Below are 56,430 nucleotides of genomic sequence, written 5' to 3'. Positions count from 1 at the left end.
AGGTAGCGCTCGCGCAGAGATTGACGCTCAGGGTCTGCACATTTTTCCAGGTGTGATAGATGCGCACGTTCATTTCAATGAACCAGGACGTACAGAATGGGAAGGCTTTGCAACTGGTACGAGGGCTCTTGCTGCGGGTGGGACGACCACATTTTTTGACATGCCTCTAAACGCTTCACCACCAACACTGGATGCAAAAAGCTTCACATTGAAGCGAAAAGCGGCAGAAGCGTCGGCGCTGGTTGATTTCGCACTTTGGGGTGGGCTGGTCCCGGAGAATCTCTCCAAACTTGAGGAATTGGCGGCATGTGGAGTCGTTGGCTATAAAGCATTTATGAGTCAGAGTGGCATAGAGGATTTTTCGTCAGTCGATGATGATGTGCTTTCTAAAGGTATGCAGCAAGCAGCACTGTTAGGAAAACTGGTCGCGGTGCACGCTGAAGACGACCTGATGACGAGCGAATTAGCCCGTAAGGCTATGGCTGAAGGCCGTACAGGCGTGCGCGATTATCTTGGCTCTCGCCCCGTTGTTGCGGAATTACATGCGATTACGCGTGCAATCAGCATCGCTGAGGAGACTGGCTGTGCGCTCCATATTGTGCACGTAAGTTGCGGAAGTGGCGTTGCTCTGATTGCTGAAGCTCGTGAACGAGGGGTGGATGTGAGTTGTGAAACCTGTCCGCATTACCTGGTTCTCACTGAGGATGATGTTGAGCGATTGGGGGCAGTTGCGAAGTGTGCTCCTCCTTTGCGTGCCCGAAGCGAACAGGAGTTATTGTGGCAGCAAGTGCGTGAAGGGAATATCCAGTTGATCAGTTCGGATCATTCACCTGCACCTGCTTCGATGAAAGCCACTGATAACTTTTTTCAGGTCTGGGGTGGTATCTCTGGTTGTCAATCTTTGCTACAACTATTGCTCACAGAGGGCTATGTGGCCCGTGAAATTCCATTATCATTGCTTGTCTCACTAGCCTCTGCGGCTGTGGCGCGACGCTTTCACATACCACAAAAAGGACAGTTGGCTGTGGGATCTGATGCGGACCTGGTATTCGTGGATTTACAGTCGCAGACGATGCTGCAAGCGGAAGATCTTCACTATCGCCATGCACATAGCCCATTTATAGGGAGGACTATGCGGGGGAGAGTGGTACGCACACTGGTACGTGGTGTGACTGTGTATCAGGGTGGAGTGTTTCGTGAGGGTGTGAAGGGGCGGTTGCTTACGCCAGGAATTGCGTAGGTAGAAGAAAGAAGGTTGTTTTATGTGGCAGACATGTCTACAACCAACCACCATGGTTGAAACGTTAGAACTTCTGCAACAATATGGTGCGGAAGCGCGACTTGTCGCGGGTGGCACAGATGTGTTAGTGGAACTTCAACGCGGTGTGAGGCCGGCAACGACACTTATTGATGTCAGTGCGCTGCGTGAACTTAAGTACATACGAATCAATGATCATTATCTTTCTATGGGGGCACTGACAACTCATAACGATATTCTGCAATCCTCTCTCTGTCAGGAGTATGCCATTCCACTGGTTCAGGCATGTCGTGAAGTGGGAGCTCCACAGATCCGCACCCGGGCGACGGTTGCCGGTAATATCCTGACGGCTTCGCCTGCGAATGATACCATTCCTCCACTACTGGCTCTGGACTCCGAACTGGTGCTTGCTACCAGTGCTGGTGAGCGAGTAATACCATTGTGTCAATTTTACCGTGGCGTACGTCGGACGGAACTACGAAGTAATGAGTTCTTGCGAGAGATTCGCGTACCTATCGTCGCTGCTGAACGGCGTGGGCTCTTTAGTAAATTAGGTCTACGACGCGCACAGGCTATCTCTGTTATTAATCTTGCATTGATGCTCTCATTTGAAGGCGATTTCGTGTGTGATGCTCGTATTACGCTTGGCTGTGTCGCGCCTACCGTCGTGCGTGCGATGAACGTGGAGAAATTTCTGCTAGGGAAAAGATTACAAGCCGCCATTTGTCAGCAAGCAGCACAACTCGTCGTGCATGATTGCGCACCTATTGATGATGTGCGCGCCTCCGCTGCATATCGTTTGCTTACAGTAACAAATCTGCTCGAGCAAGGACTGGTGACGCTTTCCAGGAAAGAGCGTGATACACGGTCTCGTCCAATCTTGCTTGAGACAATTGTCGATGCGTATGCGCAAGGGAGTGAAGTTGTCCCTTTCCGTGGCACCATCGAAACAATTATTAATGGTCGGTCATATAGTTTTTCTAATGCACAACAGAAAACATTGCTCAATCTATTACGAGAAGATGCGCGTCTGACAGGGACGAAGGAAGGATGTGCTGAAGGAGAATGTGGCGCTTGTTCTGTTTGGTTAGATGGGCAGGTAGTCATGTCCTGCCTAGTGCCAGCTGTCCAGGTACATCAACGATCAGTAACCACGATTGAAGGTCTGGGTACGTCCGGACAACTGCATCCTCTACAGCAAGCTTTTATTGACAGCGCGGCTGTTCAATGTGGTTTTTGTATTCCTGGCATGCTTATGGCGGGAGCGAAACTACTGGACGAGTGTCCTTCTCCCAATGAGGAGCAAATGCGTAGTGCGCTCAGCGGAAATATCTGTCGTTGTACTGGTTATCGTAAAATTCTGGATGCTCTGGCACAACCTCAGGCGGGAGGTCAAGAACGATGAGTATCATAGGCACTGCTTTGCCACGTTCCGATGCTTTTAGCAAAGTTACCGGAGAAAGCCATTATCCCGCTGACCTGGTGAAACCAGATATGTACCAGCTTCAGGTCGTTTTCGCGCTGCGCCCTCATGCTCGTATCCTTGCCATCGATACAAGTGAAGCCCTAGCGCAGCCGGATGTCATTGCTGTGTTGACCGCACGGGATGTACCGTATAACGCGTTTGGCTTGATTGAAGCCGACCAGCCGGTGCTCTGTGATGATGTGGTGCGCTTCGAAGGGGATAAGGTTGCAGTAGTTGTTGCTAGGACAAAGCAAGCAGCAATACGAGGCGCCCAGTATGTACGAGTTACCTACGAAGATCTGCCTGCTGTTACCGATGTGCATACTGCATTGGCTCCGGATGCGCCGCTGGTTCATCAGGAGCGAGGGAGCAATCAACTTTTTCATTTTCCTCTACGGAAAGGTGATACTCATCAGGGCTTTGCACAGGCGGATGTCGTCCTCGAAGAAACATTTACGACATCCTGGCAGGAGCATGCGTTTTTACAACCCGAAGCAGGTATGGCTTATATCGATGAGCAGGGGCGCGTCGTCATAGTGTCCGCTGGCCAGTGGTTGCATGAGGATCGCCGGCAGATTGCGGCTATATTAGAATTACCGGAAGAGTCCGTAATTGTGCGCTATGCAGCTATTGGGGGGGCGTTTGGCGGACGTGAGGATCTCTCAATTCAACATCTTCTCGCGCTGGCAGCCTGGAAACTTCGCCATCCGGTCGCGCTTGTCTGGAGCCGTGAAGAATCGATCATTGCTCATCACAAGCGGCATCCTGTACATATTTATTGCCGTTGGGGTGCTACGCGAGCGGGCCAAATTACCGCAGTTAAGGCGAAAGCCATCGCTGATGGGGGAGCATATGCCTCTACAAGTGTCGAAGTTGTCAAAGATATCGCAGTATTCGTCACTGGAGCATATGAAATCCCTAATATTTTTGTAGATGCGTATGCCGTCTACACCAACAATCTACCTAGTGGAGCTTTTCGCGGTTTTGGTGCTCCTCAGGCTCATTTTGCGTGCGAAACTATGGTCACGCGCCTGGCTCAAGCTTTGGATATGGATCCCGCTGAGTTACGTCTGCGTAACCTTTATCGTGAGGGGAGCCTTGAGCCCACGAATTTACCTCTGCCAGAAGGAGTTAGTTCCACTCCTGCCCTTGAACGTTGTCTTGAGGAGGTACGCCTGCGGTGGGGCTATGAACGGGTAAGTCGAGAGCCGTTCCGTGCGAAACAGCCTGCAGAAGCACATCTACGACGTGGCATCGGCCTGGCCTGTGGTATCAAAAATGTTGGTTATTCATTTGGCTTTCAAGATCGCTCCACGGCGACCGTAGATCTTTTTGGCGAAGCGGAATTAGAGCGAGCGGAAATCCGTATCGGAGCGGCTGATGTTGGGCAGGGGTCGCAAATGGCGTTACGGCAGATTGCGGCGGAGGTCCTCAAATTATCACCCGACAACATTACCTTAATTTGTGATGACAGTCATGAAGCACCAAATGCGGGTAGTGCTTCGGCTTCGCGCCTCACCTTTATGGCTGGTCGCGCTGTCCATGATGCCGCTAAGCAAGCGCGTGAGCAGTGGAGTTATGTGGATGATTATCAGGCGCGAGCAACTGTGCAGTACCAGGCACCAGCTACAACGCCCATTGATCCTGCTACCTATACTGGCACGCCGAATTATTGTTATGGTTATGCGGCACAGGCTGTTGAAGTAGAGGTAAATCTGCTGACTGGTCAAGTGCAGGTACTGCGTGTCATCAGCGTGCACGATGTTGGTAAGGCAATTAATATGCAGCAGGTTACTGGTCAGGTAGAAGGATGTCTGGCGCAGGCGCTAGGTTATGCGCTTTTGGAGCACTTTCAGGTGCAGAATGGACGTGTTCTCACTTCTCATTTGAGTACCTATCTTTTACCGACTGTCCTTGACATGCCAGTTGAGATCACACCCGTCATTCTAGAACTTGGAGATCCTCATGGACCCTTTGGGGCACGAGGTATGGCGGAAATGCCGTTGGTACCTTTTGCTGCCGCGGTTGCTCACGCTATTCATGAAGCAACCGGCGTCTGGTTAACGCAACAGCCAATGACGCCCGAACGTGTTTTGAAAGCAATTTCTATGAAGGCCGATCGGGAGCGAGAAACTACGTAACATTCTTCTTTTGATAGTTTTAGTAGGAGGTTAAAAGGTAAAGTCGATGAGTAAATTACGCATAATAGTTGGTAATCAATTTGAATTTATTGCTCGTATTGAAGAGGAGGATGCACCCAAAACGTGCCAGGCTTTTAGCAAACTTCTCCCGTTTCAAAACAAAGTGATTCATGCACGTTGGAGTGGGGAGGCTGCCTGGATTCCCCTAGGTGATTTCAACATTGGTGTTGACTTTGAGAACCATACCAGTCATCCGAGTGCGGGTCAGTTGCTCCTTTATCCCGGTGGATACAGTGAGACTGAGATCCTGTTTCCTTATGGATCAGCTATGTTTGCCAGTAAGGTAGGTCAGTTAGCTGGCAATCATTTCTTAACCATTATTTCTGGGAATGAACAGTTCAAAGATTTGGGAAAGAAAGTGCTCTGGGAGGGAGCGCAAGACATTCTCTTTGAGAGCATGTAAGCATCTAGTATGTATCTCCTTTATTATTTTTCCTCACTACTCAGGAACTTCACTCACGCCGCCTGCGGCGCCTCTGAAAAAGGGGGGATGCACTATGAAGTGTGAGTCTCGGAAGACGGTGAAAGGCGAGCTGCACGCTTCATCAAAACGCAGAACGCTCCATCAGAATGGTAGGGAAAAGGTCTTGTTGGCCCCCCCTGTTATTGGATGGGTTGATGAATGAGCCGCGTTGATGATGTGAGTCTTCTGTATCCAGATCGCGCAACGAAGCGCGTCGAAGGAAGCGTTGGCTTCGCGTTGTCACGCGAACCATCAAGGGAGAGGAGCCAGGGAAAAGTCACGGTATCCGTGATGGGGACGCGAGGGTATTGTCAACGTAAAAAATTCTGTTGATGAGCTTTCACCACTTCGACGCCACATGAGCCATGATTCTCCAGTAACCAGGGCCAGAAAAAGGGCGCTATCCCCACTTTGCGGTCCCTTTCTCATGTATAAGCTCCACAGTTTTGATTAAGTTGACAATACCGTTTTCAGAATGGTCGAGAGACGCGAGGATGGAAATCATACCAATAGGTACGATTTCCCGCGGTACAACGCGCGCTCATGCGCGCCAATGAAATGCGTAACGCACAACACGACCAGGAATTGCAGCAAGCAGCCGCTGGAGCTCAGTCACGGCGTCAGCGGCGAGCGTTGGGAGTGGAGCGACCAATGCATCAATGTGCAAAAATGCATCCGCCGTCAGGGAAAGACCCGCGCGCCGACCGCAAGCTAGTCGTTGATTGAATGCCAACATATTACACATAGTGGGATGTAAGAAACTGTGCACAGGTTTCCATCGCACCGGTAAGGTCGTCGCCACTTTCTTCATCGGCGCAGAGCCATCCCTGGTATCCAACATCATGCAGCGCGGCGAATACCGGCGTGAAGTCAATAGTTCCCTTACCAAGGACTTTGAATTCATTATCGGCAATGTCTTTGATATGCATGTTGTCGAGGACCATCCGGTAATCTCGGATGATGCCCGCAATATCATCGATGCCAGACTTGATAAGGTGCGCGGTATCAACTGTAAGTTTGATTGTCTGATCGCTCACGGCATCAAAAAATACTGCGAAGTCCTGGCGATACATGACCGGCTGGTTATAGTGATGATGTAGCGATAAAGCAATTCCATACTGTTGCGCTTCTTTACCCAGATCTGAGAGAATGCACGCATAGCTCTGGATATCAGCATTTGACAGGCCCTCTCTGGGTTGTGCATGGCAAAAGATGATCCGTTCAGATCCAACGGCCTGGGCGAACTTGAAAAGAGCGCGCAGATCAGCAATGCCCGCTTCGTCTAGCAACCCTCCCGTGATCAATCCAGAAGCAAGGTCTCTGGCATCATCTCCCCACTTCTCAAGGAAGCGCTCCGACTGAGCAACATACTCGCGGTACTGACCAGCCTTCAACTGTAGTCCACCATAACCAGCGGATCGAAAGTGCGAGAACAACAATTGTTGCTCATCTGCATCGGCCGTTGGTTTGGAAAAAGCCATCTTCATAGTGGCATCCCCTCACGAAAATTTACTGCTTGCAGTGTCTCCGCTGATCTGTAGGAACCATCCAGTAGAGCAACTGTCTTCAGATTATCGCGACCACTATTCGCCGGTTCACCACCCCGTTCAATCGCTGTCAACAACTGGTCTAGGCCAGTAAAAGACGCCTTTGGTTTATTGGCGCCACGATAGGGATTCTCCCATTGTTCACGAGGGGTATCGCGGTTGTCTCGGTCAAACAAACTCATCTCCTTATAGTTGAGGACCAGTTCACCTGTTTCACCAAGAATAATCGTTTCCGTTCTTCCCCTGGGAGCTGAAAAGCTTTCCACATAAGAGACCAAGGTACCCTGGGCAAAATTCACCGTAATTGATGCCTCAGTCTCGCCTGTGCACTGAATGGCCTTCGATGAATTGAGCGTGCAGGTCAACGATGTTGCTTCGTCGCCCAGAATCCAGCGAAAACCATCGAACCAGTGAATACCCATAATAGCCAGCGCGTGCCGTTGCTGCAGGATGCGCCATCCAGCATCCTGACGGAACATCAGATCCTGATGCACAATAGCAGCCACGTGGCCAATTCTTCCTTGTGCTACTTGTTGACGAGCCATCTCAAAGGGATAGTGATAGCGGAAGTTCTGGTTGACCGCAAGCTTCACGTCAGCCTGTAAGCATGTATCGACCATATGTTGAGCACCCTGATAGCTATCAGCGAAGGGCTTCTCAACGAAGATATGTTTGCCTGCGGCGGCAAGCGTATCGACGACCTGCTTACGAACATTTGTTGGGGTACATACCACCGCGACTTCCCATTCGGCTCCTTCGATCATCTCTTCAAGAGAAGAAAAGCCCTGAGCAAAACCATATTTCTGTCGTGCCTCCTGCACATGTTCGGGAACGGTGTCGCATGCCGCGACAATCTGAATCCGTTCAGGATGGGGCAAGTAAGCATCAAAATGCATACGCGAAATATTACCACAACCAACAATGGCGATACGAAATTGCTTCATCTTTGATCGACCTCCTTTACCTTGTCGTTAAGACTTCTACGTCTAGCTGTACTGATCTCTACTCTTAAGCGATTTCTTCCCCTTCCAGGCTCTCCGCCTGTCGATCTGCTGACGAGAAAGAGACGACGGCTACCAATGGTTCAGTGCTGGTGCATCGGGCCCAGTGGGGAATACCACGAGGAATACGAATGACCGAGCCAGGGGTCAGTGAGAAGAATTCATCTCCCAATTTGTGCTCACACTCGCCAGAGATGACGTAGAGCAGTTCCTCACAATTGGGATGGAGGTGCAATGGATTACGTTTCCCTGGATAGATCGTAACAATCCCGAATGTTTGCTCTGCCCCCGGCATCTGAGTAGCACCAACCAGCCATGAGAGGCTTCCCCAACCGAGTCGATCGGTGTTCTCCTCTTGTACCTGTCTGATTACAACATTTTTATCCAACAGCAAAGGCTCCTTTCATAATGGGCGTCATGAATATATGGGCAATATATGTATGAAAATGGCAGTAGATGTTTACTGCTATACCAGAGCGGATAGTCCATACCACTACCATCGGGATGAATACAGAAAGATCAGGAGAGATTCTCCTCTGGTGTCTCCAATGACTGGAGTTGTGCTACCATCGAACGACGAACTCCATCGATGTGTTCCTCCATCAACCGAGCCGCCAGATCAGCATCGCGTGCTTCCAGTGCCGCCAGAATGTGAGGTCTTTCAAGCGCAGTTCGTGCCACAACCTGGGGATCACGATTGGCTCCCAAACGTACGATCTGGATCTGACGTTTGAGGCGACCAATGGATTCTATCAGTGTCTCGTTTCTCGACATCTGGGCGATAGTATCGTGAAAATGTGCATCGGCAGTGCTATACGCCGCCATGTCGCCCGCTTCCAGGGCCTGTTGTGCCTCATCAAGAATAGAGCGAATCTTGTCCAGGTCTTCTTCCGTTAACGAAAGAACTGCCAGACGTGTGGACAACCCTTCAAGGACTTTGCGCACCACATACAGATCGTTCACCTGTTTGGCAGTGAACATACGCACGAAGTTGCCGCGATACGGGCGACGTTCGACAAGCCCCTCTTCGACAAGCGTGGCAATAGCCTCGCGCAGGGGAGTCCTGCTTACCGCCAGATCATTTGCTAATGAGCGCTCATCGAGTTGTGTCCCCGGTGGGATACGGCCCGACGCGATCAGATCACGAACTTTATAGTAGATGCGTCGATTGAGAGGATGATGCTCCAATTCGTCCATCGCAGTACTCTCTTCCATTGAGTTCCTCCATCAGGATTTTTGATTCTATTTATGAATATTTTACTGTATCAAGACGCTTCAGTCCTGTTTTGAATACTCCCCGATTTTTTGCTGAATGGCGCATTCCTGATGCAGAACTATTGACTTGGTATATTGTATATTGTATATTGTATCATAAATATACGGCTATGACAACCAGCATACAGAATCGCCTTGCTCGTCATAAGTCTTTAATCTTCTCTATCCTGTCTTGTACACTTCTTATACACCGCAAAAGCTCGGCGCAAGAGTTCATCATCCTTGATCTCACGCTTCTCGTGACGAGCCATCCCTTCGCGCAAATCATCACCCCATGCTCGTGTCTGGATGGTCGGCTTGAAGGTCGAATACCCCGTTTTGTTCTCTTTGGCCGCTTTCTTTCGACCTTTCTTCAGCATGACTGTGGGGTGAAGCTGCTCTGGATGCTCTTTTTCCTCCCACGTTTCATACTCCTTGCGGAAGGCATCGAGGACCGTGACGCCAGGCTGCCCTAACCGCACGCCCGGGCGTCCGTCAATGTTGCCATCTTTATCAGCAATTTTATAATCCGCATAATTGGCATGACTGGCATAATGGAGGCGGATCTTCTCGACTTCTTCGGGTGACGTCCCGGGTTCCACTCGCGGCTCCAGCACAAAGCGATGGCCCTGGATCTGTGCCATATACGTGATATCGGCCACCATCGGGGGCACAGACCAGAAACAGGCAATGCGGGCATACATCCCACGAAAGTTATGCACACTGACTTTCTCGCGCGTGGCACGCACCAACTCCTTCAGATTGCCATAGCGCCGTTCTACCGCCTCGTTCACTGCCTTGCCGAACTTCTTGACTCACCTACTCAATCTCCAGGCTCATACAGTCCACCAGAGCACACAGCCGCTGGACGGCCTCGACCACGAGAAAGGCTCACGACCTCGCCCTTTCACCTGGGGTGCAGCAAGTTTTTTGCGTGAGGCAGAGCACAGGAAAAAGCACCGTGCTACAATGACCCTCGAGCACTCATGGACCGGATGACAACGCTAGCGTTTCCAACTGGTAATTAAGGCGAAGAAGAGCGAGCAGGTTTTAGGGAGAAGAGCGAGCACTCGGCGGGAAGCGTGAACACAGGTACGAAAGTCTCTGGGAAAGGCGTTCTCTATTTGGTATACTCCCTGTGAGAGTTGTAAATTGCGTTCTTTATCGCAAGCTGATTGTCCGTAAGAACGCTTCATCTACCGCTTGTGCAGCAGAGATGCTGATGATCGTCCCAACTGGAAAAGGCAAGATATTTCAGAAGGTTGAGCATTATGAATGCTACGATAACACTGCAAGAAACAATCGAGCATATCTATACGACCTTTTCAAGCTATCTCTTGCACCATCCTGTGGAAGGCTGCCCACATTGCATTTCACACGAGGACCAAGAGCGAATCGCCTCGAAACCCCTACGCGAACTTACCGAAGAGGATCTTCGGCGCTACACACTCAAAGCCCTGACTACCTGGGGAGATGTGAACGATTTGAAACATTTTCTGCCACGCATGCTTGAATTGGTCGTTTCCCATCGCTTCCCGTATCTCGATTACATTGTAAATTGAATTATGCAAATTTTGTAACCACCTAGGTCCCCTTGGGATTTGTCAAAACCAGAAAAACCAGCTACAGTAAACGTATGACGCAAGAAGAAGAACTGCAAGCCCTTCGGGAAGAATTGCAGGCTGTCCGAGAAGAAAATGTCCTGCTCAAGGCACTGGTTGCCGAATTGCTTCCTTTGAGAGAGCAGGTCGAGGGCCTCAAAGCGCACGTGAAGCAGTTGGAAAAGCGCTTGTCCAAAGACAGCCGAACATCGAGTAAACCGCCATCGAGCGACGGACTTAAGCAGCGGCCTCGCAGCACGCGGCAAGCCAGCACGAAAACGACAGGAGGCCAACCTGGTCATCCTGGACACACGCTCGCGCAGGTCCCCATTCCCGATGAGATCATGTCCCACCGACCACATGCATGTGAGCAGTGCCAAACCGATTTGCACCAGGTGATAGGTGTGATTGTCGAGCACCGTCAGGTGCTGGATCTGCCAGCCATCCGCTTGTTGGCCCGAGAACATCAGGTGAAAGCGGTGTGCTGCCCCAACTGTCACCATCTCACGCTGGGAGGGTTTCCCAAAGAGGTGAGCGCTCCGGCGCAATATGGGCCTCACGTGCAAGCCTTGGCGGTGTATTTGCACCAGGGCCAACTGCTTCCGGTCGCTCGGACCTGCGATGTGCTCGCAGAGATGTGTGGAGCCTCGATCTCGCAAGGCACGCTCTTGCGTTGGGTACAACAGGCGGCTTCGCGTCTGGAGCCAACAGAGCGTATCGCTGAATTGGTCACCCAAAGCCGCTTGCTGCACGGGAACGAGACAGGCATCCACGTCTATGGCCTGCTCCATTGGCTCCATGTCAGTTGTACACGCTGGTTGACCCACCTGTCCTGGCACGCCTCGCGAGGGCGAGAAGCCATGCAGCGAATCGGCATCTGGCCGCGCTTTGCAGGCCGGGGAATGCATGATCGATGGGCGAGCTACGACGCGTACCCTTGCGCTTACAGCATCTGTAGGGCTCACCTCCTGCGTGATTGCGCTGCCTTGGCCGAGCAAGACCAAGAGCTATGGGCGGCAGACATGCACACCTTCTTGCTTGATTTGCATGCGGCCACCCAAGAGTGGAGCACCCGGCGCGTTCCTGCCATGGCGCCTATTGAGCGTGATGAATGGGTGGCACGCTATTTTGAGATCCTGGCGGCAGGGTATGCCGCCCAACCACCTCCTCTTGAGGATGCAGGCCAAAAGCGCAAAGGCCGGCGCAAACAGAGTGCAGCCAAAAATCTCTTGGACGCCTTGCTCCCACGAGTTACGCAACGAGATAAGCTCATCAGCAAAAGGTGAAAGCCATCTCTCTCCTGACTTCCAGAAGGCAGAGAGAATGAACCTTTTTCCATCTGTCCGGTATAGATTACAGAAGAGCAAACATCCTTGCTCTTCTGTATTTTTCAATGGACACAGGAGAAGCCATGGTCACCGACGAAGATCTGTTTCGCGCCTGGCAGCACGGCGATACAGGAGCATTGGAAACGCTGGTCCAGCGGTACCACGCCCCTTTACTCGCGCACCTGTATCGGGTTTTGACCGATACGCACCTGGCCGAAGATCTGGTTCAGGAGACTTTCCTCCGGCTGATTCGCGAGGCGCAGAGCTATCAGTATCCTCGCCCATTCCGTCCCTGGCTCTACACCATCGCTCATCATCTGGCCAGCCACTATTACACCAGCGCCTATGCCCGCCGTGTCGAACTGCGTGCCCAGATGCCCGCCATCCAGGCTCGCGACCCAGACCCAGCGGAATGGTTCGAGCGCTGGGAACGACGCCATCATCTGCGCAAAGCGCTCGCGCATCTCAGTATGGAGCAGCGCGAGGTGCTCAGCCTGCGCTTTGGACAGGAGTTGAGCATTCAGGAAACCGCAGCAATTCTCTCGATCCCACCCGGCACCGTCAAAAGCCGGACGTTCACCGCCCTGCGTCTGCTGCGTGCTTCGCTGGAAGGGGAAGCACGCGACACGGGGAGCACACAAGGAGGACCACGCCATGGATAACCATTCGTTCGATCAGCCTCTCACTCAGCGCGATGAACTCCCTCCTGACTTGCAAACCGTCGTCAACAGCTATGCGGCCCAACCGGTCCCACGCCCGTCCTCAACCGAGACGGCGCGCTTGATCCACACACTGCTGACAGAGGCCGCTTTTCAGGCACAAGACACGCACAAGGAGGGAACTCCTCATCTCTGGCGCATAGCTGTTCTGACACGCTGGCGCGTGTACCTGCTCGGCCCCTGGTTCTGGATGGCTAGCGTTCTGCTGCTCCTGGCTGGTATCGGGCTTTCCCGGTCTCTCTCGGTCTCTGACCTCATAACGCTGTTGATTCTCCTGCTTCCTCTGGCTGCCGTGTTCGGCCTGACACACGCGTTACACGCGCCATCGGCGGGATTACGCGCTGTGGAGGCAAGCTGCCCGGTCACGTTCGTGCAAACCAGCATGAGCCTGGGTCTGGTTCTGCTGGTTTTTGATAGCCTGCTTGGTCTTGTTGCCACGCTTGGCTTTGCCCTGGCGCACTTCGCCCCCTTCTGGAATCTCTTGCTAGCCTGGCTGGCTCCGCTGCTCCTGCTCACGGCCATCTCGCTGCCCATCGCGCTCCTGTGCAATGTACGCCTGGCCGCATTGATCGGCGGCCTGCCCTGGATGCTCCTGGGCTTGCTTGCCCTGGCTGAACAAAACGGACCAGGCATCGTGAAGCCATTCTTCTCTCTGCCGCAGGACACGCTTTCGCTTGCCTCTCACCTGGCAACGATCGCGCTCGGCCTCCTGCTTCTGATTGTATTTACCACTTTTGCCCCAAAATGGCAGCGCTTCTGCGCTTTTTAGAAACCATGAAAGGATTATGTATGTACAACTTCTGGGTCGTCATGAAACTGGAATTCAGGCTGATCTGGCGCAACTGGGGCGCCTGGCTCATGGTGCTGGTCATGCTCTTCCTCGGAGCCCTCTGCGCTTCCAGTAATCGCAACGAACCCTGGTCGAGTTGGGCGCACCTGGGGACGACGAGCTTCTTCCTCTCGGTCATCCTGACGTTCTACACCGGCAACCAGATCCGCCGCGATCATGCCCAGCGCCTGGATGGGATTGTTCTGAGTACTCCTGTCGCAACACAGAGCTACGTCTGCGGCAAATACCTTGCTGGACTGGCCAGCCTGATCTTGCTCGCTGGCTCTGGCCTGCTTTCTGCCTTGTTGATCGATCATTTTGCCACGAATTCATCCGCCTTTCTGCTGTTTGCGCCTGCGTACTACCCGCCGATGGGAGCACAAGTCTATCTCACCGGCTGGGCCTGGCTGATGCTGACGCCGATCACCTTTGGTGCAACCTTCATGCTCGCCTGTATTACGCTCACACACGGCCAGCGGGCCATTGCCTCTCTGGCCGTCCTCCTCATCTGGGTTCTGCCTTTGTTTCTCACCCAATCCATTCCCCAACTGCTCGATATTACCGCCGCCTTTTTTTCCCATTTTTCTCTCGCACCAGCGAGACCTGTCACAAGCCCCACTCCAATCATGCAGTTCCTACTTCAACATCCGGTTTTGCGCCAGGATGGTCCACCGCCAGCCAATCTCATTCAGCCAGTCATGCACCTTTCCCTGGCAGAAATACCGCCTTCGCCTACTCCCACCATGTTTCTCTGGAATCGCCTGTTCTTCCTGTGCCTCTCCTTGCTGTTACTCGTTCTGACCATCTACGGGACGCATACACTGCGCCGTCACGCATGAGGAAAGGAAAGCGATCATGCCAACACTAATTATCGATACTGTCAGCAAACGCTATGAGCGCAACCGCTGGGCCTTGCGCGAGTTCTCGCTGCGCATGGAGGCCGGTGTGCTTGGCCTGGTGGGTCCCAATGGCGCAGGCAAGACCACCCTGCTCAAGATGCTGGCGACCCTGCTACGGCCCGCAGAGGGCCATATTATCTGGAATGGTCAGGATATCCTTCGTCATCCCGAGACAGTGCGCCGCGTGCTGGGATACGTCCCCCAGGACTTTGGTGTCTACCCGCAGATCAGCGCGCGGGTGTTACTGCACTATCTCGGCGAACTCAAGGGGCTGCGTGGGGCACAGCTGCGTCGGCGGGTCGAAGCAGTGCTGGAGATGGTCGGTCTCTCTGCGGACGCTGAGCGGCGATTGAAAACCTTCTCTGGCGGCATGGTCCGCCGCCTCGGCATTGCCCAGGCGCTGCTCAACGAACCACGCTTGCTCGTGCTTGATGAGCCAACTGTGGGCCTTGATCCAGCCGAGCGTGTCCGGTTTCGCGAACTGCTCCCCTCGCTCTCCGGCGAGCGCACGGTCATTTTCTCGACGCACATCATCGGCGATATCGAGGCAACGGCAACCCACCTTGCGCTGCTGAATCACGGACGCCTGAGTTGGACAGGCACACCAGAGGCGCTGCTGGCTGACGCCGCCGAGGCTCTGTGGACCCTGATCGTTCCCCAGGCCGAATTTGAGCGCATGCGCGCACGCTACCGCGTGAGCAGTGCCATTCCTCGTGGCGGCAGCATTGAGACACGCATCCTGGCTGCACATCAGCCGCATCCCCAGGCCCTCCCGGCGACTCCCACCCTGGAAGAAGCGTATCTGCTCTTCCAGGAAGGGATAGGGCAAGCAGTGGGGACCGAGCCTTTTCCTTCTTCCAAGCCGGTGTGAGGAAGAACCCATTGCACATGCGCGTGGAAGGCAACTTGATGTGCGAGACCGTATCTATCAAGAGCTTCCTTCTGCGCGCCTGGAGGACAAGCTGGCCAAATGACACATCCTTCCGTTACCATCCAGATTACGACGGAACTCTCGCCCTCAACCCCATCCTGGATGGGAGAAGTGGCAGCCTTTGCTCAGGTACTTTCGCATACAGGAATCCTGAAAGCGATTGAGGAACAGGTGCGCTTCGCCCGGACCCGCTTTGGCACCTATGACCTCATCGATTTTGCCGTCGTACTGCTCGGCTATGCGATTTCGGGCGAACCCACCCTGCAGGCTTTTTATGAACGGCTCGCCCCATTTGCAGAAGCTTACATGGCTCTCTTTGGGCGCAACCACTTGCCCCATCGCTCCACGCTCTCCCGCTTTCTCGCTGCCCTTGATCAGCCTACCGTAGAAGCCTTGCGGACGCTTTTTCAAAAGGATCTGCTTGCGCGCTCGCCGTTTTCCTCCCCTGGTGGCCTGTTTGATCGGCGAGGGGCGCAGTGGTTGGTGATGGATGTCGATGGAACCCGACAAGCAGTTCGTCAACGCGCGTTGCCACAAACAGACTCCTTACCTGCTCCTCATCGTCGGTTTGATCAGGTCTGCGCGCCGGGCTATCAGGGTCGCAAGCGAGGAGAAGTGGTTCGTACCCGTACTGTTGTGCTTCAGGCACATACGCACCAGTTTCTCGGCACGTTCGGCAGTCCTGGCAACGGGGATTACCGGGGGGAGTTGCGACGAGCCATCGCAGTCATCGCGAGCTATGCAAAACAACTTGGCCTTTCCCCTGCCTTCATGCTCGTGCGATTAGACGGGTTGTATGGTGACGCAGCGCCTCTGCTTGATGTGCTCTCGGCTGGCCTCGGTGTCATTACCAGAAGTCGCGCCTACCTTCTCCTCGATCTGGACCTTGTCCAGCAGATACTTGCTCGTCCCCCAGATCACGTGAGCACTCATCCAGAGAGTCACATGCAGCGCTCGCTCTACGATTGCGCGTCTATGCCCTTGACGCCGACTGGACCTGAGATGCGCCTGGTCATTGCGACTCATGCGGGGGCATCCGCTGACCCCACTGTTGGCACCCTCCGCGACAGGGTAGTCTACGAACTGCTCCAATTAATGTAGTAAAACATATGCACGCATAGCTCTACCACACCTTTCGTTGTTCCTGCTTCGTTCCCAGTCGCGCTCACACCGCAATGTGAGCCGTCTTACACCAAGTCCACAGGCACGTTTCACGTCGCGTCCGAGCCAGTACCGCCGACGGCTTGATCAATGAGCCCGATCAAGCGAAGGGCTTCATTCAAGATATTCAGACTTGCGTTATGATCGCGGTCCTGCGCGCACTGATAATAGGGGCATGATGGATTCAGGCAGACCAAGGTGCGATCGTTCAGCGTCATCGCTTCCCATTTCCACCCACAGCAGTGGCAGGCCTTACTCGAAGGGAAGAAGCGTCCTACCTTGATTACCTGTCCACCGCGCTGCCCGACTTTGCTGAGAAGCAGGTTCAACAGTTTGCCTAGCCCAGCATCGGAGAACGAGCGAGCTAACTGCCGATTCTTGAGCAACCCCTTGAGGTTGAGATCCTCGATGCCAATGATCCCATAACAGTTGGCAAGCTGGGTCGTGAGCTTGTGGAGCACATCATCACGCAGACAGGTCACTTTATAGTGGAGTCGTGCCACCTGTCTGCGAGCTTTCTCTCGATTTTTTGAGCCGAGTTTGCGACGATGGAGCCGCTTGTTCGCCTGACGAAGTTTCTTGAGCGCGGTTTTGAGGAAGGCTTGGTTCTCGACCTTCTCTCCTGTGCTCAAGGTGGCCAGTCGGTTCAGCCCCACGTCGATGCCAACAGCGACTGGTTTCTTCACTGGGACAGGGTCGGGGAGTTCGACCTGAATGGAGACAAACCACCAGTCTGCTGTTTTGGTGATGCGCGCACCTCTCACGTTGCCCACAAAACGTAACGTCTCTGCCATATTCACCCAGCCGAGCTTGGGGATCCAGATCCGATGGTCTCCAAGCTCGAATTGATCGTTGGCGAGATAAAAGCTCAGTTTGCTTTTCTTCTTGCTCTTGAATGTGGGCCGACCGGTCTTTTTTCCCTGTTTCAAGCCGTCAAAATACGCGGCCCAGGCTTTTGCCAGATCGAGGAAGGGTTGATCAGAGGCATTCTTGGTGACCTCCCACGTCCAGGGATACTGCGCTCTCCGGATCTCATTAAACTGCTTCTTGAGCTTGAAGGCGGTAGGTTTTTCGCCAGCCTCGTATTGCCGATTCCACTCAGCGAGTGCCCAGTTCCAAACGAAGCGCGAGGTGCCTGCAGCTTTGGCAAAATAGGTTTTTTGCTCCTCTGTAGGATGAAGGCGTATTTTGTGGGCTTTGATCATCCTGATCTTCCCTTTCCAACACGGCCGCTCGCTTCTATCACATTCCTGTATTCTGCAAGAGAATGGCTATTCTCCGTTCCTACATTTTAATGCATTCTCATCGCTTTTTCAATACTGTTCCAAACTCTTTATGAGTACCCTTCCCTCCCCGGCGTTTACGGCTTCGGACACCCTTGACTTGTATCTGCATCGTGGCTCGTTTGAGACGGTGCTGGCCGATGAAGATGAAGAGCAAGACGCAGATCGCTGGTACTCGCACACGCCGTGGGGCCAGGAGTTTGCCCAACTCCTGGCACAGTGGGTATGGAATATCCGACTGGAACTGGGGCAAGCGTTTTCTCCGTCTGACCTGCGCACCACCGAATTTGCTCCCGCGCAGGAAATCGAAGCTCCCACGACTGACGAAGATGAACTTGCGGAAGCACCTCCACCTCCGGTCACGTATGGCCCACCGAAGTTCGCACGTCCCTCGTTTACTATACAAACTATGATAGGGATACGCCGCTCAACGATTCACACGCAGCGAGCAGCTGATTTTGTACCTTTACGTCGTGAACAGCCGGGTGAGTCTCGCTTAACTTCTTATGATAGAAGAATTTACCAGATACGTGGGCGGCTGGCTCATTGCTCGTCGCCAACCAGACCTGTGTGGCCGAAGCTTGTGCCATATCATCGGGAGCATCTGGTCCACCCATTTTCGTGGGCACCCAACCTGGTCCAACGGCATTTGAGAAGACATTTGGCCATCGCCGAGCGATCGCAGCAGCCAATACCGCATCAAAGAGCTTTGAATCAGCATATGCTTGCGTCCCATCCCAGTGACGATGCATCCATTGCAAATCCTTAAAGTCAGGCTCCCCCCTACGATGCAGATCGGAACTCAGATAAATCAAGCGTGCGGGTCGTGCAATAAGAGCAGTAAGAATGTAGGGAGCAAGGACATTGACAGCAAACATATGCTCCAGACCATCTGCCGTTTCAATTCGAGGTTCATCATAGCGGGCACCAGCATTATGGATAACCGCATCAAAGGTTCCAAGCGCATTCACCTGCTCTGCAACGTGCATCATCGCCGCTCTACTCGCAAGGTCACCAATCACCACTGCTTCTGCCTCAGAGAGCGTTGCTTGTGCAGAAGTAGCTCGCTCACTGTTGCGTGCATGCAGCACCACTGCATGCCCTTGCTCAACCAAAAGCTTTGCTGCCAGAAGACCAAGGCCGTCAGTCGAGCCGGTTATGAATACTCGGGACATTTACACCTCTATTACACTAGTGTAAATCCCAAAATTCAGTGGCTCTGGCTCAATTTAGGTGATAAGGTCTTCAATAAGCTCGCCGATGTCATGAATCCGAGCTTGAAAAATAGTAGAAGCCAGAAAGATAAGCTCATCATTCACCTAAATTGGGCCAGAGCCATTCAGTGAGGTAATTTCTGTATAATTATCTGAGGTAGGGATAGAGAGCAGATCGCCTCCTCTTGCAGCTCAGACGTCTGACACTGGAGAGGTCGCCTCTTTCACCTAGCGATACAGAAATTGCCCCACTGAATTTTGGGATTTACAATCTCATATTCGTCGAAGCACTCAGGCGTTCACTTCCTTTTTCTCTTGCTCCAGCATCTCATTGGTGACGACATGCTGCTTCAGGGGCTGGGAGAACGTAATCGAGGTAGAAGGTTGGCCATAGACCGCAAGTTGGTCAAGGACGCGGTCCAAGTGATCGATTGCGGTTGCGGCTACCTTGACTAACACCTGATCATTACCTGCCATGCGATAACACTCAAGGACCTCTGGTAATTCACTGACAGCGGAAGCTATGCTCCGACAGTGAAGTCTGCCGCTGGCACTAAGCGAACCAGAGCCACAATGGGCAAACCGAGCTGAGCAAGGTCTACCTCAGCGCGATAGCCCCTAATGATTCCCTGCTCCTCCATCTTGCGCATACGTTCGGCGACAGCGGGCGCAGTCAGTCCTACCCGTTGCCCCAATTCACTATAGGAGAGGCGCGCATTCTGCTGCAATGCCTCGATCAGTTGCCAATTCGTCTCATCAAGGATTTTTTTGGTTTCTAAAGCCATGCTTTACTTTTCCTTTGATATCTGAAGTTTTCTGGGATCAGTGCTTGCATTTTACCCTCCACTTTATCACAAAATGACGCTATACTGGGAATGCAGAACAAGCAGGTTGTCCGCAAAGCCATTGAGAATATCTTTCTGCCTTTTGTTACTCTCCGAGAGAAAGAAAGAAGGGTATGCGTGCCTGCTGGATGGGATTTTGGGCGCACATCATCACGAGACCTTGCACTTTACCACCAAGGGATCAGAGTACCATCACAGCATGAGATGAGCCGCCATAAGGTAAGAGAAGGAGAAGCTAATAGGAGAACAACATATTCATTTCTACATAATTGATGTCTTTGCACAGGAGCCACTGAGCGGAAATCCGCTCGCTCTGGTGGTGAATGCGCAGGACTTGAGCCAAGAGACCATGCAGAGGATCGCCCGCGAGTTTAACCAGTCTGAGACCACCTTTCTGCTCCCTCCAACCAGGCAGGAGACCGATTGGCGTCTACGTTCGTTCACTCCAGTGGGTATAGAGGTTGGAGGTGCCGGCCATAATGCGCTCGGGGCCTGGTGGTGGTTGGCTGAAGCAGGCCAACTGAAGTTGTCTGGACCTCGGACCGTCTTTCAACAGGAGATAGGGGAACAGGTTCTCGCAGTGGAAGTATTGGCGGAAAAAAGAGAAGAGGGAGCACCGTGGCAGCCAACGACCATCAGCATGAGACAGACCGCACCATCATTTGGAGCCATCCATACAGATCCAGCGGCGTTAGCAGCAGCGCTTGGCCTGGAGTCATCCGATCTGTTTGTCGAGGGCTTACCTGCGCAGGTCGTTTCCACAGGGGCTACACATATGATGGTACCGGTGCAGAGCCGTGAAGCCATAAGTCGCGCTCAACCAGACGCGAAACGTCTGTATCAACATCTTCGCTCGGTCGGTGGTCAAGGCTGCTATCTCTTCAGCCTGGACACAGTTGATCCGCTTGCCGCAGCCTATACACGTTTCTTCAATCCTACGGAAGGGATTGTCGAAGATCCCGCTACGGGGACTGCGGCTGGCCCGCTCGCCTGCTACTTGGCAAAGTATGGCCGCATCGGCTCTTGGGTAACGATAACGATCGAGCAGGGGTATGATCTGGCGCGGCCAAGCCGTATTGAGATACGTTTGCATGGCGATGAGGTGAGCATCTGTGGCTCAGGTGTGACGGTGGCTGAGGGCGTGCTACGGCTCTAAGGAAAGGAAACACTATGGCAACTCATCCAACCAATATGCGCTTCTTGAATCCATCCACTTTGTCGACTTCTGCGGCAGGCTATAGCCACGTGGTTGAGATCACGCGGGGGCGAATCATTTTCATTGCTGGTCAAGTCGCTCTTGATTTGGCAGGGCAGGTCGTTGGCCCCCATGATTTCCGCGCTCAAACTCAACAAGTCTTTGAAAATCTCAAGATGGCACTGGCCTCGGTTGGCCTTGATTTCACTCACGTGGTAACTACTTAGGTCTCCTCAGGAGGGATAGACAAGGCTGATACACTACGAGCATGACAGAAGAAGAAGCGAGCCAACTGAGAAAAGAAAACGCCGAACTCAAAGAAGAAGTGACGCGGAAAACTCAGCGCATTGAGGAGCTCGAAGGGCTGCTCATGAGTGCGCTGCTGCGGATTGAAGAGTTAGAGCGACGGTTGGCCAAAGATAGTCACAACAGTCACAAGCCGCCGTCGAGTGACGGCTTCAAACGCCACGGAAAGCCACATGCAGCGAGCAGCAAGCTGAACGGTGGGCAAGCAGGTCACCCTGGACACGCGCTCCAGCAGGTGGAGAACCCCGATGAGGTGATCATCCATCGACCAAGTCATTGCGAGGCGTGCCACTGCGATCTGGGAGAGGTTGCCGGGCAGGTGAAGGAACGCCGACAAATCCATGAGATCCCCGTGCTGCGTCTCTCGGTGACGGAACATCAGGTGGAAGTCATCAGGTGTCCAGTGTGTCAACATCAGAGCGTTGGAAGCTTTCCCATGGGAGTGAATGCACCCGCTGGCTATGGACCGCGCGTGCAAGCCCTCGGGGTGTACTTGTCGCAGTACCAATTGCTGCCGATGGATCGCATCGGCGAACTCTTTCTTGATCTGCTCTCCTGTAGGATCTCGGAGGGGACGCTGGCCAACTGGATCCAGGAGGCAGCTCGCACGCTTAGCCCAACAATACTGCGGATCAAAGAGTTGTTGCTGGCACAGAGGCTGGATCATGTGGATGAAACGGGCGGGCGAGTCAAAGGGCTGTGGCATTGGTTTCATGTCAATGCCACAAGGTGGTTGACCCTCTACCACTGGCACCGTAACCGGGGACAGAAAGCAATGGATGCGATTGGCATCTTGCCGCAGTATTCGGGAAGAGCGATGCATGATCGTTTGAGCAGCTACGATCACTACGTATGTGAGCATAGCATCTGTGGGGCCCACCTCTTACGGGATTGCTTGCTGATCGCCGAACGTGACCACCAACTCTGGGCGCGAGAGATGCACGATTTGCTGCGACGCATGGCAGAGACGACTGCTCGTTTTCGTGCCATGGGTGCCCGCGTGCTTCCTCAAGCGGAACGTGACTCCTTGGTGCTCCAGTATTTTGAGATCCTCCGACAGGGCTTTGCCGCCCAGCAGACCCTTGCTTCCCCGCCGAGTAAGCCGGTTCCCAAGAAACCCGGGCGGCGCAAACAAGCGGAGGCGAAAAATCTTCTGGATGCTCTTCTGGCAAGGGCTGAACAGGTGCTTGCTTTCCTGGACGAATTGACTCTGCCTTTTAGCAACAACCTTGCGGAACGCGATTTACGGATGATCAAAGTCCAACAAAAGATTTCTGGAACCTTTTGCAGTAGCGAAGGGGCTACGGCTTTCTGTGTCATTCGCAGTTATCTTTCGACCATGAGAAAGCAAGGCCGCTCCATGCTGGCCGCCATGGCAGCGGTCTTTGAAGGGACTCCTTTTCCCATTGCCTGGGAACCAGGGACCTGAGTAGTTATCTCCTCGCCGCAAATATGGAGATTCTCCCAGAGCTGGTGCTGAAGGAGGAGTTACCCAGGAGAAGTATTCAACTGCCCAAGCGGTCCTGATTTTCTGCTCTCATGGTATGAGAATGAGCTCTGGGCTATGAAACAGGTCCTCCAGTCGCGATCTGACGAAGCATCGGAGAGCAAGCTGGAAGAAGTTTTTCCCGTGGACGCGTGATAAGCTAGAGGCTAGGCCTTCTCAAAAACATGTAGGGGGCTGATAGATATGCAAATGTTCTCGCTCCACCGGGATTTGAGGGCTGTAACTGTCACCGATAGGAGAAAATCGCATGAATAAAGTTACCTGCTCAATTGCAATGTCATTAGATGCTTTCGTTGCAGGACCCAACCAGAGTTTTGAAAAACCTTTTGGGGACATCCCTGAAAATTTACTCCACCACTGGATGTTCGATGAGCCAGAAAAACACCAGGCTGAATTGGATGCATTGCAAGATGCGGGTGCGTTCATTATGGGGAGCAACATGTTTGGCCCAAAAGAAAAGCGAGGGAGCACCGACTGGAAGGGCTGGTGGGGAGAGAATCCCCCCTACCATGCGCCTGTCTTTGTTTTGTCTCAAAATCGGAGAGACCCTATTGCTATGGAGGGTAGCACCACATTCTTCTTCATTGCAGACGGTATTGAAGCAGCGCTGTCGCGAGCAAAAGAAGTGGCCGGGGAGAGACCTATTGCGATAGCTGGCGGCGCAAATACGATCAATCAATATTTGTCGGCCGGACTTATTGATGAGTTATGGCTCCACATAGTCCCCGTCACCATAGGTTCTGGAGCACGGCTCTTTGAGGGGGTTCCCGATCTCGATCTTGAACCTGTTGAAATAAGCGGCACACAATTGGTAACTCATATCAGGTACCGTGTTGTGAAGAAATAGGTAACTTCCCAGTCGTAACTACTCAGGTCCCTTTCCAAGCTCGCCTCAGGCGAGCTTGGAAAGGGACCTGAGTAGTTACCTCACGTGGCCAAACTGAATATCTATTTGTTGGATATGTCCCTGCGTCCCATCCTGCGCGAAATCCACGACGGCTATGTGAATCCCCTCCACCCCCCAGCAAACACGCTGGTGGAGGTGCGAAAGCTTGGCCGAGAAGACTTCTTGATTGAGATCGAGGCCATCGCGGTTGCGCCAGAATAGGAAGTACGCAGAGAGGCTGCTTATTCCCCGCGTGCCGTAAATTTACCTGCTCGAAGATTGATCTCGACCCGTTTTCACGGGCCTACCGCAACTTTCGTGCTATTGAGAGGTATCGGACGCACCTCTTACTGAGCTCTACCCAGGTTGCTAAACTATGATAAAGTCAGTACCCTACGGCGAAAGCCGAGGGCTTGGAGTTGTGTCTGAACTCCACCGCAATTCAGCATACCGTTTCAGGCGTGCGGCTTTGGCTTCATCGTCCGACACAGAAGGCGCGTACTGACAAGAGGCCCGTTCCTCTCCAGTCTTGCCGGAGAAGAAGCGTTCGCATCGCAATGTTTCTTGCACCAACCAGATCGGCATGGAGCGTGTACTGACAATTCTGACAGACGAAGAGCAATCCTTTGTTGGGTCTATTCTCTTTGCAGGTGTGCCCACATTTGGGGCACGCTTGCGAGGTGTAGTTGGCATCGACCTTGATCGCCATACTTCGATGCAAGAGCGCTTTATAGGCAATCATGCTATGCAACTCAGCGAAGGACCATTTGGAGAAGGTACGATTGGCTTTTCGCTGTTTTGCATTTTTGCCTTTGCGTCGTTTGGTACGCTCTCGAATGTCTGTCAGATGCTCCAGTCCAATCAAGCTTTGAGGGTGCTGTAGGACAATCCGCTTACTCACGACATGATTGGTATTCTGCTTCAACCGTCTCTCTCGTCCACTGATGGCAACGAGCCTTCTTGTCGCTGAACGAGTGCCTTTCTTTTGCAGACATTTTCTCAGTCGTGCGGAGTGGTTTGCCTTGGGGACAATCTGTTTGCCTGAATGGAAGGTGCAATCCCCTTGCATCGTCGCCGTGACGGCAAGGTATCGCATCCCCACATCCACGCCAACGACTTGCTTGTGTGTTTCAGGTGTAGGATCAGCCGTCTCAATTGCAAGAGAGACAAGGAGGTAAAATTGTTTCTTGGGCTTGTCATACCAGAGTTTCGATGCACCAATCTCCGCTCCACGCTGGATCAATGCCACATGCTTATTGTAGCCAGTATAGGGCACGATAACACGTCCCTCAAGGGTCAGGATGCTCACCTGCTGCTCTTTCTTGAAGGTGTAGTCTTTCTTGTACTGATAGGTCAACGTGGGGGAGATGAACTTGGGAGCCTTATCAAGCCCTTTGTAGCGTTTCTTGGTCTTACCTTCCTTACGATGAACAGCATTGTTCTTGACCTTTGTCCAGAGGGTTTTATACGAGGCTCCAACTTGGCGAGGAACAGAACAGGCCATTTGCGAAGGAAGATGAAAACGGAGGCGGATCTCTTCGTAGGTGGCATCTTGCAAACGAACAGCATTGCTCATCTTGCCATGCTCAAAGGCGTACTGGCTCACATAGTTGAGAGAATCCCGATACGCCAGTTGCGTTGTACGTAATGCCTTGAATTGCTCGGGCGTTGTATTTAATTTGAGTTTCGCTGTTAATACCGTTTGCATACGCTAAATTATACCATAGTTTTCATCTGACTGTCAACAATACATGAGCAGATGAGAGAATGTCTACGGCGTATTCCACCCAAGCCACCGACAAAGGAACGCCGCATTCCTCCCCATGCCTGAAAGGGCAGGGGCATCCTGCGGCGTTTTGGGTGAAAGCAGGAGAAGAACTGATGAGCAGCGAGGAGATTGGAGAAAGTGGCGAAGACTGAGAGCGTGGAAGTTAGCGCAACAAGGATGGAGTCAAAAGAAGATCGCGGAAGCCCTGGGGGTGACGGAAGGAGCCGTGAGCCAATGGATGAAGAGGGGACGTGAGCAGGGAGAAGAGGGATTGCATGGGAGAATCACAGCTGGACCCCAACCGCAGCTGACTGAAGAGCAGTTGGAGCAACTTCCCACTTTGCTGGAGCAAGGAGCAGAGGCTCATGGATTTCAGGGACAAGTCTGGACGACTAAGCGAGTGGCAGCGCTGATCAAAAAGCAGTTCGGTGTGCGCTATCACCCGGCCCATATGAGTCGCTTACTCAAACAGCTCAACTACAGTGTGCAACAGCCGATCGAGCGGGCCACGCAGCGGAACGAAGAAACCATCAGGATCTGGAAAGAGGTACAGTGGCCAAAACTAAAAAAAGCCCAACAAGAGGGCAGAACGATCATTTTTGTCGATGAAGCAGGTTTTTATTTGCTGCCCACGTTGGTACGCACGTATTCCCCGGTGGGGCATACGCCAACCTTGCGCGTCCCACTGACCCGCGATCATCTCTCAACCATTGGTGGCATTACCCCAGAAGGGCGGATCTTCATGCAGATGCAAACGTGTGCTTATCGCGCAGAGCACGTGGTCGAGTTTTTACGGATGCTGTTACGCAAACTCTCAGGCAAACTGCTGGTAATCTGGGATGGTTCCCCAATCCACCGAGCCAAGGCAATCAAAGAGTTTCTCGCAGCTGGGGCAGCCAGGCGGCTTCATCTGGAGCGTCTTCCAGGGTATGCTCCCGAGTTAAATCCGCAAGAGGGGGTTTGGAATTTGCTCAAACGTCGGGAGTTGAAAAATCTCTGCTGTAGGAACCTTTCTTGTGTACGAGAAGCACTGGTGCGAGCCAAAAAACGTCTCCGCCACCGCAGAGAGATCCTTCAGTCCTGTTTTACTCATGCACTCGGCGAGGTAATCGAGCAGGCTTAGGCCCATGAGGCACATAACCGAGATGAAGCAAGCATAAAGAACGCATTGAAAAGCGGAAAAGTAAGAGCAGGAGTTTTTTTACGATATAAAACAAAAGGCGCTTTTAGAGCAAAGCTATGGCCTTGCCTTTCCTGACCACTTTTTTACCTTTTGGGAATTTGCGAACACGCATTCCTCCCTTCTCAAATACTTGGGAGACGAGATCTGTGGAATGGTTCTCGCTGGGAGAGAAATGATAGGCCCATTTGACTTCTTAAAGGAGTCAGATCATATCCAGGGCAATCCCCTCTGGGAGGCTCGCTATTATGACGACCCCCCAGAATTTCTGACTGTTGCGTTTGGAAGAACGGATGGATTGCATTGGGGGTACTATATTGATGATCCCCATTCCCCTACGTTTCTAGTGGTTGCTTACTATAGCAATGACGCTTTCGACCTCACACTCGTAGGGGAGACACTGTTTGAAGCAACGCGAGAGGAGTTAGAACGGTACTATGATGGCTGTCTGGAATGGATGCAAGATGACCCGGCTGCAAAGGATACATATGAGCGACACCTCGACCAGCTCTCTCTCTTGAGAGAGGCACTGAAAACATATGAGACGGGGGAACGAGGTGAGGTAGGCAAAGCATATGTGGCGAAATATGGAGAGATGTATGGGAGCAGACAACACGTCATCGCGCCCACACATGGTGGGATGGGCATTGTCATCCCAGAAGAAATGTATCGTCCCTTGAGTGGTGACGACATCTGCCACATCCGACATTATCGGCCCACGCATCAAGAGATTCAGAAAAAAGCTGAAGAAGCGATGCATTTGCTGGCGCAAGGCTATCCTGGAGCAGCCTTGAAATTGGGGAAAGATCTCTGGATCTATGCGAACTTCAGGGAAACGAGTTATGCTTTACTGGATGCTGCATATGCAGCCTTGAACCGAGAGCCTTTAAGAAAGCTGCTCATCATGGCCATTGAATATCGCAAATCGTGTGATGCCAAACGACCTGTGTAAGAGTGGACGCGTTTTGGCTGTCCCTTTGCTTCCCTTCCACTCTCACAGTTCGCGATTTTTCTCCTACGGAGAAAGGGGTTTGAGGGACTCAGCGAGCCTCATCATCACTGGTTTAGAAAGCTACGCAGAGATCAGTAGTGGGAGGGTCGCTTCTGGTGTCGTGTTCCAAAAAAGTTCAGGATGCATATACTTCAGCTGAGTACGAAAGTTGCGGAAGGCCCATTTTTTCGGGTCAATTCCACAGACAGAAAGGTAACAGACCAAAATGCCAAAAACTACTCTTCCCCCACGTAGCGCGCAACGCCAGGAGGACACCTGGGACGTTGCCAGTGTATTTCCCAATCCCGCGGCATGGGAAACTGAATATCAGCTGGTGCAAGCGGAATTGCCGGCCTTTGAAAAGTATCATGGTAAGCTGAATGGTCCCGCGATCCTGGCCGAGGCGCTCGATGCATTCTTTCAGGTCATCGTGCGTGTCCAGAAGTTGTCTATGTATGCCGAGCTTTTGACGAGCGTCGATACCAGCAATGAAGAGGCGGCAGCTCTGATCAGCAGGGCAGCGACGCTCAATGGGCAGGTGAGCGCGGCACTGGCCTTTATCAAACCAGAGCTTCTGGCGAATGGCGCAGAAAATCTCTCGCAGTGGGCCTGCTCAGACTCACGCCTGGCTGCGTATACTCACTATTTAGAGGATCTTTTGCGCTTGCAGGCCCATGTGCGCTCGCCTGAAGTTGAAGAGCTATTGGGCGCGCTCAACGATCCCTTTGCGACGACACAGAGCGTTATGAGATCTCTGACCAGTGCCGAGATGCGCTTTCAGCCCGCAAAATCGAGTAATGGCGAGGAGTACCCGGTCGCTCAGGGCACAACTGTCGCACTTTGGTCCAGCGCTGACCGCGAGACGCGCCGCACCGCCTGGAAAAATTACCATGATGGCTATCTCGCTTTCAAAAAAACACTGGCCAGCAACCTGGAGGGCCGGATTAAGCAGTATCTCTTTTTCGCGCGCGCGCATGGCTATCGCTCCGCCCTGGAAGCGCGGCTCGCGGTTGACAATATCCCCGTTGAGGTCTATCACAACGTCATCCAGGCCTTTCGTCGGAACCTACCCACCTGGCATCGCTACTGGGCACTGCGGCGGCGCGTGTTGGGATATAAAACTCTGCATACCTACGATCTCTATTCGCCGTTGACCACGGAACTGCCTGCTCTGCCCTATACACAGGCGGTCGATTGGATTGCTGAAGGACTTCAGCCGCTCGGCGATGAGTATGTGCAGATTCTGCGCCGGGGCTGTCTGCAAGAACGCTGGGTGGATATCTATCCCAATCAGGGTAAACGCCTTGGGGCATTCTCCTCTGGCTGTCCGGGGACACATCCTTTTATCTTCATGAGCTACGATGACTCTCTGAAAGGCATGAGCACCCTGGCGCACGAACTTGGGCACTCGATGCATTCCTATCTGACCTGGCAGACGCAGCCGCTTGTATACAGCGATTATTCGATGTTTGTGGCTGAGACTGCTTCAAACTTTCACCAGGCTATGGTGCGGGCGCATCTGTTGCGCACGCGCCTTGAGCGCGATTTCCAGATCGGGCTGCTGGATGAGGCCATGAACAATTTCCACCGTTATTACTTTATCATGCCCCTGCTGGCCCGCCTTGAGTTGGAAATGTATGAGCGTGTGGAGCGCGGCGAGGCCCTGACCGCCGATGTTCTCAATGGTCTTTTTGCTGACTTCCTGGCGGAGGGCTACGGCAGTGAGGTTGAAGTGGATGCCGCGCGTGATGGCATTACCTGGGCTACCTTTGGCCATCTGTATGCGAACTTCTACGTCTTCCAGTACACAACAGGTATCGCTGCTGCGAACGCCCTGGCGCGTTCAATTCTCGCCTCCCAGCCTCAAGCGGTTGAACGCTACCTTGCATTTTTGCGCACCGGCAACGCTCGTTATCCGCTGGATGTCCTTCAGCAGGCAGGCGTCGATCTGCGCACACCTGAGCCAATCGAGGCCACCTTTGCTGTACTGGCCGACTATGTTGAGCGACTCGAACAACTGACGAGTTCTACGGAGTAACACTCAAGAAGGCCTATTTCTGAGACCTCCCCGGCATGAATGCGCGGGGGTTCCTGTTGCTCACCCAACGCTTCCGTTCTCCCTAAAAAGGGAGAGCGGCTCTTGGTGGGGATAGGCAGGACTTTCGAGCCGACGCGCTCTCGCACGGGCAGCTTTGCCAGAAGCCACCACGCCCATGCTTGGGGGCAAGGTATGCCCTTCACTTGAAATGGTCTCTTTCCTCCCCTCAAAACGAGCTTACCTCAGGGTAAGATTGCCATTCAGCAAAAAAAACATGCTATGAATGTCGTCATGCACGAATCATTCTTTTTTGCGTGAGATGATATCTACGATATGCTTTGAGCTACCGCGATCTCGAAGAACGCATGTTGGAACGAGGGCTGCATGTGGATCATACGACCATCTCCCGTTGGATCCAGCGATACGGCCTGAACTGGAGAAGCGCAGTCATCTGCATCTCAAGTGCGCGAGCGATTCCTGGCAAGTTGACGAGATGTACATGAAAATCAAGGGCGTCTGGATGTACTTGTATCAAGCTGTGGATTCCCATGGGAATGCACTGGAATCCCACTTGAACGCTACGCATGATACGCTAGTTGCCTAGAAAAAATCATCTTCGGAAAGAAAAAAGGGATTGTTTTTTTCGGGACTAAACAGCGGATCCAGATTAAATTTGCTCCTGATCTTGTTGATGATTGGAACCATGTTATTTTGTTCAATCTGCGCGCGCACGCTCCACGTGCGGTACGTCCCGCTGGTACCTCCATAGAGCCTATCAACAGCTCTGTTTAAGCACTCTCTATGCGTCCAAGAAAGCATATCTAATTGGGGCGACTGATTGGCGCTTTCCGCAACCAAGCCCCAGAGGCTCTCTACCTGTAAGGTTGCGTAGAGTAGATTACGATGGTAACAAGCGAGAGACGGTGGTGGATAATCATGAGCTGATAGACTGAAAGGAGTCGATCAAAGAAGAGAGCAGGAGAAAAGAACATGGTCGCGATCACCCTTTTGTGTCCCTACTGCGAGAGTGATAAGTTGGTGCGTAACGGGCATGCTCCCAATGGAAAGCAGAGATACTTCTGCCAGGAGTGTAAGCGGCATAGTTGGGAAAATCCCTCATCTCGTGGATATTCCGAGGAACGCAAGGAAGAGATACTGCGAGCGTATCAAGAGCAAAGTAGTTTAAGAGGTCTTGAGCGGACATTTGGCGTCTCGCGTTACACGGTGACGAAATGGGTAAAAAAAGCAGCGGAGCTGCCTCTCTTGAGGGAAACACTTGTTCAGCCCGATGCAAATAATCCAGAAGCAAAAACATGAGAACTTGATGAATTATGGTCATTTGTTTTGCAGAAGACAAATCAAGTATGGATTTGGATTGCTCTTTGCCGAGAGACTCGGCAAGTGGTTGCACGAGCTATTGGAGAGAGAAGCCAGAAGACCTGTCAAGAATTATGGAATGCTATTCCTGAAATGTATCGTGCTGGGCATTGCTCTACCGATTTCTGGAGTGCATATCAAGTAGTCATTCCTGAAAAGCAACATATGGCAGTCAGTAAGGAAACAGGTGAAACGGCTCATGTGGAGCGCTGGAATAATACACTCAGACAGCGTCTTAGCATATTTGTTCGCAAAACGCTCTCTTTCTCAAAATCTTCTCTGATGCATACTGCTTGCTTGGACCTCTTTCTACATCGCTACAATCTGGAAAGGGCCATCAGCTTCATGTGATCCACTACCTCATGGCCAATACGCTGGAACTCTCATTGGACCACTGCGATCTGGCCTCGATCGTGCGCGAAACCGTCGAGGATCTGCGGGTGACCGCGCCGGAGCGCTCACTCCTGCTCGAATTGCCGGAGCACACCACGGTCATGGTGCTTGCCGACCGAGCTCGGATCAGCCAGGTGGTGACGAACTATCTGACCAACGCGATCCGCTATTCGAGCGCAGATCAGCCGATCCACATTGGACTGACCATCCGGGAGGGCATGGCTCGTGTTTGGGTGCGAGACCACGGGCCAGGCCTCACCGAAGAGGCTCAAAAGGAACTATGGCAACGCTTTCACCAGGTCAAGGGAGTACCAGTCCAGAGTGGTTCAGGGAAAGGGTTGGGCCTGGGTTTATATATCTGTCGTACACTCATCGCCCAACATCACGGAGAGGTGGGTGTAGAGAGCATGCCTGGGGAGGGTTCTACCTTCTGGTTTACCTTGCCCATGGTCAAATGAGCGCGAATACAGACTGCTGGTCCCACTCCAGATGTGTAAAGCGTCGAGTGGCCTCAATCCCTGCTCTCCTATTCTCTCATGCATCAAGATTCTGCTGGTCTTGCTACCTGTGATTTGCCAAAAGTTTTAGCCGCCTCGGACACAATATGGGTCAAAAGAACTTAGACATGATATGGGTCAATTTCATAAGTGGTCCAGACTCAGAAACTGTTTTGGAATGCGAGGCGGTAATGCTGCATGGCCAAAAGAGCAAGATAGGAGAAGTTTTTGCGCAGGTTTGACGGTAGAATGTCTTGCATGCAATGAGGGAGCGGAAGACCTTTGTGCGCAAGACTGACAGGCCCGGCGTTAGCTTTCTGCTGACGAAATCTAATGTACCCGATAACTAGCAAGCATGCTATGATCGGGGCCGCATCAATTCAGGCTTTGCCGCTCTCCTTTGTAAAGCCCATCCTGGCGATTCTCGCACATGAGCAGGAAGAGGCGATCAGCTTCGGCCCGCTCTATGAACGGGCCAACGTGAGCTGTTAGATTGTGTTAGCAGAAAGCTAACGCCGGGCCGATACGAATGCCAACACGATTGATATGATAGAATATATGTTTCAATTCCGAGGAGGAGCTTATGAGCCAGAATGCCATGAAGCGTCTTTATCTGATGCAGGTTGGGTCCATGCCGGAATACCAGATTCCGATTGTGTGCTATCTGGTGCAAACGGGTGACGGCAAGAATATTCTGATTGACAGTGGTCTACCGGAGATTATGCCTGAAGGAGAATCGGAGTTCGAGAATGGGCAGGACGTTATCGAGCAGTTGGCGAGCATTGGCTTAAAACCGGACGATATTGATACAGTCATTTCGACGCATTATGATATCGACCATGCCGGAAGACACGCGGCATTCACGAAGGCGCAATATGTTGTTCAGCGTGTGCATCATTTGGATGCGGCGAGCAACCCACGTTTTGCTGCCAATCGACCCCAATGGGATCAGCCAATGGAGCGCATCCGGCTGGTGGACGGGGACACGGAACTGCTGCCGGGGCTGGAGCTGATTGAGACGAGCGGGCATGTGCCGGGACATCAATCGGTGCTGGTGCGGCTGCCCAAAACGGGGGCGATTTTATTGCCGATTGACGCTGTACCCTTCGGCAAGGGCTTTACCCGTGACGAGCAGGACGACGGTAGCAACCCGGACGCCGAAGCGATCCGCGCCAGTACGATTAAACTGCTTGATCTGGTCGAACGGGAGCATATCGGGCTTGTGATTTTCGGTCATGACAAGGAGCAGTGGGAAGGGCTGAAAAAGCTGCCGGAGTATTACGAGTGAGGATGCAAGCACCCTTTTCCCGGTTCGGAGTACCGATCGAGAAAGGGGTAGTCAGGTACCCCATGCCTAAAGGCAGGGGCTTGTGAAAGCAAGCTCGGACCTGTCCAGACTTAGCCATGGACCTTCTGCGCGAGGCAGGAGGTTATCAGACTACGATAGAGGAGAAGTGTTCAAGTTCCTACCTACAGGTGTGTGCCAGCCGGTAGCTCTAGAATCTCTGGGTTAAACAGCAAAGCGGGGTCTATGCAGTGCTCAGGGAAAAGTACCGCCCTCTATCATTGTCGAGGCAAACATTACCCTGGAAACAGGAGGCTCAACTTGAGCAATGTTTTTGTGATTGATAGTGACTATAAACCTTTAAATCCGGTGCATCCAGGACACGCGAGGCGCTTGCTCAGGCAAGGGAAAGCAGCCGTGTTTAGACGGTATCCGTTTACCATTGTGCTCAAACGAGTGGTAGAACAGCCAGAGGTACAACCCTTGCACCTCAAGCTCGATCCAGGCAGTAAAACGACGGGAATTGCCCTGGTGAACGGCACCAACGGCAAAATTGTGTTCGCAGCTGAACTCTCACATCGAGGGCATGCAATTAAAGACAGTCTTGATAGTCGTCGTGCAAGTCGCCAGGGGCGTAGGCAGCGTAAAACACGCTACCGCAAGCCGCGATTTGACAATCGACGGAGGAAGAAGGGATGGTTGCCACCATCGTTAGAAAGTCGCCTTGCCAACATTCTGACGTGGGTAGCTCGCCTGTGTCGATATGCTCCCATTGCCACTCTCAGTCAGGAGCTTGTGAAGTTTGATATGCAATTGATGGAGAATCCCGACATTGCAGGTGTGGAATACCAGCAAGGAACCTTGCAAGGCTATGAGGTCAGGGAATACTTGCTGGAAAAATGGGAACGCACGTGTGCCTATTGTGGCAAACAAGATGTCCCGCTTCAGGTAGAGCATATCCATCCACGTGCCCGTAGTGGTACGAACAGGATGAGCAATCTTACCTTGGCTTGCGAAGCATGCAATACTGCCAAAGGCACTCAGGAGATCGAAGTCTTCTTGCAAAAGAAACCTGACGTGCTCAAGCGTCTTCTCGCTCAGGTCAAAAAGCCACTCAAGGATGCCAGCGCTGTCAATAGCACACGATGTGCTTTGCTCGAACGGCTGAAAGCCCTCGGCTTGCCTGTCGAGTGTGGGAGCGGTGGATTGACGAAGTTTAATCGTACCACGCGAGGACTCCCCAAAACCCACTGGCTCGATGCAGCTTGCGTAGGCAAGAGCACACCTGATGTGCTTTTGCAGAAGGGAGTCATCCCACTGCGCATCAAAGCGACAGGGCATGGGAGGAGGCAAATGTGTGTGCCTGACAAGTATGGATTCCCGAAGCAGCACAAAGAGCGCAAAAAGACATTTCTTGGGTATCAAACGGGTGATCTGGTCAAAGCCATCACGCCCAAAGGAACATTTGAAGGACGGATAGCCATTCGTCATCGGCCTTCATTCCGACTGGAGAAGGTCGATATTCACCCCAAATATATGCGTTGTGTGCAACGATCCGATGGCTATGAGTATACACAGAAAGGAGTGCGCCATGCTCCTCCCCATGGCTAAAGCCAGGGGTCCCCGTATGGCGCAATTTTTAGATGGTGAGGAGCGCTTGCCCAATCGCCTCTTGTAAGCCCTCTGGTGTTCGAGCTCCTACCAGACGTAAAACGGCTTTGAGTTTGGAGAAAGCCTCTTCAATGGGTGACAAGTCGGGAGAGTAGGAGGGGAGGAACAGGAGCTGGCATCCCCGTGCTTCGATGGCCTGTCGAACTTTTTCTCCGGTATGCGTGTGTAAATTGTCTAAGATGACAATGTGTCCTGGGTGTAAACTCGGAGCCAGGATCTGTTCCATGTAGAGTTCAAACACAGCAGTATCCGCTGAGCCTTCCAGGATGAACACTTCACCCATGCCTTAAAGCGAGAGCGCGGCGAGCAACGTGATATTCGCTCGTTTGTTTCGCGGCACAGACCCGTAGACGCGTTCTCCCTTCGGGGATCGAGCATGCAGACGAGTTAAGGCGATGTTCGAGCCACATTCATCAATGAACACCAGTTTGCGGGCATCCAGCGTTTGGGCTTGTTCTCGCCAGGCGGCGCGGTCGGCTTCATTCTGCTCACTCGCACATATCGTTTTTTTCTTGCGGGTCTAGTTCAGACGCCGGATGGCTCGACTCATGGTCGCGGAACTGACCTGCATGCCGTGCGTGGTTTCCCAGAACTGGCAATGCTCGACCAGCGTCGCATCAGGGTGTGCTTCGAGTTGAAGGAGCAGTCCCGCATGCAGAGCAGCCCCTTTCTTTGATGGGCGTCCGGGAATGACCTTGGGCTTGACATCACCGGTCTCGCGTCTCAACTTGAGGTAGCGTTTGATTGTGGATCGGGACACCGCAAATGTTTGGATAATCTCTGCACGTGGCTTTCCCTGGTCAACCGCGCGCAGAATACGCTGTCGTAAATCGTGAGAATATGTTTGCATGCTTTCATTTTGTCATAAGGCCCAACCTTTGTGAAGACCACTGTAGCGAGAGGTCAGGCGGGAGAAGTCCGGGGAGGGCAACCCCGCTGATCCGGCCCAGGCCCATAGGCAAATGAGTCATACACGGCTCATACCGTTGAGGCTGGCTAACAAGAGCTCTCTGCACATTAGGAATGGGCCCCCCTACATTTCTTGCCACCTTCTAGAGAGGCCATCGGGTCTGTCGTGTTCTATCTGGCATTGATGGGCAAGGCGCGGCATATAGCTATATGTTGCGCCTTGCCCATCAATGCCAGATAGAAACATGGGGTTCATGACTGGTCTGTTACGGCTTGAGTGATTCCAGAAAATCCAGTACGATCTGGTTGAACTCGGCTGGCTTCTCCAGAAAAGGATGATGTGCTGTCTCTGCCATGATCACCTTTTTCGCTCCCGGGATCTCTGCGGTGAGCTGTTCCAGCGGATTTGGCCCGTCCCATGCTCCGAGAATGACGAGCGTCGGCACGCTAATCTCCGAAAGACGTCCAATCGCTGGCGGCTCCAACGGCACTGGCGGCGTCTGGGCCTGCGCCTCGCCATCCGGGCGCTCCCAGTTGCGCGTCGTCATCTGGCGTACGCGCTCGCGCACGTCGGGTTCCGCCTGCCCCGGAAGCCGGCCCGGCCCATCCGTCCACAATTGGAGCGAGATCTCAACGGCTCGCGCGATGTCGTGCTGTTCAAAGGCTTCATTCAGGTTCGCATACAGACGCACCACATCTGGATGCTGTTTCATCATTTCTTCGGATGGCCGAAATCCGCTGACACCTGCCGTGACCGGGATCAGCGCATCGACCATCTCAGGATGCTCAAGCGTAAAATCGATAGCCAGCGCGCCTCCTCCAGAGACTCCCATCAGATAAGCGCTCTCGATGCCCAGAAAGTGCATCAAGTCGTAGAGATCCTGGCGATCAGAATACGACTCCCCTTTGGTAATCAGCCCCGAGTCGCCAAAGCCTCGCTGATCGTAGCGGATGACCCTGTATCGTTGAGCGAAGACGGCGAACTGATCGTCCCACGATCTTCTATCCAGAAGGTGTCCGTGTATGAGAATGAATGGATGCCCTGCCCCTGCAACCTCATAATACAGCGTTGTCCCATTGACCGCTGCAAAGCCAGTCTGTACGCGTTGTGTGTCCGACATACTGCATATCTCCTTTCTTCATGTGTCTCACTCGATATGATAGCATCAAAAGCGGGCGAGAACGATCCTGTATAGGGCTCTCGGTGCGTTCCTGTTTGAAACACCGAGAAGCCCAAAGTCGAGGAGGAGCCAATAGCTTGCCCGAGATGAGCATCATGTCTGGCAAGTTTGTCGTAGAGGTGAGCTATTACCATCGCGCGATATCCTGGATGACAAGAGGATGCTGACGCCGATACTTAGAATTGCGGTGGAGTTGAGAGACAAGCCCCCAATTTACTCGTGGGGTCACTAACGGAGTGAGTGTCTCTGTTTCATACGTGCCTTCAACGAAAAGCGGTGGTCTCCTCATGGATGCAGGTGCATGCCATCCAACTGCCGTCGTGTCAGACCAGTCAGGAGGAGACCACCTTGTGTACAAGCAGTCTAACAGAAAACAGCAGGAAAGAGAAGCAGAAGTGTGCAGAAGTAGGAGAGAGAAAGGTCTCTCAAAAAGGACGGCAAGAAGCATACAAGTATCACCTCAATGACTTTCCCCTGGTGTAGCCGATCTCCCGCACTTTCAGTACTCAGGGAAGAGGATCCTTCTCTCGACATGCGGTGCTTTCGCTTGATACAATATCTGAACTGTTTCAGGATAAGGTCTGCCGCTGGCTTTGATCAACTCGATAAGCCTCCTGACGTCAAATGGGACGCGCAGGAATTCGATAGTGATCCTCTCGCCTTCAGAGGTAACAATAGCATAATCAGCCTAAGGATCGGTATGAAAGGTGTCAGCCGGAAGCAGCCAGTTATAAGCCAGATCGACGCTACCGGGATTGACATACCAGGCATCTCCCAGCCGCCTCAATTGCTGGGTATGGGTGCGTCCTCGGCTGGAAAGGGCCGCCGCAAAACCTCCCAGGAGCGTTAGCAAAACTTCTTCAGAAATATGTTATCGGAAAGCATGACAAGACGCTGGTATCTCCTTTTCTCCTATTCCAGGATGTTATTGACGAGGCTCAAGAACCTATCCAGGCCAAAAGGTTTCTTCAAACGAAGCAGCTTTTCATGCTCAATGGTCCTTGTCATCACTCGCGGCATGCCACTCATCAGGATAATAGGGGTATTTGTGAACTCTTCTCTCGCACGAAGCAGATCATGCAACGTAAAGCCGTCCATATCAGGAAGCCGATAATCACAGACAATCAAGCCTGGTCGCAGATAGTGAAGCAGATCTAACGCTTGTGCCCCGGTCACCGCAAGCATCGCTTGATATGACGTCTCCTCTCGAACAGCTTGAACGAGAAATGCTCCAACGTGTGTATCATCTTCCACTACGAGCACGGCTTTTGCAGCAGAGTGGATTACTTTTTCTCTTGGCTGAAGCATCGTATCATCCTTTTTCGGTAGTGAACGAAGAACACTACTATTGATACGTGAGATGTCTGTCTGTCGCCTCACGCTTTCCGTTGTTACAAGCAACCGTCCATCCTTCACGTCTACACAGCGATACTACACCTAGTACAGATCTCCCTAAGGTTGAAAGCCGAACAGTGAAAATGATCGGACCAATTCCTCCTTGGCTAAGTCAGATAGGGTCAGTTGGACCGGTCATTTCTCTGGATAGAGCACTTTGCCGTGATAAACACTGCCCAAAAGAAAGCGAGAGAAGGCTGTGGATGAAAGGGCAGCCCCTCTCTCTTTCTCGGGAGCCAGGGTGTTCTCTGCTCTGATTACTCGTAGTGGAGCAAATCGACAATCCTCACGCGTGCCGCTCGCAGCATCGGACTCAGGCTGGCTAGCGATGCAGTGGCCAGAATCGCGATGAGCATTTCTACAAACAACCAGGGATCAAAGGTGAACGACGCATGGATCAGCACAAGCCCGAGGAGTTGGAGGAACCCATACGCCAATGGGATACTACAGAGCAGGCCAGTTCCCCAGGCAAGTATACCCAGAGCCAGACTCTCGGTCCAGAAGATACCGGCAATCCGCCTGCCACTGGCTCCCATTGAGCGCCAGATGCCAATTTCACGCCGCCGTTCCAGCACTGACGAGGTGAGAGTCGTGTACAGGCTGAGCGCACCCACTAGCGCGACAACCAGCGCGACGACATAGAACATCATGTAGAGATCACTAAATTCGTTCTGCGAACTTTGGATGACCTGTTGTACGGGAGTCACGGCGAACTGTAAAGATCCCCTTCCCTGATTCAATGTGGCATCCAGGCGTCTTGCCAGGGCGTCAACTGCGGCAGGTGAAGAATTGCTGGCTTGTAGATACCATTGCACTCCCGCCTCTTGTGGCAGACCGACCAGGGCATTGAGGTTTTCCGGTGTGGTCACCGCGCTTCCGCTGCTACCTATAGATACATTGGGATCGTGGATGATCCCGATGATCTTCCAGATTGCAGCATGTTCTTGCGCTGAAAAAGTGATCGTTTCGCCAACATGCAGCCCTGCCTGGTTCGCAACATCATCGCTCACTAACAGCACCTGGCGTTCATGTGGCAGAAACCAACGCCCGGCAACGATGGAAGGGTGATACATGCTCGTATCTTCATCGACACCAGAGAGGTCCACATTGCCCCATTGGGTGTGAATCTGCACGGTTCCAGAACGCTCGATAGAGCGCACATTGGGGACCGTCAGCATCCAATGCTGGAAATGAGTCTCGTCTTCAGGTGTTCCAGCCACTTGATTAATCTTCACATCGAAATGATAGTCTTCATAACGTTTCGTCACCTGGGCATCGATGGCGTAGGTTGCATTGGCAATGGCAAGAAAGGTTGTACCAGAGAGGGCTAATGCCAGGATCGTCAGGATCGCCCGCCCACGTTTGCGGAAGATCGTCCGCAATCCCAGCCAGGTTGTTTGGGGAACCCAGGTCAGCCGTTCGGTGATAGCTTGTCGCAAGCGCTGGTGCGCAGGTGTCCCAATACTAGAAATGCCATAGGCCGAGACTGCATCACGAACCGTGATACGCGTTCCATTCCATAAGGGCAGCAGCGCTGCCAGTATTGGTGTCAATAAACCAGCGGCCAGTCCTAAGGCAAGAACATCCGGCGGGATAGTAAAAGCTCCCAGGTCCAGATTGTGAATGGTGGCCAGTTTTCCGGCAAGAATATATCCCCCTGCAATACCACAGGCGAGACCTAAAATTGTTCCTACAATGGTATAGAGTCCAACTGAGAGCAGGTAACTCAAAAAGATTGCTCGCTGCACTCCCCCAATGGCCTTCATCGTTCCAATGATATGCATCTGCTCAGCAAGCAGAGTCGTGATCGTATTGATAACCAGAAAGCAGGAGACCACGATTGCTACAATGGAAAGCAAACGCAGGAGTGTGAAGAGATTCGCGAGGAGTTGATTGGAGCTGACACTATCGGTATGAAGGGTGCTATCGATAATCGCGATATGAGATGCTTGGAGCACGTTGCGGAGTTGAGCCTGCGTTACCTGAGCCTGAGCTTTATCATGCACGCGTATTTGAATGACATTTGGCTCTTGAATATCCATGAATTGAGCAAGCCCCTGCTGACTCATATACGCAAGCGCGCTGCCTTTCGTGGCCGGATCTCCGCTTCCTCGTGTACGTGCGATCCCAACCACGCGGAGTTGGGAACTGCCATGTGGCGTATCCACCGTAATCGCATCATCCAGGGCAAATGGTTGAATGCCGCGATCTCCACTCTCCAGCACGATTTCCCCAGGGCCGGGATAATGCCCGCTGAGCAGTTGAAATGCATTGATGTCAATGTGGGTAGGGTTGGGAAGGCCTACGATAGCCAGGAAGATGCGCCCTGGAGCGCGTTGAATGTGCCAGCTTGTTTGGGAAATGGTGTGAAATTCCGCCGTTTGCACATTTGGAACAGCCAGCAGTCGAGGCGCAAGTGCTGGATCGACTGCCTGAACATCGAAGGTGATATCGGCCTGCTTTACCTCGGCATTCGTGTAGGCTAGCGCTGCGAAGTAGGTATCCTGAAACATCGTGATGGCAGTGAGGCCAAAGACCCCGATCACGATCCCCAGGATGACTCCCAGCGTGCGTGTTTTCCGTCGGGTCACATCAGCAAACGCTTTGCGCAAAAGCGCGCCGCCAATACTCATGATCGTCCCTCCTGCGAAGTCAAGGCTGCCTGTGCCCCGCTCTGCTCGACAATCTGCCCATCCAGGAGCGTGACATGCGCGGTCGAGCGAGAGGCAAGTTGGGGATCATGGGTGACGTAGACGACGGTTTTCCCAAGATTGATGAGTTCTGCCAGTAACTCAAAGACCTGTTGCGCGGTGCGAGAGTCGAGATTGCCCGTTGGCTCATCTGCCACCAGGACAGGTGGATTGTTCGCCAGGGCGCGAGCGACCGCGACCCGTTGCTGCTGCCCGCCAGAAAGTTCACTGGGGAGACGACGCCCATAGTCGCGTAATCCAACAATCTCCAGGCAGGTCAATGCCCGTTCGCGCCATTGCTTGCGTGGTAGTCCTCCGCCTCCGCCCAGTTCCAACGCCAGGAGCACATTTTCGAGCGCGGTCAGCGTGGGAATCAGCTGGAAAAACTGAAAAATGATCCCGACATGCTGCCCGCGCCAGCGCGCCAGCGCATCCTCGCCCCTAGCTCTCAGCTCTTCTCCGCTGAAGATCACCCGTCCACTCGTTGGCCGGTCAATGCCGGTGAGCAGGTTCAACAAAGTGGATTTGCCGCTTCCCGATGGTCCGTTAATCGCAAAGAGGCTGCCGGATGGAATCGCGAAGGTCAGATCATCAAGGATCACCGTTTTTTGCGCCCGGCTGGTGATCACGCGAGAAAGGTGTTCAACCTGGATCAAGGCTGTTACTGAACTTACCGGGGCTTTTCCAGGCCGCTCTGTGTCCAATGTCATAGACTCCTCCTTTTAAAATGAGAGTGAAAACGTCGTGGATGATTCCCTCTGGGAAGTATCTGGAACGAGCAACGCAGCGTATGCCTCTCGCCGTGCCTGTCCGTCGCTGGCCCGGATAGTAGAAATCTGCCTATTTCCAAACCATGACTTTTTGTTTTTTGTGCTCCCGCCTTCACCACATGCCGGGAGACGAACAAGCATGATGAGAAGCACCAGAGCGGCGATCAGCACACGTTGCTTTCTGGCGCTGGACAGACGCACCAGGCGACGTTTGCCAGTGGGCAAACGTGAGGATCGTTTTGCATTCTGCATAGTCAACGCTTTTTTCTCTTTCTCGTCTGTTAAGCATATTGAACGCTCCTTGATCATGAGGTAGGATGTGACAGACAACTAGCGTATGCTCAGGTACCTCGATCAGTTCGCTTTCAGATCGTTCCGATCCTCAAGAGACTGTAGCAGAGCAAGCTGACTGCTACCTGACTGAAGCACAGAAAGACAGTCAGGTAGCAGTCAGCTTGCTGAACGATACTTAAAGCGAGAACGAGACAAGAAAGGAGCATCCGATGCGCATTCTCATTGTCGAAGATAATCATCAGCTGAACTATGAACTCAAGCAGAGTCTGACGTATGAAGGGCATGCGGTCGATACTGCCTATGATGGGGATGCGGGACTGGCCTTTGCCGAGTCTGCTCCCTATGCTGCTATCATTCTCGATGTTTTGCTGCCAGTGAAAGATGGGCTGGAGGTGTGTCGAACCCTGCGTGCGCGCGGATATACCGTGCCTATTCTTCTGCTGACGGCGCGAGATGCCATTGATGATCGCGTGCGGGGGCTCGATAGCGGTGCAGACGATTATCTGGTCAAGCCCTTTGCTTTGAGCGAATTACTCGCCCGCCTGCGTGCGCTCCTGCGCCGGACCAGCCCCCAAAAAACGCCAGTCCTGTGCGTGGGCGACCTGACGATTGAACTGGCAACGCATCGGGTCACTCGAGGTGGTCAGCAGATCGAACTGACCACCATGCTTTTTACGCTGCTGGAATACTTGATGCGTCATCCCAATCACATTCTTTCGCACGATATGATCGCCAACCATATCTGGAGCTATGATACGCCTGGAACACCGAATGCCATAGAAGTGTATATACGCCGCCTGCGCCGGAAAATCGATGATCCCTTCGAGATCAAATTGGTGGAAACCGTACGCGGCGCGGGCTATCGCCTGCGCACACCAAACGAGAAAGGAAGATAATGGATGGCCCTTTCTGTTCTGTCACTCCCAGGCCCATTCAGAAGTGTGCGCGTTCGTTTGATGCTCTGGTATCTGGTTGTCATGGCGCTACTCCTCCTGGCGTTTTGCGGTATTTTGTACGGCGTAGTCACCCAGGTGGCTTTGCGCAATCTGGAGGGGAATCTGCGCACCACAGCGCAGGAGTCCGTAACGACCTATGAACGCTCTCATCAGTTAAGAGTGGCAGATCTGTCTACGGATCCTCTCAACAAGAAGATGGTGGTGCTGGTGTTCAATGCTCGCGGCGAGATGCTTCACACCCAGGGGCAGCTTACACCAGCGATGATCTGGCAGATCCAGCAGGCATTGCCAGTTCCAGGGGAGATGACCGATCGTTGGCTGAGAAGTTCAGCTACAGCAGGGCCCACGGAATATCGCTTCTTCGCAGAAGCCCTTCCCTATCCATCCCAGGAGGTCCTTGTCGTCGGTTCCCCACGGACAGATCAACTGGTGGTCCAGTATCTGTTCCTGGGTATGGGGCTGGCTGGCCCATCAATCCTGCTGCTGGCGGCAGGATGTGGCTACTGGCTGGCTACCAGGGCCATGCGTCCGGTCCGGCTCATGACACAGACAGCACGCGAGATCGAGGAGACCGATCTCAGCCGGCGCTTGAACCTCCAGAGCCACGATGAATTAGGAGAGCTTGCTTCGACGTTCGATCAGATGCTTTCTCGTCTGGAAGCGGCGTTCAAACGCCAGCGCCAATTTACCGCTGATGCCAGTCATGAATTGCGCACACCCCTCTCGATCATTACGCTTGCCGTTAACCGGGGGATAGCCCACTGTCACACGCCAGAGGAGTATCTCCAGGTGCTCCAGACGATTCAAATGGAGAATGCGCGCATGAGTCGATTGGTGAACGATTTGTTGCTGCTCGCCCGTGCGGATGGAGAACAGGCCGGGCTGAAAAAAGAGCGCGTGGATCTGAGTGACGTGGTCCTTGAGGCCGTGGCACGCCTGCTGCCATTCGCCGAGCAATGTGGAATAGAGTTGGTCCCTGGAGAGTTTCCCGCACTCTGGGTAAGTGGGGACCAAGCAGCCCTGACCTCGCTCTTCAGCAATCTCATCGAGAATGCACTCAAGTATACAGCGGGCGTGGGCGATCGGGTCCTCGTGGAAGGGGGATGTGAGATCGGCGAAGAGAAGAAGCGGGCATGGATACGTATAGAAGATAACGGGCCAGGCATCGCAAACCACCATCTTCCCTCCCTTTTTGAGCGCTTTTATCGAGGTGATGCTGCCCGTTCAGTTCCGCAACGTGCAACAGAAGAGACAGGTGATGCGCCTGGGAGCGCAACGAGCTACGGCTTAGGTCTCTCGATCGTACAATGGATCGCCCACGCGCACGGCGGAGAAGTCTGCGTGCAGAGTGAGGTAGGACACGGTTCTCGTTTTGAAGTACGGTTGCCCTTGCTCGATCATGAGTAGACGCAAGAGTAGCAGGTTGATTGCTTACCGTAGGAGTTCGTGGTCATGCTCACTCTCTGACTCATGACACAACGGGCTTTAGCCCGCCGCAAGCTGCGCCGTTTCAACGGCGGCAGTGAGGCGTGTCCCGGCTTTAGCCCTTGCATAGCGCAATAGAGAACATATGTTTGACAATTCCAACGTATTGTAGTACTCTCTAAAAGAGGTACAATATATTTTGAGAGAAAAGTACTAAAAATGGCAAAAGCCACGAAAACAATCAGACAAGCGTTGCAGTATCCGCCACAGTCAGCCCACTCCTTCGCGGAGCATCAGGCGCTCTACAATCGTGTCGTGGCCTTCTACTCCTGGTGGGGCGACTCTCTCCGGAGAGTGGCGGTTGGTTGAACCACTTGTCGCCCGTCCTAGCGGCCTTCAGGCTTGTCCTGCTGGTCAATGTGTCCGCCCCTGATCCCCTGGTAGAGGGAGGTGAGGTGCAAGCCCCTGCATGTATGCATGGGGTGTGGTGACGTTTATGGGCTTTAGCCCGCCGCAAGCCGCAGGGATTTATCCCTCGCGGTCAGGCGTCCCTGGTTTTAACCCTTGCTTGTTGTAATGTTGCTAAATTAGTGCTAGACTGGCAACATAAAAGAGGAAATTATAGCAACCAATACCCGCTATCCAAAGCAACTCCATGATGCTTTGGTCCGATTAGCGGGAAAGCACAAGCGTTCATTTAACGCCGAAGTCATGTGGGCCTTAGAGCAATACGTTGAGAGAGAGGAGGGGAAGCGACATGTATCAGATCAAACGGGTCAAGATCGGCAAGACGAAACAACTTGAAGAACTGGCCCATGCTTGCGGCGAAGTCTATACCGCTACCCTTGTCTCTTTCTGGCGTACGGTCAGAAAAAAGGGTATCTGGCTCAAGCCCAAGCATCTGATGCGATGGCACAGTTCCAACACACTCCATGCTCATACGGCTGATGCCTGCGTGCAATCGTTCTTTGCTTCGCTCAAAAGTTGGAGGGAACGGCGCAAAACGGACACGACTGCCAAGCCACCACGGCGGCGTAAGTGGTACTTTCGCATTGAGTACAAACGCTCTGCTATGAGGATGAAAGATGGCAAGCTTCTCCTCTCCAATGGCAAAGGCAATGAGCCTCTTGTTCTCGATTGGCCTTGGACGATGCCACAAACACTGGTGATACGCTGGACTGGCACCGAGTACGAAGCCATTGCAACCTATGAACCCTGCTTCTTGCCAGTCCCAGAGAACGGAGACAAGATCGCTGGTATCGACTTAGGTGAAATTCATATGGCTGTCAGTCACGATGGGGAACACACCTATATCCTCAATGGACGGTTACTCAGGTCGAAGCGGCAATATCGGAACAAATTGCTAGCAAGGTTGCAAAAGAAGATTGACGCGAAAAAGAAAGGCTCGCGTCGTCGCAAAAGGCTTGTCCGATCAAAGCAAAAACAACTGAAGAAATTGGCAAATCAGATCAAAACTATTGAGCATCAGAGCACGTCAAGATTGATCTCCACACTTCAGAAAGACGGTGTGCAGACCTTGGCAATAGGTGATGTGCGAGCTATTCGACAAGACCTCGATGTTGGCTCCAAGAACAATCAAAAATTGCACCAATGGTCCTTTGGCTCTCTTCGACACAAACTCACCTACAAGGCTGAAAGAGTCGGTATGGTGGTAGAGATACAGGAAGAGTCTTATACCAGCAAGACGTGTCCTGTCTGTGGGAAACGGCGCAAAAGCCCGGTTCAAGGACGCAATTTCTGTTGTACGAACAAAGCATGTGGGTGGAAAGGGCATCGTGATTTGGTAGGAGCCTGCAACATTCGGTACAAGTATCGTGGGGAAATGGGTATCCCTCACGTAGTTGGGGCTGATATGGCTGCCCCCATCGGTCTGAGGTTCATGCCTCATATCGGTGTAGCTCGCAAGGAGGAAATGTACTTGCGAGAAGCCGCTGGTCTGCGAGACCATGCGGAGAAGTCACTTAGACTCCATGGGTATTGGTTTCATCTGGTGACGCACTACAAAAGGCGAAACAAGAGCTTGCAGACCAGTATGTAGACCGCATATTCGACTTGCTGACGAAAGACCAAAAAGGTCTTTTGGTCTTCCTAGAGGTGCTGCAGACGAGATTACCCGCTCGCCAAACCATACAGCCGGAAAAGTGGGGGACGAACCGGGCTATGCGCTACGATTTCCGCGACTCGTTGCATTTCGCAACAGAGACAAGAAGCCAGAGGATGCGACGATCGTGGAAGAAATTGTAGAGATGTATCAACGACAAGGAAAGAAGTGAGGGTGCATGCTTTGCTCCTGATCGTTAGTGGCCTGCTCGTAGTGCAGTGAACGCCGAGCTATTCAGTCGCCGATGACCCCAACGAGGAAATACGTCGTCAGTAACCTGGCCAATGCATTTCTGACACTGCGCTATCAACCATCGAGAAGTTCGCCCCAGATGAGTCCCCTGGTCAATGTCCACAAGCCCACCAGAACGTTGGGAGCATCTCTCTCCAACTGCTTTGCACGTGGAAAAAAAGAAGGTAGAATGGACCTCAGCACTACAGTTCAAAGGATGAGAGAACAACAACGCTATGGTGAAGGTCATCGTCGCAGGAGGCGTTTCTTATAATTTGATGGTGTACCTGAAAGAACTGCCTGAACCGCGTTCAGCAACCGTGTTCAGTCAGGCCTATCATGAAACGGTGGGTGGAACAGGGGCAGGAAAAGCGCTGGCACTCCATCGCCTGGGCTCTCAGGTCACACTGCATGCGTTGCTTGGCACCGATGTGCAGGGGCAGGCTGTCCGCGACTACTTTGCTCAGGAAAACCTTGAGTGTCTTTTTGAGCACGACCCGCGTGGTACGGAACGTCATCTTAATTTGATGGCTGGAGAGAAGGAGCGTCTTTCCATTTACCTGGAATCGGGCTCATTTGAGCCCATAATCAACCTGGAACGCCTGAGGCCAGTTCTTGCCGGGTGTGATGTGGTTGTGCTCAATATTCTCAATTATTGCCGGCAGATTCTCCCTCTGGCACGGGAGTACCGGAAACCGATCTGGTGTGACCTGCATAACTACGATGGGGTCAATCCTTATCACCAGGAGTTCCTGGAAAACGCGGACTATCTTTTCCTCAGTTCTGATGCGTTACCAGACTATCGAGCTTTTATGAAAGCACAGATCGTCTGCGGAAAAAAACTGGTGGTATGCACCCATGGCAATGCCGGAGCTACAGCGCTCACCCCGCAAGGAGAGTGGTACGAGATTCCAGCATTGGCAGGGTACTCCGTCATGGATACCAATGGGGCGGGTGATAGTTTCTTTGCTGGCGTGCTCTACGGACACGCGCATGGATGCACACTACTCACCTGCCTCCAGTTGGGTGCACTTCTGGGCGCACTCAGCGTGACTTCACGTGAACTGATACCGTCGAGCCTTTCGCTAGCGTACGTCGAAGAGGAATATTTCAAACGGTATGGCGCTTTTCCTGATTTTTGCTCGCCGAGGAACCATCCATGATAGCATCTCGTTACACATCCCGTGGGCAGATCCGAAGCATGAGCCTGGAACAAATGTGGTGATTCGACGTTCCTAACGCTCTCCTCTTTCAGGCCAGCGGATGCAAGCTCACCACGGGAATCTTGCGAGTGGTGCGTCTGGCATACACTTCCCATGGGGGATTCTGGGCAATCAGCCGCGGCCACAGCTGAGCGTACTCCTCCGGTCCGGCCACGATGGCCAGCGCGGCCTGCCGGCGACGTCCAATCTGGATGTGCACATGAGGATTGCTGAGTACATTGTGATACCAGCCTGGATGCCTATCTTGACCGTTATTACTGGCCACGATCACAAAGTTGGCTCCATCAGGCATATACTGCAAAGTGTGGCTGCGCTTCTCGCCACTTTTGCGCCCGGTTGTATGGAGTACCAACATTCCCATGTTCCCCAGGCGACTTCCGAGTCGCCCGTCGCTCTTTTCATAGACCCAGGTCATCACTCGATCAACCAGGGTCACTACAAAGTGAGACAAAGCCATCAGAATTAACCCCTTCCTTCCCAGTCGAAACTCAGGCTTACTATAGCACATGGTTTCTCATTTCTGCACGGCATGGGGCCCTGGTCAGGGACTGCGGTAATCATTTTCAGAGCCCTGGATCGAATCACCACATGTGTGCCAGACTCGAAGGGGCTCTATCTCTGCAGTTCGAGCCAGAGAAATCACTTCGCCACCAATATCGCTTTTGGTGATTCAGGTTGCTTGCTTCATGAAAAGGAGAGATTTCCATGTTCAAACATGCCACAAGGCGTGGAGCACACGCTGGCGAAGGAAGGGAAATTCCGCTCTGCCATAGCCCATTCTTTTGATGCGTTTTAGCTTGATCATATTACTACTATGTCTATAGGACATTCATAGCCCTGGCACTACTCCTCATACCAACTTTCGAGGTGTTCGTTGCTCAGCCTGGGAAGAGTGATACCATCGCATCCATCGGAGCATCTGATCTGCATCCTCCAGGAGCCAGGAGTTCTCTGGTTTCTCGCGTTCCCTTACCTCAATCACATACTCCTGGCTGAGGGGGTCAAGGCGGCCGTGCAACACATAGGGGCAGCCCTCAATCCATTTCGCAAGTTTGCTTGCCCAGCATCGAACCGATAGTGGCACATGGTCCAGCGAGGTCTCTCCTTCTTCCGCAGCGCCAGTTCTAGACGCAGCCCAGGCTCGATAGGTCCTCACCTCATAGTCCACTTCTGGATTGCTCCCCTGAGGTGCAAAGAGAGACTTCGATTCTTCGGTCACCAGCGTCGACGATGCAACTCGTATTCCTGAGGGGTCAGCAACTCACCATCAAGGTCGACAAAGAGATAGCCTTGCCTCACAACACTCTCCGCTCCGCCTTCGGCCCAGAATGCTCTTAGCGTTGAGGCTGGCACAATGATCTCCTGCGGAAGGGGCCTTCCCCAGTGCTTGCCAAAAGTCGACGATTTCTGTGCCGCAGTTTCCAGCACCCGCTCCAGATGACTATACGCAAACCCTCTAGTCATGAGCCAGTATGCCCAGTCCACAAATTCGACTGCCAGCTCTTCTCCGCCTTCGGTATAGGCGCGATACCGCTGCTGCGCCCCGCGTTGCGCAAACGGCAGGTGATCAAAAAAGCCGTTGCCAGTGCCTACGAAGAGTACATCGTGCCTCCAGAGCAGGAAACACCACCTACGAACCCGCCAGTGCCATTAGACCCCTTCACGAAAGAAAGGAACGACCCATCATGCTAGTTTTACGGCGCAAGGAAGGAGAGAGAATTCTCATCTCTGGCAATATTCTCGTAGAAGTGCTCGAGGTACATGAGGGAAAAGTAAAACTCGGGATCACAGCTCCTCCCGAGGTCGATATCGTACGCGAGGAAATCGTGCTACGGCAACCACCCTCACAAAAGCTTCCTACCACCAAACCGGAGTAAGGTGCGTCTCTTTTGCTTTCTAAACTTACAAAGCGAGTATGATATAAAGCCTTGACTTAATTAAGCCAAGGCTTTATAATGCTGTCTATGGATATGTTCGTTGCGCTTGCTGATCCAACAAGAAGGAACATTTTAGAACTCCTTGCGAGTAGTGGGGAGTTACCTGCTACTGCCATCTATGTGCAATTTCCTCTCAGCCCACAAGCGGTCTCACAACACCTCAAGGTCTTACGTGAGGCAAACTTGGTGGAGATGGAGAAACGTGCGCAAAAGCATGTGTATCGCCTCAATCCACAGATGCTGTCTCACTTTGAAGAATGGGTTTTGCAAATGAAACAGCGGTGGAGCGAAAGCTTTGATACATTAGATGCGGTGCTTGAAATGGAGAAAAAGAAACTCGTAGGAACAGACAAGAAAGAAGATGAATAACATTCGATGTCAACAAATGAAACAAATATAAGTGCAGAGCCAGGAAAAACAGAAATAATTATCGCACGGGAATTTGATGCACCACGAGAGCTTGTTTTTAAAGCGTTCACCGACCCGGCGCTTTACACTCAATGGTATGGACCAAGAAGATTCACTATGACGCTTGACGTGTTTGAGCCAGAGCGCGGTGGACGTTGGCGATATTTCCACACAGATCAAAATGGCAATGCGCATGCATTTCACGGGGTGTATCACGAAGTTCTTGCTCCAGAACTCATTATTGACACCTTTGAATTTGAAGGGGCGCCAGAAAAGGGGCATGTAGGTCTGGAAACCATCAGGTTTAAGGCATTGCCTGGTGGGAGAACCAGGGTCATGGCCCAATCTGTTTTCCAATCAGTTGCTGATCGCGACAATATGCTCCAGGGTGGTGCAGTAGAAGGAGTCACTGAGACCTATGAGCATCTTGCAGAACTGCTGAAAAAATGGAGAGGCTCTGAGATGCGCAGACGTGTCACATTGTCTCGGCGCAACGGAGAAGGTGAGTAGCGAGATCCCAACCTGACTCCGTAAAGAATCCTCAAAAAGGACAGAAATTGCAAAGAAGGAGATTCCGTATCATGACAAAGAACGAAAACACATCATCAATGCACATGTCCCGACCCCAACCCGATCCTGCCCTCTCGCGCCTGGAAAAATTGGTCGGCACATGGGAATTAAAAGGTCGGACGCTGAACTCGAAAGAGGACAACATTAGTGGATGGTCTACTTTTGAGTGGTTACCAGGTGAATTTTTTCTGCAGATCAGAGGCGAGATAACCTTTAAGGGGGTGAGAAGCCAGAGCGTGGAAATCATCTCCTATGATCCAACCAGTCAGGCGTTCCCTTCAAACGTCTATTCAGATATGTCAGGGAATGTTCTTCCATACGAATGGGATGTTCAAGGCAACATTGTCACTCACTGGACGAAAGGGGCGAAGTATACAGGTACACTCAGTGAAGATGGCAACACCCTCGACGGCGGTTGGCGACCAGATGAAGGAGCAGAAGTTACAGATGGTGCAGCATACGACGCAACCATGACCCGCGTGCAGGATAGGAAATAATCCCTGAATAGACATCTTTTTCCTTAGGAGTTTACCCACCAGGATAATTGTTGTAAAAAGGACTAGTTTCATGTTGGGATTTACAACAAGGGGTTTTATAAAGTCATGAAAAAACCACGGTTAAAAGAACTAGAGGTCTTGATAGGCAACTGGGATTGGACTATGTCCAACGCCTGGTTTCTGGACAGCCTTGAGACCAAAGTCGTAGGCACTGCAAGTTTTGAATGGATTGAAAATGCCTTTGTCCTTTGGCGATTCAAGCTCGGTACCAGTGACGTGCCGGAATCGGTAAGCGTGATAGGCTACAGCAGCCCGACGGAGAGGTTCGAAGTGTCCGACAAGCAGAAACGAGCGTGATCTCCATCAAGCAGGTTGGGCGAAGATCAGGGCGGGGAAAGGCTTGACTTTTGATTATACATAATCGATGATCCCGCGTTCCGTTTCCCCTTCGGGTTTACCCGACGCCTGATCACCGAAGCAACTATTGGTGACGCGCGACAAGAGCCATGGCCAGCCAATGAACGTCCAGCTGATTGTCTTTCCGAAGAAGAAATGAGAGCACTTCTCCAGCAAGAACAACGCGGGCGTTCTTAACACATGCGATCTTGCACTGGATACGACCTCTGAAGAAGCCATATCCAGTGCAATGGAGAGACACAGTTCAAGAAAGCGCTTTTTTGGAGGCAAGAATTCCACAAATAATAGAATGCCAAATTTTGGTAATGTCGGGACCCTCAAAAATCTGGGGAGCAAAATGTTGCTTTCGTTCACACACGTAGTCATTGGTTCCATCTCAATCGTATGGTTGCTCATGTTTTCCTCGCTCATATTTACTGCCACCCCCCTTTCAAATGTTAGCGAAAATCTTTACCACCTGAGCCAATCTGCTTCAAAATGTTAATCAAAAACCTTTACCAGACCTCGTCAAGTTCCCCTTTTCTTCATGTGTTTTTTCAGCAAAGAACAGGCTTCTTTCTGTGTTCAAAGAAGCCTGTTGAAAATATGCGCTAGTGTTCTGTATCTGTCATTTATCGGGATAAAAACACGGTTTTCCAGATAACCTGCCACTCTGCCAGGCGCGTTCAGCGAATCGGCTTCTCTCATAAGGCGTAGCATCGCAAGGGACGCTGTTGCCGTTTTCCATTTCTCTTCACGCGTCAGATTCCGCAACATGTTCGCCAAGATACTTGGAGAATGCGCCAAGAAATGCCTGAAAAAGGTCGCATTTATGGCCATCTCAGGTAGACTTCCTCTTGAGAGAGAAAAAGGCACGCGATTTTAGCACGATCTCAGGGAAGATGGTCATGAAAATGACGCCCGAAGTATTCCATACCTGGAGCCAGCGCCTATAGTTGAGCCCCGAAACTGAATCGCTCGTCGCGTCCATTCGTTCTTCCCCTCCGGTGCGCTACAGCAGTGCTCACAAAGATTGAGCCACATGGCAGGAGAGTTTGGGTCACTCTCCCTGAGATGGGATGGTAAACCAGAACGTGGCTCCCTGATCAGGAGCACTCTCTACCCCAACGCTCCCCTGATGCCGTTCAATGAACACTCGGCACAAATAGAGGACCAATCCGAAGCTCAGATCCAGTTCATGCTGGACGGCACTCCCTTTGGCACGATAGAAGCGTTCCCAAATATGATCGAGCTCTTCTCTCGCAATGCCCGGCCCCTCATTATGGACTGAGACACGGGCGAGCGCATCCGCAACTCTTACCTGCACCACCACAGGCCGTCCAGGGGGGGAATAGGTGAGCGCATTCGTCAGGTAGGTATTGAGAACGTGCTTGATCCGCCCAGCATCAGCGATGATGGGCACCCTTTGTTCCGGAGAGGGAACATCCAGCACGATGGTGTGCTCTGGGGCAGCTTGTTGCTGTCTGGCTACCACCTCTCTGAGCAGGGTAAGCAGATCCTCTGGGTTCAAGGACAACGTGAGCGTATGGGTCTGGATACGCGCATCATCGATCAAGTCATTGATGATACGCTGCTGAAGCTGAGTACCCTGCGAGGCAGCTGTTAAGGGGCGCTGAATATGGGCAACGGGTTCACGGATCTGAGCAGACGGAGGCGCGAGCTGTTTTTTTAAGGTCTCCAATCGGCGCTGTGCTAATTGCAGATTGCCCATGATCCCCGTCAGTGGGGTACGCAATTCATGGCTGGCCAGGGTCAGAAATTCGCCCGTCAGGCAACTCACTTCGCGCTGGGCAAGTGCTTTCTTCTGTTTCTCTCCCTGCGCGTAAAAACAGTGGATCCCCTCAATGAGCAGCATGGTCTGCCCTGTGACTGCTTTCACGAGCGCAATCTCCTCTGGAGGGTACGCATCCTCAGAACTCGCTTTGCCGATAACCAGCGCCCCGACCCATTGCTGCTCCAGAAACAGAGGAATGAACAGGAACGCCTCGGAGCCAGAAGGCACAGGGCAAGGGTACGCTGGAAAAGGTCGTTGTTGGCCAAGATAGTCAATGGTGCGCAACTGATCAGTCGCAAGCACTACCTCCTGGTTGGTGCCGAGGCGAGCGCATACCGCGTCGTCAACTGCGTCTAAGGGATGGAAGCGTCCCCCAATGTCTCGCCAGTGCTGTTCTTGTTCAGCAGCCAAGCCATTTCCTGCGACAAAATGCAGATGACCTGTTCGACGACCGAAAGCGAACATCATCACCCGGTGACAATCCAGGACTTGCCGGATGACATTCACCACCTGCTGAGCCACGAAGAGCACCGGAGGCGAGAGGAGGAAGGTTTCTTCTGGCAAGATGTGGTCCATCTGCTCAGGAATCTGCGCGATTGCGGTGAGTAGGTCCAACGTTGCCTTGTGGACATGTTGGAGGTGGGAGATTGCCTGAGAATAATAGGTGAGCTCATGGAAGACAAAGACGATTTCTTCTATGCCTCGCTCTTGATCAGCCACGGGAAAGGAGCGGACAGTGGCGAAGACCTTGCGCCCAGAAGGGAGAGCCAGCAGAAGGGTCTGTTCTGGCGAGCTGGCTCCTGCTTTCCCAGCAGGAACGAGGTTCATCAGCCATTGCTCTCTCGAAACGAATGGTGACGGCTCATCAGCGTGTAGGTAGTGTTCGAGAAACTGCCGGTAGTCTCTTCCTTGGCATTGGGCTTCGGAAGCCACTTCAAAGAGCTTGCAAGCAGCGGTATTGATCCGTACAATCTTCTGGTTGCGATCGCACGCAATGAGACTATCCGGGAAAGACTCCCAGATGGCTTTCACTCGTTTGAGTTGCGTATGTGCTCCCTGCAAAGGGCGAGAGTGAGGAATAGGCTTCCCTCCAGATATCCCCCCACCCCGTTCCTGTTTGGGTTGTGTGACATGTTGCAAACTTTTACCCACCTCAGAGTTCCTTTCAGAAATGCTCAATCGCTCTGCCGCGAGCGGGAGTTTGACAAAGAATGAGACCCCGGTTTCTTCTGAAGATTCTGCCCAGATTTGCCCTCCGTACTGCTCAACAATCTCTTTGCAGACAGTGAGCCCGAGCCCCCATCCTGGGATAGATGAATACTCGACATCAGTTGTGCGATAAAACGGCTCAAAGAGATGTTCGAGTTGATCAGGAGAAAGACCTGGATGGTCATTCTGGATCTGGAGCGTTACCTGGTGATCATTTGACTGGGCACCCATCTGGATGGCAGAGGTCTCCGATGAATATTTGATGGCATTCGCGACTAAATTCACCACAACCTGGGAGACAAGCTCTTCGTTTGCTTGCAGCAGAAGAGGCTGTGCCGGAAGCTTGATCTCGATGGAGCGGCCAGAAAGGTTCTGCTGATTTTCCACAATTTTATGGCAGAGTGCTCCCAATTCAATGCACTTTCCCCGTAAGGGAATTTCCCCGGCATGAACACGGCTCAGCTTAAAGAGGCTATCAATCAGGGCTCGGAGATGGAGCGCGCGTGCTTCAACTACCTCCAAGTATTGCTGTACAGCTGCCCAGTTTTCAGGCGTTACTTCAGACTTCTTGAGGCGGACGGAAAGAAGCTGCGTGCGACCGAGGATGGTCGTCAAGGGTGTTCTCAGTTCGTGAGATGAGCGCATGATGATATAGTCTTTCACGTTATTTGCTCGCTCAAGTTGCTGGTGGCTTTCGGCGAGTGCTTGAGAGGTAGCAAGAAGCTTCCGGCGAGATCGCTCCAGTTGAATGACCACTCCAATCCCCATGAGTTGGACAAAGATAAATGGTCCAACCAGGGAGATATCTGTGAGAATGCCAGAGGCAACTATACTGGGTGAGAGGAACCTGGCGATAACAAACAATCCTAGCGCGACGGAAACCAGCGCGGGACCAATTCCCCATACCATGGCAACAAAAACGGAAACCATGGTAAAAGGTGTGGCTAGAAAGATCGGTGCGTGTGGGAGAGCTTCGTTAAGAGCTTCGTTAAGCTTTTCTAGCAGCCATACGCCCCCGATAAGAAACACACAGGCCAGGTAGCCAAACCAGGGGGACAGCAACCAGGAGGAGATCTTTCTGCTGCGTCGAGCCGAGTTAGCTTGTGAGGAAAGGCGGTTTGCTCGTGTTGTCATCTATTCCCTCTTTCTCTACCCTTTCCATAAGGCATTACCGTGTCCAGATCGATTGATTCTCATTGCCTCTTCTCTCGATGGCCTCACACAGGAAGTGGTAAAAGACCTGTGACATGTGAACAGCTTTTCCCCCCAAACAGGAGCACTGAGAGGAACGTCCCTGGGCAACCCGCTCCCCCATCGGGAAGGGCGGCC

The 56,430-nt window shown here is 52.6% G+C and carries 62 protein-coding genes and 2 pseudogenes (2 of these 64 running past the window's edge); 40 read left to right on the top strand and 24 right to left on the bottom strand.

The annotated features are described in order from the left end of the window. The 5 genes from KRAC_RS40090 to KRAC_RS72310 form a co-directional block, all read left to right on the top strand. Positions 1-1,240, top strand: the 3' portion of a protein-coding gene (locus tag KRAC_RS40090; RefSeq protein WP_007917262.1) for an allantoinase. The gene continues 116 nt to the left of window position 1, outside the view; only the last 1,240 of its 1,356 coding nucleotides appear in the window; its start codon lies off the left edge, out of view; it ends in the stop codon at positions 1,238-1,240. A gap of 22 nt (positions 1,241-1,262) precedes the next feature. Continuing rightward, complete coding sequence (locus KRAC_RS69620) at positions 1,263-2,663, top strand: FAD binding domain-containing protein (protein WP_007917261.1); 1,401 nt, start codon at positions 1,263-1,265, stop codon at positions 2,661-2,663. Then, a complete protein-coding gene (locus tag KRAC_RS40075; protein WP_007917258.1) occupies positions 2,660-4,864 on the top strand; it encodes a xanthine dehydrogenase family protein molybdopterin-binding subunit in 2,205 nt (734 codons plus the stop codon). Before KRAC_RS69620 ends, KRAC_RS40075 begins: the two co-directional genes overlap by 4 nt. A gap of 46 nt (positions 4,865-4,910) precedes the next feature. Continuing rightward, positions 4,911-5,327, top strand: a complete 417-nt coding sequence (locus tag KRAC_RS40070; RefSeq protein ID WP_007917256.1) for a DUF3830 family protein — start codon at positions 4,911-4,913, stop codon at positions 5,325-5,327. A gap of 603 nt (positions 5,328-5,930) precedes the next feature. Beyond that, positions 5,931-6,113 (top strand): hypothetical protein, encoded by a 183-nt coding sequence (locus tag KRAC_RS72310; protein ID WP_157507607.1) that lies wholly within the window; start codon positions 5,931-5,933, stop codon positions 6,111-6,113. 11 nt (positions 6,114-6,124) lie between these two features. Here KRAC_RS72310 and KRAC_RS40065 read toward each other — a convergent pair whose 3' ends face one another. The 5 genes from KRAC_RS40065 to KRAC_RS40045 form a co-directional block, all read right to left on the bottom strand. Beyond that, the gene (locus KRAC_RS40065) at positions 6,125-6,874 is read right to left on the bottom strand and encodes a sugar phosphate isomerase/epimerase family protein (RefSeq protein WP_007917254.1); all 750 of its coding nucleotides are present in this window, start codon (positions 6,872-6,874) and stop codon (positions 6,125-6,127) included. Beyond that, positions 6,871-7,878 carry a Gfo/Idh/MocA family protein gene (locus KRAC_RS40060; RefSeq protein ID WP_007917253.1) on the bottom strand — a complete coding sequence of 336 codons (1,008 nt, stop codon included), beginning with the start codon at positions 7,876-7,878 and terminating at the stop codon, positions 6,871-6,873. Before KRAC_RS40060 ends, KRAC_RS40065 begins: the two co-directional genes overlap by 4 nt. 64 nt (positions 7,879-7,942) lie before the next feature. Further along, entirely contained in the window at positions 7,943-8,323 is a 381-nt protein-coding gene (locus KRAC_RS40055) for a cupin domain-containing protein (RefSeq protein ID WP_007917251.1), read from the bottom strand. Positions 8,324-8,454: 131 nt separating this feature from the next. Continuing rightward, complete coding sequence (locus KRAC_RS40050; RefSeq protein ID WP_007917249.1) at positions 8,455-9,150, bottom strand: GntR family transcriptional regulator; 696 nt, start codon at positions 9,148-9,150, stop codon at positions 8,455-8,457. A 212-nt stretch (positions 9,151-9,362) separates the two neighbouring features. Beyond that, entirely contained in the window at positions 9,363-9,983 is a 621-nt protein-coding gene (locus tag KRAC_RS40045) for a hypothetical protein (RefSeq protein ID WP_040445766.1), read from the bottom strand. A gap of 477 nt (positions 9,984-10,460) precedes the next feature. Between KRAC_RS40045 and KRAC_RS40040 the strand changes: the two genes are divergently transcribed. The 7 genes from KRAC_RS40040 to KRAC_RS40010 all read left to right on the top strand — a co-directional run bounded on the left by KRAC_RS40040 (position 10,461) and on the right by KRAC_RS40010 (position 16,597). After that, a complete protein-coding gene (locus tag KRAC_RS40040; RefSeq protein WP_007917247.1) occupies positions 10,461-10,751 on the top strand; it encodes a hypothetical protein in 291 nt (96 codons plus the stop codon). A 74-nt stretch (positions 10,752-10,825) separates the two neighbouring features. Beyond that, positions 10,826-12,076: an IS66 family transposase gene (locus KRAC_RS40035; protein WP_040445764.1), complete on the top strand. Its 1,251-nt coding sequence runs from the start codon at positions 10,826-10,828 to the stop codon at positions 12,074-12,076. 125 nt (positions 12,077-12,201) lie between these two features. After that, on the top strand, positions 12,202-12,780 hold the full coding sequence (locus KRAC_RS40030; protein WP_007917245.1) for an RNA polymerase sigma factor: 579 nt from the start codon (positions 12,202-12,204) through the stop codon (positions 12,778-12,780). Continuing rightward, positions 12,773-13,606, top strand: a complete 834-nt coding sequence (locus KRAC_RS40025) for a hypothetical protein (RefSeq protein ID WP_007917244.1) — start codon at positions 12,773-12,775, stop codon at positions 13,604-13,606. Before KRAC_RS40030 ends, KRAC_RS40025 begins: the two co-directional genes overlap by 8 nt. A 20-nt stretch (positions 13,607-13,626) precedes the next feature. Then, on the top strand, positions 13,627-14,505 hold the full coding sequence (locus tag KRAC_RS40020) for an ABC transporter permease (protein ID WP_007917243.1): 879 nt from the start codon (positions 13,627-13,629) through the stop codon (positions 14,503-14,505). Positions 14,506-14,521: 16 nt separating this feature from the next. Further along, entirely contained in the window at positions 14,522-15,436 is a 915-nt protein-coding gene (locus KRAC_RS40015) for an ABC transporter ATP-binding protein (RefSeq protein WP_007917242.1), read from the top strand. A gap of 99 nt (positions 15,437-15,535) precedes the next feature. Continuing rightward, positions 15,536-16,597: a hypothetical protein gene (locus tag KRAC_RS40010; RefSeq protein ID WP_007917241.1), complete on the top strand. Its 1,062-nt coding sequence runs from the start codon at positions 15,536-15,538 to the stop codon at positions 16,595-16,597. Positions 16,598-16,707: 110 nt separating this feature from the next. Here KRAC_RS40010 and KRAC_RS40005 read toward each other — a convergent pair whose 3' ends face one another. From KRAC_RS40005 to KRAC_RS76920, 5 genes are all read right to left on the bottom strand, one after another. Continuing rightward, positions 16,708-17,862 (bottom strand): RNA-guided endonuclease InsQ/TnpB family protein, encoded by a 1,155-nt coding sequence (locus KRAC_RS40005; RefSeq protein ID WP_007917239.1) that lies wholly within the window; start codon positions 17,860-17,862, stop codon positions 16,708-16,710. Between the two features lie 97 nt (positions 17,863-17,959). Continuing rightward, positions 17,960-18,193: a hypothetical protein gene (locus tag KRAC_RS72305; RefSeq protein ID WP_007917232.1), complete on the bottom strand. Its 234-nt coding sequence runs from the start codon at positions 18,191-18,193 to the stop codon at positions 17,960-17,962. A gap of 154 nt (positions 18,194-18,347) precedes the next feature. Next, a complete protein-coding gene (locus KRAC_RS40000; RefSeq protein ID WP_007917230.1) occupies positions 18,348-19,115 on the bottom strand; it encodes an SDR family NAD(P)-dependent oxidoreductase in 768 nt (255 codons plus the stop codon). Positions 19,116-19,445: 330 nt separating this feature from the next. Then, positions 19,446-19,631, bottom strand: a complete 186-nt coding sequence (locus tag KRAC_RS76925) for a hypothetical protein (RefSeq protein WP_007917228.1) — start codon at positions 19,629-19,631, stop codon at positions 19,446-19,448. Positions 19,632-19,675: 44 nt separating this feature from the next. Further along, on the bottom strand, positions 19,676-19,939 hold the full coding sequence (locus KRAC_RS76920; protein WP_007917226.1) for an Lrp/AsnC family transcriptional regulator: 264 nt from the start codon (positions 19,937-19,939) through the stop codon (positions 19,676-19,678). A gap of 298 nt (positions 19,940-20,237) precedes the next feature. Between KRAC_RS76920 and KRAC_RS39990 the strand changes: the two genes are divergently transcribed. The 5 genes from KRAC_RS39990 (at position 20,238) to KRAC_RS67305 (ending at position 24,115) form a co-directional block, all read left to right on the top strand. Beyond that, complete coding sequence (locus tag KRAC_RS39990) at positions 20,238-21,155, top strand: PhzF family phenazine biosynthesis protein (protein ID WP_007917220.1); 918 nt, start codon at positions 20,238-20,240, stop codon at positions 21,153-21,155. Positions 21,156-21,169: 14 nt separating this feature from the next. Continuing rightward, on the top strand, positions 21,170-21,421 hold the full coding sequence (locus tag KRAC_RS39985) for a RidA family protein (RefSeq protein ID WP_052568967.1): 252 nt from the start codon (positions 21,170-21,172) through the stop codon (positions 21,419-21,421). Positions 21,422-21,462: 41 nt separating this feature from the next. Then, positions 21,463-22,929 (top strand): IS66 family transposase, encoded by a 1,467-nt coding sequence (tnpC, locus tag KRAC_RS39980; protein WP_007917218.1) that lies wholly within the window; start codon positions 21,463-21,465, stop codon positions 22,927-22,929. A 325-nt stretch (positions 22,930-23,254) separates the two neighbouring features. Beyond that, positions 23,255-23,854, top strand: a complete 600-nt coding sequence (locus KRAC_RS39975; protein WP_007917216.1) for a dihydrofolate reductase family protein — start codon at positions 23,255-23,257, stop codon at positions 23,852-23,854. An 84-nt stretch (positions 23,855-23,938) separates the two neighbouring features. Then, a complete protein-coding gene (locus tag KRAC_RS67305) occupies positions 23,939-24,115 on the top strand; it encodes a RidA family protein (RefSeq protein WP_244422448.1) in 177 nt (58 codons plus the stop codon). A gap of 253 nt (positions 24,116-24,368) precedes the next feature. Here KRAC_RS67305 and KRAC_RS39965 read toward each other — a convergent pair whose 3' ends face one another. Further along, positions 24,369-25,601: an RNA-guided endonuclease InsQ/TnpB family protein gene (locus tag KRAC_RS39965; RefSeq protein WP_007917214.1), complete on the bottom strand. Its 1,233-nt coding sequence runs from the start codon at positions 25,599-25,601 to the stop codon at positions 24,369-24,371. Positions 25,602-25,660: 59 nt separating this feature from the next. Here KRAC_RS39965 and KRAC_RS72300 point away from each other — a divergent pair, with 59 nt between their 5' ends. From KRAC_RS72300 to iscB, 11 genes and pseudogenes are all read left to right on the top strand, one after another. Further along, a complete protein-coding gene (locus tag KRAC_RS72300; RefSeq protein ID WP_157507606.1) occupies positions 25,661-25,813 on the top strand; it encodes a hypothetical protein in 153 nt (50 codons plus the stop codon). Next, positions 25,750-26,784 carry an IS630 family transposase gene (locus tag KRAC_RS39960; protein ID WP_075164521.1) on the top strand — a complete coding sequence of 345 codons (1,035 nt, stop codon included), beginning with the start codon at positions 25,750-25,752 and terminating at the stop codon, positions 26,782-26,784. Before KRAC_RS72300 ends, KRAC_RS39960 begins: the two co-directional genes overlap by 64 nt. A gap of 232 nt (positions 26,785-27,016) precedes the next feature. After that, positions 27,017-27,793, top strand: coding sequence for an ADP-ribosylation family protein (locus KRAC_RS39955; protein ID WP_040445760.1), 777 nt, complete (start codon positions 27,017-27,019; stop codon positions 27,791-27,793). Between the two features lie 265 nt (positions 27,794-28,058). Further along, positions 28,059-29,870, top strand: coding sequence for an oligoendopeptidase F (pepF, locus tag KRAC_RS39950; protein ID WP_007917209.1), 1,812 nt, complete (start codon positions 28,059-28,061; stop codon positions 29,868-29,870). Between the two features lie 299 nt (positions 29,871-30,169). Further along, positions 30,170-30,471 (top strand): annotated as a pseudogene (locus tag KRAC_RS76915) (IS6 family transposase); the annotation flags it as partial. A 389-nt stretch (positions 30,472-30,860) separates the two neighbouring features. Beyond that, the gene (locus KRAC_RS69610) at positions 30,861-31,187 is read left to right on the top strand and encodes an IS1/IS1595 family N-terminal zinc-binding domain-containing protein (protein WP_052568965.1); all 327 of its coding nucleotides are present in this window, start codon (positions 30,861-30,863) and stop codon (positions 31,185-31,187) included. Between the two features lie 12 nt (positions 31,188-31,199). Further along, positions 31,200-31,598: pseudogene (locus KRAC_RS69605) on the top strand (IS1 family transposase); the annotation flags it as partial. Further along, entirely contained in the window at positions 31,595-32,098 is a 504-nt protein-coding gene (locus KRAC_RS39930; protein ID WP_052568963.1) for a sensor histidine kinase, read from the top strand. The pseudogene KRAC_RS69605 and the gene KRAC_RS39930, both read left to right, overlap by 4 nt. A gap of 399 nt (positions 32,099-32,497) precedes the next feature. Further along, on the top strand, positions 32,498-32,629 hold the full coding sequence (locus tag KRAC_RS78655; protein WP_268887386.1) for a hypothetical protein: 132 nt from the start codon (positions 32,498-32,500) through the stop codon (positions 32,627-32,629). 91 nt (positions 32,630-32,720) lie between these two features. Continuing rightward, the gene (locus tag KRAC_RS39925; RefSeq protein WP_007917205.1) at positions 32,721-33,425 is read left to right on the top strand and encodes an N-acyl homoserine lactonase family protein; all 705 of its coding nucleotides are present in this window, start codon (positions 32,721-32,723) and stop codon (positions 33,423-33,425) included. Positions 33,426-33,743: 318 nt separating this feature from the next. After that, positions 33,744-35,033: an RNA-guided endonuclease IscB gene (iscB, locus tag KRAC_RS39920; protein WP_007917204.1), complete on the top strand. Its 1,290-nt coding sequence runs from the start codon at positions 33,744-33,746 to the stop codon at positions 35,031-35,033. 28 nt (positions 35,034-35,061) lie between these two features. Here the strand turns inward: iscB and KRAC_RS76910 are convergent, their stop codons facing one another. The 8 genes from KRAC_RS76910 to KRAC_RS39875 all read right to left on the bottom strand — a co-directional run bounded on the left by KRAC_RS76910 (position 35,062) and on the right by KRAC_RS39875 (position 42,290). Continuing rightward, positions 35,062-35,376 (bottom strand): transposase, encoded by a 315-nt coding sequence (locus KRAC_RS76910; RefSeq protein ID WP_040446759.1) that lies wholly within the window; start codon positions 35,374-35,376, stop codon positions 35,062-35,064. A 237-nt stretch (positions 35,377-35,613) separates the two neighbouring features. Next, complete coding sequence (locus tag KRAC_RS76905; RefSeq protein ID WP_040445754.1) at positions 35,614-35,943, bottom strand: helix-turn-helix domain-containing protein; 330 nt, start codon at positions 35,941-35,943, stop codon at positions 35,614-35,616. A gap of 325 nt (positions 35,944-36,268) precedes the next feature. Continuing rightward, a complete protein-coding gene (locus tag KRAC_RS39905; RefSeq protein WP_007917203.1) occupies positions 36,269-37,123 on the bottom strand; it encodes an alpha/beta fold hydrolase in 855 nt (284 codons plus the stop codon). A 748-nt stretch (positions 37,124-37,871) separates the two neighbouring features. After that, positions 37,872-38,036, bottom strand: coding sequence for a metallophosphoesterase family protein (locus KRAC_RS72290; protein ID WP_157507604.1), 165 nt, complete (start codon positions 38,034-38,036; stop codon positions 37,872-37,874). Positions 38,037-38,095: 59 nt separating this feature from the next. Then, positions 38,096-38,491, bottom strand: coding sequence for a response regulator (locus tag KRAC_RS39890; RefSeq protein WP_007917201.1), 396 nt, complete (start codon positions 38,489-38,491; stop codon positions 38,096-38,098). 344 nt (positions 38,492-38,835) lie between these two features. Next, entirely contained in the window at positions 38,836-41,211 is a 2,376-nt protein-coding gene (locus KRAC_RS39885) for an ABC transporter permease (RefSeq protein ID WP_007917200.1), read from the bottom strand. Further along, positions 41,208-41,978 carry an ABC transporter ATP-binding protein gene (locus tag KRAC_RS39880; RefSeq protein WP_007917198.1) on the bottom strand — a complete coding sequence of 257 codons (771 nt, stop codon included), beginning with the start codon at positions 41,976-41,978 and terminating at the stop codon, positions 41,208-41,210. The genes KRAC_RS39885 and KRAC_RS39880 overlap by 4 nt, the downstream gene beginning before the upstream one ends. A gap of 12 nt (positions 41,979-41,990) precedes the next feature. Then, positions 41,991-42,290 carry a hypothetical protein gene (locus KRAC_RS39875; protein ID WP_040445749.1) on the bottom strand — a complete coding sequence of 100 codons (300 nt, stop codon included), beginning with the start codon at positions 42,288-42,290 and terminating at the stop codon, positions 41,991-41,993. A gap of 251 nt (positions 42,291-42,541) precedes the next feature. Here KRAC_RS39875 and KRAC_RS39870 point away from each other — a divergent pair, with 251 nt between their 5' ends. The 5 genes from KRAC_RS39870 to KRAC_RS39855 all read left to right on the top strand — a co-directional run bounded on the left by KRAC_RS39870 (position 42,542) and on the right by KRAC_RS39855 (position 48,229). Beyond that, a complete protein-coding gene (locus KRAC_RS39870; RefSeq protein WP_007917193.1) occupies positions 42,542-43,228 on the top strand; it encodes a response regulator transcription factor in 687 nt (228 codons plus the stop codon). Positions 43,229-43,231: 3 nt separating this feature from the next. Further along, positions 43,232-44,695 carry a sensor histidine kinase gene (locus KRAC_RS39865; protein ID WP_007917192.1) on the top strand — a complete coding sequence of 488 codons (1,464 nt, stop codon included), beginning with the start codon at positions 43,232-43,234 and terminating at the stop codon, positions 44,693-44,695. Positions 44,696-44,932: 237 nt separating this feature from the next. Next, on the top strand, positions 44,933-45,082 hold the full coding sequence (locus KRAC_RS72285) for a hypothetical protein (RefSeq protein ID WP_157507602.1): 150 nt from the start codon (positions 44,933-44,935) through the stop codon (positions 45,080-45,082). Positions 45,083-45,470: 388 nt separating this feature from the next. After that, the gene (locus KRAC_RS39860; protein ID WP_007917191.1) at positions 45,471-46,772 is read left to right on the top strand and encodes an RNA-guided endonuclease InsQ/TnpB family protein; all 1,302 of its coding nucleotides are present in this window, start codon (positions 45,471-45,473) and stop codon (positions 46,770-46,772) included. A gap of 530 nt (positions 46,773-47,302) precedes the next feature. Continuing rightward, positions 47,303-48,229, top strand: a complete 927-nt coding sequence (locus tag KRAC_RS39855) for a carbohydrate kinase family protein (protein WP_007917190.1) — start codon at positions 47,303-47,305, stop codon at positions 48,227-48,229. An 88-nt stretch (positions 48,230-48,317) separates the two neighbouring features. Here KRAC_RS39855 and KRAC_RS39850 read toward each other — a convergent pair whose 3' ends face one another. From KRAC_RS39850 to KRAC_RS72280, 3 genes are all read right to left on the bottom strand, one after another. Then, positions 48,318-48,746, bottom strand: a complete 429-nt coding sequence (locus tag KRAC_RS39850; RefSeq protein WP_052568961.1) for a nitroreductase family deazaflavin-dependent oxidoreductase — start codon at positions 48,744-48,746, stop codon at positions 48,318-48,320. Between the two features lie 393 nt (positions 48,747-49,139). After that, the gene (locus KRAC_RS39845; RefSeq protein WP_157507601.1) at positions 49,140-49,457 is read right to left on the bottom strand and encodes a hypothetical protein; all 318 of its coding nucleotides are present in this window, start codon (positions 49,455-49,457) and stop codon (positions 49,140-49,142) included. Positions 49,458-49,504: 47 nt separating this feature from the next. Then, a complete protein-coding gene (locus tag KRAC_RS72280) occupies positions 49,505-49,642 on the bottom strand; it encodes a hypothetical protein (protein WP_007917186.1) in 138 nt (45 codons plus the stop codon). Between the two features lie 30 nt (positions 49,643-49,672). Here KRAC_RS72280 and KRAC_RS72275 point away from each other — a divergent pair, with 30 nt between their 5' ends. The 6 genes from KRAC_RS72275 (at position 49,673) to KRAC_RS39815 (ending at position 52,058) form a co-directional block, all read left to right on the top strand. Then, the gene (locus KRAC_RS72275; protein ID WP_157507599.1) at positions 49,673-49,981 is read left to right on the top strand and encodes a hypothetical protein; all 309 of its coding nucleotides are present in this window, start codon (positions 49,673-49,675) and stop codon (positions 49,979-49,981) included. After that, positions 49,975-50,166: a carbon storage regulator gene (locus KRAC_RS39835; RefSeq protein ID WP_007917182.1), complete on the top strand. Its 192-nt coding sequence runs from the start codon at positions 49,975-49,977 to the stop codon at positions 50,164-50,166. The genes KRAC_RS72275 and KRAC_RS39835 overlap by 7 nt, the downstream gene beginning before the upstream one ends. A 78-nt stretch (positions 50,167-50,244) precedes the next feature. Continuing rightward, positions 50,245-50,595 carry an ArsR/SmtB family transcription factor gene (locus KRAC_RS78650; RefSeq protein WP_007917141.1) on the top strand — a complete coding sequence of 117 codons (351 nt, stop codon included), beginning with the start codon at positions 50,245-50,247 and terminating at the stop codon, positions 50,593-50,595. A 6-nt stretch (positions 50,596-50,601) separates the two neighbouring features. Continuing rightward, positions 50,602-51,144 (top strand): SRPBCC family protein, encoded by a 543-nt coding sequence (locus tag KRAC_RS39825; RefSeq protein ID WP_007917179.1) that lies wholly within the window; start codon positions 50,602-50,604, stop codon positions 51,142-51,144. 71 nt (positions 51,145-51,215) lie between these two features. Further along, a complete protein-coding gene (locus KRAC_RS39820; RefSeq protein WP_007917178.1) occupies positions 51,216-51,701 on the top strand; it encodes a DUF1579 family protein in 486 nt (161 codons plus the stop codon). Between the two features lie 105 nt (positions 51,702-51,806). Then, positions 51,807-52,058 carry a hypothetical protein gene (locus KRAC_RS39815; RefSeq protein WP_007917176.1) on the top strand — a complete coding sequence of 84 codons (252 nt, stop codon included), beginning with the start codon at positions 51,807-51,809 and terminating at the stop codon, positions 52,056-52,058. Positions 52,059-52,112: 54 nt separating this feature from the next. Here KRAC_RS39815 and KRAC_RS39810 read toward each other — a convergent pair whose 3' ends face one another. Together KRAC_RS39810 and KRAC_RS69595 are read right to left on the bottom strand one after the other, a co-directional pair. Beyond that, a complete protein-coding gene (locus tag KRAC_RS39810; protein ID WP_040445743.1) occupies positions 52,113-52,529 on the bottom strand; it encodes a hypothetical protein in 417 nt (138 codons plus the stop codon). A 628-nt stretch (positions 52,530-53,157) separates the two neighbouring features. Continuing rightward, complete coding sequence (locus KRAC_RS69595; RefSeq protein WP_007917171.1) at positions 53,158-56,235, bottom strand: ATP-binding protein; 3,078 nt, start codon at positions 56,233-56,235, stop codon at positions 53,158-53,160. 115 nt (positions 56,236-56,350) lie between these two features. Between KRAC_RS69595 and KRAC_RS74015 the strand changes: the two genes are divergently transcribed. Next, on the top strand, positions 56,351-56,430 hold the 5' portion of the coding sequence (locus KRAC_RS74015) for a hypothetical protein (protein ID WP_169460997.1). It continues 199 nt past the right edge of the window; the window shows 80 of its 279 coding nt (coding positions 1-80); its start codon is at positions 56,351-56,353; its stop codon lies beyond the right edge, outside the window.

The sequence above is a fragment of the Ktedonobacter racemifer DSM 44963 genome (genome assembly GCF_000178855.1).
GTDB lineage: Bacteria > Chloroflexota > Ktedonobacteria > Ktedonobacterales > Ktedonobacteraceae > Ktedonobacter > Ktedonobacter racemifer.
Note: the sequence above shows the minus strand (reverse complement) of the source record. Positions and strands in the feature narration are given on the sequence as shown.

Bases quoted from the DNA above. Each gene is read 5' to 3' on its own strand.
- KRAC_RS39870 (WP_007917193.1), top strand. From the start codon at position 42,542: ATGCGCATTCTCATTGTCGAAGATAATCATCAGCTGAACTATGAACTC.
- KRAC_RS72300 (WP_157507606.1), top strand. From the start codon at position 25,661: ATGTCTACGGCGTATTCCACCCAAGCCACCGACAAAGGAACGCCGCAT.
- KRAC_RS40060 (WP_007917253.1), bottom strand. From the start codon at position 7,878: ATGAAGCAATTTCGTATCGCCATTGTTGGTTGTGGTAATATTTCGCGT.
- KRAC_RS40020 (WP_007917243.1), top strand. From the start codon at position 13,627: ATGTACAACTTCTGGGTCGTCATGAAACTGGAATTCAGGCTGATCTGG.
- KRAC_RS39835 (WP_007917182.1), top strand. From the start codon at position 49,975: ATGCTAGTTTTACGGCGCAAGGAAGGAGAGAGAATTCTCATCTCTGGC.
- KRAC_RS78655 (WP_268887386.1), top strand. From the start codon at position 32,498: ATGATCGGGGCCGCATCAATTCAGGCTTTGCCGCTCTCCTTTGTAAAG.
- KRAC_RS69620 (WP_007917261.1), top strand. From the start codon at position 1,263: ATGTGGCAGACATGTCTACAACCAACCACCATGGTTGAAACGTTAGAA.
- KRAC_RS78650 (WP_007917141.1), top strand. From the start codon at position 50,245: ATGCTGTCTATGGATATGTTCGTTGCGCTTGCTGATCCAACAAGAAGG.
- KRAC_RS40030 (WP_007917245.1), top strand. From the start codon at position 12,202: ATGGTCACCGACGAAGATCTGTTTCGCGCCTGGCAGCACGGCGATACA.
- KRAC_RS40070 (WP_007917256.1), top strand. From the start codon at position 4,911: ATGAGTAAATTACGCATAATAGTTGGTAATCAATTTGAATTTATTGCT.
- KRAC_RS76925 (WP_007917228.1), bottom strand. From the start codon at position 19,631: ATGGCAGGTAATGATCAGGTGTTAGTCAAGGTAGCCGCAACCGCAATC.
- KRAC_RS69610 (WP_052568965.1), top strand. From the start codon at position 30,861: ATGGTCGCGATCACCCTTTTGTGTCCCTACTGCGAGAGTGATAAGTTG.
- KRAC_RS39875 (WP_040445749.1), bottom strand. From the start codon at position 42,290: ATGCAGAATGCAAAACGATCCTCACGTTTGCCCACTGGCAAACGTCGC.
- KRAC_RS76920 (WP_007917226.1), bottom strand. From the start codon at position 19,939: ATGGCTTTAGAAACCAAAAAAATCCTTGATGAGACGAATTGGCAACTG.
- KRAC_RS39965 (WP_007917214.1), bottom strand. From the start codon at position 25,601: ATGCAAACGGTATTAACAGCGAAACTCAAATTAAATACAACGCCCGAG.
- KRAC_RS40005 (WP_007917239.1), bottom strand. From the start codon at position 17,862: ATGATCAAAGCCCACAAAATACGCCTTCATCCTACAGAGGAGCAAAAA.
- KRAC_RS40000 (WP_007917230.1), bottom strand. From the start codon at position 19,115: ATGTCCCGAGTATTCATAACCGGCTCGACTGACGGCCTTGGTCTTCTG.
- KRAC_RS39865 (WP_007917192.1), top strand. From the start codon at position 43,232: ATGGCCCTTTCTGTTCTGTCACTCCCAGGCCCATTCAGAAGTGTGCGC.
- pepF (WP_007917209.1), top strand. From the start codon at position 28,059: ATGCCAAAAACTACTCTTCCCCCACGTAGCGCGCAACGCCAGGAGGAC.
- KRAC_RS39810 (WP_040445743.1), bottom strand. From the start codon at position 52,529: ATGAGCGAGGAAAACATGAGCAACCATACGATTGAGATGGAACCAATG.
- KRAC_RS39850 (WP_052568961.1), bottom strand. From the start codon at position 48,746: ATGGCTTTGTCTCACTTTGTAGTGACCCTGGTTGATCGAGTGATGACC.
- KRAC_RS39855 (WP_007917190.1), top strand. From the start codon at position 47,303: ATGGTGAAGGTCATCGTCGCAGGAGGCGTTTCTTATAATTTGATGGTG.
- KRAC_RS40010 (WP_007917241.1), top strand. From the start codon at position 15,536: ATGACACATCCTTCCGTTACCATCCAGATTACGACGGAACTCTCGCCC.
- KRAC_RS40035 (WP_040445764.1), top strand. From the start codon at position 10,826: ATGACGCAAGAAGAAGAACTGCAAGCCCTTCGGGAAGAATTGCAGGCT.
- tnpC (WP_007917218.1), top strand. From the start codon at position 21,463: ATGACAGAAGAAGAAGCGAGCCAACTGAGAAAAGAAAACGCCGAACTC.
- KRAC_RS39880 (WP_007917198.1), bottom strand. From the start codon at position 41,978: ATGACATTGGACACAGAGCGGCCTGGAAAAGCCCCGGTAAGTTCAGTA.
- KRAC_RS39815 (WP_007917176.1), top strand. From the start codon at position 51,807: ATGAAAAAACCACGGTTAAAAGAACTAGAGGTCTTGATAGGCAACTGG.
- KRAC_RS76905 (WP_040445754.1), bottom strand. From the start codon at position 35,943: ATGCAAACATATTCTCACGATTTACGACAGCGTATTCTGCGCGCGGTT.
- KRAC_RS39985 (WP_052568967.1), top strand. From the start codon at position 21,170: ATGGCAACTCATCCAACCAATATGCGCTTCTTGAATCCATCCACTTTG.
- KRAC_RS39825 (WP_007917179.1), top strand. From the start codon at position 50,602: ATGTCAACAAATGAAACAAATATAAGTGCAGAGCCAGGAAAAACAGAA.
- KRAC_RS40065 (WP_007917254.1), bottom strand. From the start codon at position 6,874: ATGAAGATGGCTTTTTCCAAACCAACGGCCGATGCAGATGAGCAACAA.
- KRAC_RS40040 (WP_007917247.1), top strand. From the start codon at position 10,461: ATGAATGCTACGATAACACTGCAAGAAACAATCGAGCATATCTATACG.
- KRAC_RS40025 (WP_007917244.1), top strand. From the start codon at position 12,773: ATGGATAACCATTCGTTCGATCAGCCTCTCACTCAGCGCGATGAACTC.
- KRAC_RS39820 (WP_007917178.1), top strand. From the start codon at position 51,216: ATGACAAAGAACGAAAACACATCATCAATGCACATGTCCCGACCCCAA.
- KRAC_RS69595 (WP_007917171.1), bottom strand. From the start codon at position 56,235: ATGACAACACGAGCAAACCGCCTTTCCTCACAAGCTAACTCGGCTCGA.
- KRAC_RS40015 (WP_007917242.1), top strand. From the start codon at position 14,522: ATGCCAACACTAATTATCGATACTGTCAGCAAACGCTATGAGCGCAAC.
- KRAC_RS40050 (WP_007917249.1), bottom strand. From the start codon at position 9,150: ATGGAAGAGAGTACTGCGATGGACGAATTGGAGCATCATCCTCTCAAT.
- KRAC_RS40075 (WP_007917258.1), top strand. From the start codon at position 2,660: ATGAGTATCATAGGCACTGCTTTGCCACGTTCCGATGCTTTTAGCAAA.
- KRAC_RS39955 (WP_040445760.1), top strand. From the start codon at position 27,017: ATGATAGGCCCATTTGACTTCTTAAAGGAGTCAGATCATATCCAGGGC.
- KRAC_RS72310 (WP_157507607.1), top strand. From the start codon at position 5,931: ATGCGCGCCAATGAAATGCGTAACGCACAACACGACCAGGAATTGCAG.
- KRAC_RS39860 (WP_007917191.1), top strand. From the start codon at position 45,471: ATGTATCAGATCAAACGGGTCAAGATCGGCAAGACGAAACAACTTGAA.
- KRAC_RS72285 (WP_157507602.1), top strand. From the start codon at position 44,933: ATGGCAAAAGCCACGAAAACAATCAGACAAGCGTTGCAGTATCCGCCA.
- KRAC_RS39975 (WP_007917216.1), top strand. From the start codon at position 23,255: ATGAATAAAGTTACCTGCTCAATTGCAATGTCATTAGATGCTTTCGTT.
- KRAC_RS76910 (WP_040446759.1), bottom strand. From the start codon at position 35,376: ATGGGTGAAGTGTTCATCCTGGAAGGCTCAGCGGATACTGCTGTGTTT.
- KRAC_RS39890 (WP_007917201.1), bottom strand. From the start codon at position 38,491: ATGCTTCAGCCAAGAGAAAAAGTAATCCACTCTGCTGCAAAAGCCGTG.
- KRAC_RS39925 (WP_007917205.1), top strand. From the start codon at position 32,721: ATGAGCCAGAATGCCATGAAGCGTCTTTATCTGATGCAGGTTGGGTCC.
- KRAC_RS39905 (WP_007917203.1), bottom strand. From the start codon at position 37,123: ATGTCGGACACACAACGCGTACAGACTGGCTTTGCAGCGGTCAATGGG.
- KRAC_RS39885 (WP_007917200.1), bottom strand. From the start codon at position 41,211: ATGAGTATTGGCGGCGCGCTTTTGCGCAAAGCGTTTGCTGATGTGACC.